At 40.7% G+C, this 40,613-nt stretch carries 40 protein-coding genes and 1 tRNA gene; 36 read left to right on the top strand and 5 right to left on the bottom strand.

Features of this window, described 5'->3' with window-relative positions; all coding sequences use genetic code 11:
• Window positions 1–243: 243 nt before the first annotated feature.
• The 4 genes from L1765_RS11955 to L1765_RS11940 all read left to right on the top strand — a co-directional run bounded on the left by L1765_RS11955 (window position 244) and on the right by L1765_RS11940 (window position 3,382).
• On the top strand, window positions 244–972 hold the full coding sequence (locus tag L1765_RS11955) for a DUF554 domain-containing protein (protein WP_236407716.1): 729 nt from the start codon (window positions 244–246) through the stop codon (window positions 970–972).
• A gap of 180 nt (window positions 973–1,152) precedes the next feature.
• The gene (locus L1765_RS11950; protein ID WP_236407715.1) at window positions 1,153–2,061 is read left to right on the top strand and encodes a M23 family metallopeptidase; all 909 of its coding nucleotides are present in this window, start codon (window positions 1,153–1,155) and stop codon (window positions 2,059–2,061) included.
• Between the two features lie 19 nt (window positions 2,062–2,080).
• A complete protein-coding gene (locus tag L1765_RS11945; RefSeq protein WP_236407714.1) occupies window positions 2,081–2,476 on the top strand; it encodes a bactofilin family protein in 396 nt (131 codons plus the stop codon).
• A gap of 6 nt (window positions 2,477–2,482) precedes the next feature.
• Complete coding sequence (locus L1765_RS11940) at window positions 2,483–3,382, top strand: diacylglycerol/lipid kinase family protein (protein ID WP_236407713.1); 900 nt, start codon at window positions 2,483–2,485, stop codon at window positions 3,380–3,382.
• 43 nt (window positions 3,383–3,425) lie between these two features.
• On the opposite strand, the gene yyaC is transcribed toward L1765_RS11940, so the two are convergent.
• Entirely contained in the window at window positions 3,426–4,061 is a 636-nt protein-coding gene (yyaC, locus tag L1765_RS11935; protein ID WP_236407712.1) for a spore protease YyaC, read from the bottom strand.
• 155 nt (window positions 4,062–4,216) lie between these two features.
• On the opposite strand from yyaC, the gene L1765_RS11930 reads away from it, so the two are divergent.
• The 11 genes from L1765_RS11930 to L1765_RS11880 all read left to right on the top strand — a co-directional run bounded on the left by L1765_RS11930 (window position 4,217) and on the right by L1765_RS11880 (window position 14,210).
• Window positions 4,217–5,254, top strand: a complete 1,038-nt coding sequence (locus L1765_RS11930) for a YkvI family membrane protein (protein WP_236407711.1) — start codon at window positions 4,217–4,219, stop codon at window positions 5,252–5,254.
• Window positions 5,255–5,408: 154 nt separating this feature from the next.
• Window positions 5,409–5,627 (top strand): DUF951 domain-containing protein, encoded by a 219-nt coding sequence (locus L1765_RS11925; RefSeq protein WP_236407710.1) that lies wholly within the window; start codon window positions 5,409–5,411, stop codon window positions 5,625–5,627.
• 32 nt (window positions 5,628–5,659) lie between these two features.
• A complete protein-coding gene (gene ychF, locus L1765_RS11920; protein ID WP_236407709.1) occupies window positions 5,660–6,760 on the top strand; it encodes a redox-regulated ATPase YchF in 1,101 nt (366 codons plus the stop codon).
• A 159-nt stretch (window positions 6,761–6,919) separates the two neighbouring features.
• Window positions 6,920–7,210, top strand: a complete 291-nt coding sequence (gene rpsF, locus L1765_RS11915; protein WP_236407708.1) for a 30S ribosomal protein S6 — start codon at window positions 6,920–6,922, stop codon at window positions 7,208–7,210.
• Between the two features lie 17 nt (window positions 7,211–7,227).
• Window positions 7,228–7,662, top strand: coding sequence for a single-stranded DNA-binding protein (gene ssb, locus L1765_RS11910; protein WP_236407707.1), 435 nt, complete (start codon window positions 7,228–7,230; stop codon window positions 7,660–7,662).
• A 24-nt stretch (window positions 7,663–7,686) separates the two neighbouring features.
• The gene (gene rpsR / locus L1765_RS11905; protein ID WP_236407706.1) at window positions 7,687–7,917 is read left to right on the top strand and encodes a 30S ribosomal protein S18; all 231 of its coding nucleotides are present in this window, start codon (window positions 7,687–7,689) and stop codon (window positions 7,915–7,917) included.
• Between the two features lie 143 nt (window positions 7,918–8,060).
• Window positions 8,061–9,005: a YybS family protein gene (locus L1765_RS11900; RefSeq protein WP_236407705.1), complete on the top strand. Its 945-nt coding sequence runs from the start codon at window positions 8,061–8,063 to the stop codon at window positions 9,003–9,005.
• A 4-nt stretch (window positions 9,006–9,009) separates the two neighbouring features.
• The gene (locus L1765_RS11895; RefSeq protein WP_236407704.1) at window positions 9,010–10,965 is read left to right on the top strand and encodes a DHH family phosphoesterase; all 1,956 of its coding nucleotides are present in this window, start codon (window positions 9,010–9,012) and stop codon (window positions 10,963–10,965) included.
• Window positions 10,965–11,408 (top strand): 50S ribosomal protein L9, encoded by a 444-nt coding sequence (gene rplI, locus L1765_RS11890; RefSeq protein ID WP_236407703.1) that lies wholly within the window; start codon window positions 10,965–10,967, stop codon window positions 11,406–11,408. The genes L1765_RS11895 and rplI overlap by 1 nt, the downstream gene beginning before the upstream one ends.
• Window positions 11,409–11,448: 40 nt before the next feature.
• On the top strand, window positions 11,449–12,792 hold the full coding sequence (gene dnaB / locus L1765_RS11885; RefSeq protein WP_236407702.1) for a replicative DNA helicase: 1,344 nt from the start codon (window positions 11,449–11,451) through the stop codon (window positions 12,790–12,792).
• Between the two features lie 128 nt (window positions 12,793–12,920).
• Complete coding sequence (locus L1765_RS11880) at window positions 12,921–14,210, top strand: adenylosuccinate synthase (protein WP_236407701.1); 1,290 nt, start codon at window positions 12,921–12,923, stop codon at window positions 14,208–14,210.
• 217 nt (window positions 14,211–14,427) lie between these two features.
• Here L1765_RS11880 and L1765_RS11875 read toward each other — a convergent pair whose 3' ends face one another.
• Window positions 14,428–14,796 (bottom strand): hypothetical protein, encoded by a 369-nt coding sequence (locus tag L1765_RS11875; RefSeq protein WP_236407700.1) that lies wholly within the window; start codon window positions 14,794–14,796, stop codon window positions 14,428–14,430.
• A gap of 135 nt (window positions 14,797–14,931) precedes the next feature.
• Here L1765_RS11875 and L1765_RS11870 point away from each other — a divergent pair.
• The 17 genes from L1765_RS11870 (at window position 14,932) to L1765_RS11790 (ending at window position 33,283) form a co-directional block, all read left to right on the top strand.
• A tRNA-Thr gene (locus L1765_RS11870) sits at window positions 14,932–15,007 on the top strand.
• 84 nt (window positions 15,008–15,091) lie between these two features.
• Window positions 15,092–16,576 carry a LysM peptidoglycan-binding domain-containing M23 family metallopeptidase gene (locus L1765_RS11865; RefSeq protein ID WP_236407699.1) on the top strand — a complete coding sequence of 495 codons (1,485 nt, stop codon included), beginning with the start codon at window positions 15,092–15,094 and terminating at the stop codon, window positions 16,574–16,576.
• A gap of 256 nt (window positions 16,577–16,832) precedes the next feature.
• Window positions 16,833–17,519 (top strand): response regulator YycF, encoded by a 687-nt coding sequence (gene yycF, locus L1765_RS11860; RefSeq protein WP_236407698.1) that lies wholly within the window; start codon window positions 16,833–16,835, stop codon window positions 17,517–17,519.
• Window positions 17,500–19,335: a cell wall metabolism sensor histidine kinase WalK gene (gene walK / locus L1765_RS11855; RefSeq protein ID WP_236407697.1), complete on the top strand. Its 1,836-nt coding sequence runs from the start codon at window positions 17,500–17,502 to the stop codon at window positions 19,333–19,335. Before yycF ends, walK begins: the two co-directional genes overlap by 20 nt.
• The gene (locus tag L1765_RS11850; protein WP_236407696.1) at window positions 19,332–20,654 is read left to right on the top strand and encodes a YycH family regulatory protein; all 1,323 of its coding nucleotides are present in this window, start codon (window positions 19,332–19,334) and stop codon (window positions 20,652–20,654) included. Before walK ends, L1765_RS11850 begins: the two co-directional genes overlap by 4 nt.
• Window positions 20,641–21,381, top strand: a complete 741-nt coding sequence (gene yycI / locus L1765_RS11845) for a two-component system regulatory protein YycI (protein ID WP_236407695.1) — start codon at window positions 20,641–20,643, stop codon at window positions 21,379–21,381. The genes L1765_RS11850 and yycI overlap by 14 nt, the downstream gene beginning before the upstream one ends.
• Window positions 21,378–22,166: an MBL fold metallo-hydrolase gene (locus tag L1765_RS11840; protein WP_236407694.1), complete on the top strand. Its 789-nt coding sequence runs from the start codon at window positions 21,378–21,380 to the stop codon at window positions 22,164–22,166. Before yycI ends, L1765_RS11840 begins: the two co-directional genes overlap by 4 nt.
• Before the next feature lie 283 nt (window positions 22,167–22,449).
• The gene (locus L1765_RS11835; protein ID WP_236407693.1) at window positions 22,450–23,697 is read left to right on the top strand and encodes a S1C family serine protease; all 1,248 of its coding nucleotides are present in this window, start codon (window positions 22,450–22,452) and stop codon (window positions 23,695–23,697) included.
• A 180-nt stretch (window positions 23,698–23,877) separates the two neighbouring features.
• Window positions 23,878–24,045, top strand: a complete 168-nt coding sequence (locus L1765_RS11830; RefSeq protein WP_236407692.1) for a CxxH/CxxC protein — start codon at window positions 23,878–23,880, stop codon at window positions 24,043–24,045.
• 127 nt (window positions 24,046–24,172) lie between these two features.
• A complete protein-coding gene (gene rlmH, locus L1765_RS11825; RefSeq protein ID WP_236407691.1) occupies window positions 24,173–24,652 on the top strand; it encodes a 23S rRNA (pseudouridine(1915)-N(3))-methyltransferase RlmH in 480 nt (159 codons plus the stop codon).
• 291 nt (window positions 24,653–24,943) lie between these two features.
• On the top strand, window positions 24,944–26,173 hold the full coding sequence (locus L1765_RS11820; protein ID WP_236407690.1) for a DUF438 domain-containing protein: 1,230 nt from the start codon (window positions 24,944–24,946) through the stop codon (window positions 26,171–26,173).
• A gap of 376 nt (window positions 26,174–26,549) precedes the next feature.
• On the top strand, window positions 26,550–27,407 hold the full coding sequence (locus tag L1765_RS11815; protein WP_236407689.1) for a carbon-nitrogen hydrolase family protein: 858 nt from the start codon (window positions 26,550–26,552) through the stop codon (window positions 27,405–27,407).
• Window positions 27,408–27,440: 33 nt separating this feature from the next.
• Window positions 27,441–28,127, top strand: a complete 687-nt coding sequence (locus tag L1765_RS11810; RefSeq protein WP_236407688.1) for a GNAT family N-acetyltransferase — start codon at window positions 27,441–27,443, stop codon at window positions 28,125–28,127.
• Window positions 28,128–28,234: 107 nt separating this feature from the next.
• A complete protein-coding gene (locus L1765_RS11805) occupies window positions 28,235–28,867 on the top strand; it encodes a nitroreductase family protein (protein WP_236407687.1) in 633 nt (210 codons plus the stop codon).
• A 342-nt stretch (window positions 28,868–29,209) separates the two neighbouring features.
• Complete coding sequence (locus L1765_RS11800; protein ID WP_236407686.1) at window positions 29,210–30,400, top strand: glycine C-acetyltransferase; 1,191 nt, start codon at window positions 29,210–29,212, stop codon at window positions 30,398–30,400.
• Between the two features lie 51 nt (window positions 30,401–30,451).
• Entirely contained in the window at window positions 30,452–31,414 is a 963-nt protein-coding gene (locus L1765_RS11795) for an L-threonine 3-dehydrogenase (RefSeq protein WP_236407685.1), read from the top strand.
• A gap of 204 nt (window positions 31,415–31,618) precedes the next feature.
• Window positions 31,619–33,283: a glutamine--tRNA ligase/YqeY domain fusion protein gene (locus tag L1765_RS11790; protein ID WP_236407684.1), complete on the top strand. Its 1,665-nt coding sequence runs from the start codon at window positions 31,619–31,621 to the stop codon at window positions 33,281–33,283.
• Between the two features lie 13 nt (window positions 33,284–33,296).
• Here the strand turns inward: L1765_RS11790 and L1765_RS11785 are convergent, their stop codons facing one another.
• The gene (locus L1765_RS11785; protein WP_236407683.1) at window positions 33,297–34,475 is read right to left on the bottom strand and encodes an MFS transporter; all 1,179 of its coding nucleotides are present in this window, start codon (window positions 34,473–34,475) and stop codon (window positions 33,297–33,299) included.
• A gap of 163 nt (window positions 34,476–34,638) precedes the next feature.
• Here L1765_RS11785 and L1765_RS11780 point away from each other — a divergent pair, with 163 nt between their 5' ends.
• Window positions 34,639–35,469, top strand: a complete 831-nt coding sequence (locus L1765_RS11780) for an aldo/keto reductase (protein WP_236407682.1) — start codon at window positions 34,639–34,641, stop codon at window positions 35,467–35,469.
• A gap of 83 nt (window positions 35,470–35,552) precedes the next feature.
• Here the strand turns inward: L1765_RS11780 and L1765_RS11775 are convergent, their stop codons facing one another.
• Both L1765_RS11775 and L1765_RS11770 read right to left on the bottom strand, forming a co-directional pair.
• A complete protein-coding gene (locus L1765_RS11775) occupies window positions 35,553–36,290 on the bottom strand; it encodes an anti-sigma factor (RefSeq protein ID WP_236407681.1) in 738 nt (245 codons plus the stop codon).
• Window positions 36,283–36,876 carry an RNA polymerase sigma factor gene (locus L1765_RS11770; protein ID WP_236407680.1) on the bottom strand — a complete coding sequence of 198 codons (594 nt, stop codon included), beginning with the start codon at window positions 36,874–36,876 and terminating at the stop codon, window positions 36,283–36,285. Before L1765_RS11770 ends, L1765_RS11775 begins: the two co-directional genes overlap by 8 nt.
• A gap of 135 nt (window positions 36,877–37,011) precedes the next feature.
• On the opposite strand from L1765_RS11770, the gene L1765_RS11765 reads away from it, so the two are divergent.
• The 3 genes from L1765_RS11765 to L1765_RS11755 are packed head-to-tail and all read left to right on the top strand — an operon-like array spanning window position 37,012 to window position 40,089.
• Window positions 37,012–38,166 (top strand): COG1470 family protein, encoded by a 1,155-nt coding sequence (locus L1765_RS11765; RefSeq protein WP_329610021.1) that lies wholly within the window; start codon window positions 37,012–37,014, stop codon window positions 38,164–38,166.
• A 3-nt stretch (window positions 38,167–38,169) separates the two neighbouring features.
• Window positions 38,170–39,108: an ABC transporter ATP-binding protein gene (locus L1765_RS11760; protein WP_236407679.1), complete on the top strand. Its 939-nt coding sequence runs from the start codon at window positions 38,170–38,172 to the stop codon at window positions 39,106–39,108.
• Window positions 39,109–40,089 carry an ABC transporter permease gene (locus L1765_RS11755; protein WP_236407678.1) on the top strand — a complete coding sequence of 327 codons (981 nt, stop codon included), beginning with the start codon at window positions 39,109–39,111 and terminating at the stop codon, window positions 40,087–40,089.
• Window positions 40,090–40,613: the final 524 nt, after the last annotated feature.

The following is a 40,613-nucleotide window of genomic DNA, read 5'->3' as shown; positions in this document are numbered from 1 at the left end:
CAGGAATTTGTGCTCAATGATCGATGCTGTCCGTTTAGTTCGCGGGGTCTGATATTGCTACCACCATAAAGATTTACGACTTACCATTCCCCTGTTCAATTTCCATTATGAGAAGATGACGATGATACAGTAACTAGGTAACTACTGGATGGAATTATTTTCATGAGAATTTGTGACCCTTCGGGTCATGTAAGTTTAGTTCTGCATCTATAAAAAATAAGGCAATAAAAAAGAGGTGGAGAGATGGTACTGCTAGGAACCATAGTAAATGCGTTGGCGATTATTGTAGGAGCTGTCATTGGCTCTTTTTTTTCTAGTGTTTCATCCAATTTAAAACGAACAGTCATGCAGGGGATTGGGTTATCAGTGATGATCTTGGGGATATCGATGGGGCTTAAGACTGAAAACATTTTGGTGGTGATTTTAAGTCTAGTGATTGGTGGAATTATAGGAGAGTTAATGAAGGTGGAAAAGAGGCTAGACCAATTAGGGGAATTACTAGAGAAAACCATTGGCGGAAAGGGGAACAAAAAAATTGTCACGGGATTTGTCACAGCCACTTTAGTTTACACCATAGGGGCAATGGCAATATTGGGTGCGTTAGACAGCGGTTTAAGGGAAAATCACGATATTTTATACACAAAGGCGATGTTGGACGGATTTTCATCCATTATTTTTTCTTCTACTTTAGGGATTGGCGTTGCGTTTTCAGCAATTCCAGTTTTTTTGTATCAAGGCTTGATCGCTATTAGTGCTACTTACATTGAAAAATTGATCAGTGAAGCTTTGCTGCAACAAATGATAACAGAAATCACCTCAACAGGTGGAATTTTAATTGTGGCAATTGCCATTAATTTATTGGAAATCAAAAAGATAAATGTGGCTAATTTGTTGCCATCCATGCTGATTGTAGCGATCTTAGTACCACTGATCTCCTATTTATCCGGTATTTTTTCAGGATTTTTTCAGTAGATTGCAACAAATAACCCAAGGTCAAACTCGAAAAATATGAAAGAGTGATGAATTTTGTTGAAATTTATGAAAAAGTGATTGAAGAAGCAGGATTTTTATAGATAGGGAGCGAAATTGAATAAGGCTATGAATATAGGGAGGACATTATCCTGTTTTTCTTTATGTTGAGGGAGGTAAAATATGTCGCTCGGGAAGAAAAATCATTACACCATTCTGATTGTTCCGCATACAGAAAAGGAAACCATTACCCTAAAAATTCCTGTTTTTATCTTTCAATTGATCGCGATACTTTTTGTGATTGGCGTATTTTTTATGGTGATGTGGGTCAATCAGTATAAAACATTAAAGCGAGAAAATGAGAATTTAAAGTATGTCAAAGTGGAAGCAGAAACAATGAAAAAGGAATTTTCTGATGTAGTTCGCGATGTGATTCTAATGAAAAAGAGTTTAGCTTCTCTGGAAGAGTTGGAAATGAAAATTAGGGAAGAAAATAATTTCGATCCGACGAAGAGCTATTTTTCGCAGAAAAAGGAATCTGTGAAAATAAGCAGTTTAAATGACCATGGTGAGGGCGGAACAGAAAATCAATTACTGACTGAGGCAAAGACAGGATTGGCAGAATTGAAGGAAGCGCTTCCCGAAAGAGAGAACGGATTGAAGTCATTGTTGGAAGAGGTGACAGATAAAAATAATTTATTGGCATCCACTCCATCCATATGGCCAACTGTTGGAAGAGTGACATCAAGGTTTGGATATCGAAGGGATCCGTTTACATACAGAACTTCTTTTCATTCGGGAATCGATATCGCGAATAATTACAATACTCCTGTATACGCTACTGCTGATGGAAAAGTCATCATAACAGAAACCCGCGGCGGATCAGGTAAATATATCGAAATTTATCATGGCAGGGGAATTTCTACAACCTATTCTCATCTCAATAAATATCTTGTTAAACCAGGAGATAAAGTGAAAAAGGGGCAGCTGATCGCCCTAATGGGGAATACCGGAAGGAGTACTGGGCCCCATTTGGATTATGGGGTAAAAGAATACGGAAAATATGTCAATCCAGAAAAATATTTACCATAATATTGAGAGGAGAAATTACATGTTTGGTGGAAAGCAAAATATAAATAAAGTGGATACAATTATAGGACCAGGCACCGAATTCATAGGGGATATCAAGGCGACCGGCATTGTTCGAATTGATGGCTCCCATCAGGGAAAGATTGAGACCATGGGAGATGTGATTGTAGGGGAAAAAGGGAACGTAGCTGCTGAGATTAGAGGACGGAACATTTCGATTGCAGGGAAAGTAGAAGGTCCCGTTGTTGCAGAGGGCAGATTACAGATACTCCCCAAAGGAGTCCTTATCGGGGATGTAGAGGTTTCCACCATAATCATAGAAGAAGGTGGAAAATATAACGGACAATGTCTGATGAAGAGTTTGGAGGAACACGGGCTGAAAAGTTCAAAAACAGAAGCAGACACAAGGAATAAATAATCTACGATGTATATCTTTATTATAAATCCATGCGCTGGAAACCAACGAGCAGAGAAGATTTGGTCTCAGCTCTCCCGTTATTTGGATAGAAGAGAAATATCTTATCATTACTATATGACCAAATATCCACGCCATGCAGTTCAATTGACTCAATCAGCCATTCAGCAAGAAAAAGAGATAGATGCAATCGTTGCCATTGGTGGAGACGGTACAGTAAATGAAGTGATAGAGGGCATGGTTACCTCTACTATCCCCTTCGGATATATACCGGCAGGCTCAGGAAATGATTTTGCCCGATATTATCAAATTCCAAGCCATCCTATTGAAGCTTTTGAGATCATTATGAAAAAAAAGACCATCTCTATTGATATAGGGAAAATGACCAACGGTTATTTTGTAAGTTCTTTGGGGGCAGGATTTGATGCGCAGATTGCTTTGAAAACCAATAGATCTTTCTACAAGAAATGGTTGAATCTATTGGGAATTGGAAAATTATCTTATGTAATTACCGTGTTAAAAGAGATTTTCTTGTATGTGCCTACTTCCTTGAAAATTATAATAAATGAAAAGGAGTTTCACTATTCTAAGGTGTGGTTTGCTGCGGTTACGAATATTCCATATTACGGCGGTGGGATGAAAATAAGTCCGAATGCAGTGCCAAATGATGGCATGTTGGAAGTTATTATCGTTTCCCAATTAAATCGTTGGCAGTTACTTAGATTTTTCCCTCAGGTATTTAAAGGGACTCATATTCATTTGCCTCAAGTTAAAGTTCTCTATGGCAGTGAAATCACTGTAAATATGGAGCCATCAACTCCTGTCCATGCCGATGGAGAGATAAAAGGAGAAACTCCGATTAAAATTACACTGTTACAACAAAAAATGAATATCATCGTTCCCGAATAGCTGATGTCCTCAAATGGGTCACAGCTATTTCTTTGGACCATCGCTAAGATTCTTGTTTTGGCTGAGAGAAAATCCCCTGCTTGTCTCCATGTAGGTTTTGCTTCTCAAAAAGTGCAGAACTCCATTGTGTAATACCTAAGTAGAGAAAAGATGCAATTACATCTGCTATGCTCATCACCACATGCAGCCTTGTATTCTGAAGGACGAGATACTCCATAAATCCTCCCACATTTACTACCCCAGTAATATGAAGATGCCCAATCTCAGGAAGATCCTTTTGAACACCAGCTCCAGGCTTTAGGGGGCCTTCAGCAATGGTAATTTTCCCTATATTTTCAGGCTGTCCTAAACATGCATCGATAGCAATAAAACAGGGAAGAATGTGTTTTTGGTGAATATGAGTCATCGTTTCTTGAAGATTTATGGCATGAACAGGCTGTTCCAATGTCCCGTAAAGGGGCACATGTTCTGGCAATAAATTCTTTAATTTACTGCCTACTAAAGGGCCAAGGGCATCTCCGGTAGAACGATCCGTTCCAATGCATATGATCACAAGGTCCATAAAATACTTCTGTTTAAGATAAAGAAAAAATTGCTTTGCTAGTAATTCGACCGCATTCTCATCATGAAAATGCACCTGATATGGGGAAGTAGGCTTGGCAAATCTTTGGCTATTCACAGGAGAAACCTCCTAAAACATTTTAAAAGAAATGTAAAAATAAGTATTAACAGTATACGGAGAGAGAAATGAGAATATACGTGTTAATACATCTTATATTTGTTTCCTTAAAGAGTTTTTCCGTTTTATTGAATGGAATGCAGGAGGTGAACGGCGTGGATAGTTGGAACAGGGGGATAAAGATAGGTTTAACTATAGTAGGTACAACCATTGGGGCAGGTTTTGCATCAGGCAGAGAATTATGGGAGTTTTTTAGTTCCTATGGAGAACAAAGCGTATGGGGAATTTTAATCGCTATTTTTCTATTTACCGTATCAAGTATGACGATTTTATGGTTAAGTTGGAAATATCAATCCGAACATTATTTTCATGTTTTGGAGATTTTGATGGGAAAAAGAGTAGCCTATGTATTTGATGGCATAATTCTATTTTATTTGTTCACAGTAACCGTTGTGATGTTTGCCGGAAGTGGGGCCGCTTTTTTTCAATGGGACATGACCCATTTATCAGGAGTGTTATTTATTGCTGTGCTTGTTTATATCGTGTTATTGTTTAACGTAGAGGGGATCATATCTTTAAATACATACATTGTACCCATGCTGATGATTATCTTATTGGTCATCCCCCTTCAATTTCTCATTATGAAAGATATGATGTTGTTCTTTCCGACATGGACTTCATCACCGGTATGGACTTCGGCCATTACTTATGCTTCCCTTAATATCGTCCCATTAGTTGCTGTTTTATCCACTTTTGGAACTCATGTAAAACAAAAGAAAGAAATCATGATTGCAGGATTAGTGGGAGGATTAAGTTTAGGAACAATTGCCATTCTGCTGAATCAAGCACTGCTGATCAATGGGGAAAAAGTGATTCGTCAGGAGATTCCCTTATTTTCATTGGTGGATATCTATCCTTCTTATATTATTTTTTTAGTTACAATCATTTTATGGATTGCTATTTATACCACTGCCGTAAGCAGTCTTCATGGATTAATTCGCCGCATCAAAGAATGGATTGGATTACCAATATGGCTTTTAACAGCACTACTCATCGTATTCATGATTACGCTCAGTCAATTTGGTTTTTCTGTATTGGTGAAGGTCCTGTATCCTCTATATGGAGTATTAAATTTGTTTGTCTTGATGGTGATACTGTTATACCCCATCTCAGGATCAGTAAAAAAAGAGTAGCAGAATGCTAGCCGATGACTCATTTTGGTGTAGGAAGAGAATTAAGGAAATTGATAAAGAAAACATTTGATGAACAAGGGGTCGAAATTCCCTATCCACGTTTGGTACATTATAATAGACAAGAACTTGAGGAAAAAGGGTAGGAGGATATTGAATGGAAAGAAAACAATTTTCTATGGGAGATATTGTCCAAATGAAAAAGCCCCATCCCTGTGGTGCCAATGAATGGCAGGTGATTCGCATGGGGGCGGATGTTCGGATAAAATGTCAGAAGTGCGGACATAGTGTTCTTCTACCGAGGCTGGAATTTGAGCGGAAAATGAAGAAGGTACTTGTACCAAAAAATGAAACAAACTATACTAACAATGATTGATTTTAGCAAAATGTTAGGAGTGTATATAAACAATGGGATTGACTTGCGGAATTGTGGGTTTGCCCAATGTGGGAAAATCTACTTTATTTAATGCAATTACCCAGGCAGGGGCGGAGTCTGCCAATTATCCTTTTTGCACCATCGATCCCAATGTGGGAGTGGTAGAAGTACCGGATGAGCGACTCACCAAGTTGACGGAACTTGTTGAACCCAATCGTACAGTTCCGACGGCATTTGAATTTGTTGATATTGCCGGTTTGGTCAAGGGTGCAAGCCGGGGAGAAGGGCTGGGGAACAAATTCTTGTCCCACATTCGGGAAGTGGATTCCATCGCCCATGTTGTCCGCTGTTTTGAAGATGAAGATATCACACACGTCTCAGGGAAAGTTGACCCGATTTCTGATATAGAGACCATTAATCTGGAATTGGTGCTGGCTGATCTGGAATCGGTGGAGCGGCGCATAGAAAAAACCAGGAAAAATTTGAAATCAGGAGAAAAGAAGGCTCAGCAGGAATTTGCTTTATTGGAAAGGCTGAAAGCCCATTTTGAAGAAGGAAAACCGGCCCGTCAGCTTGATTTGGATGATGAAGATCGTCTGCTCATTAGAGACCTTCATTTATTGACATTGAAACCGATGCTTTATGTAGCCAATATTGGAGAAGATGAAGTGAGCTCAGGAGATAACAATCCATATGTTCAACAAGTCAAGGAATATGCAGCAGGAGAAGATGCTGAGGTTATCGTCATCAGTGCCAAATTGGAATCAGAAATCGCTGAACTGGAAGGGGAAGACAAAGTCCTTTTCCTAGAAGAACTTGGATTGGAAGAATCAGGATTGGACCGACTCATTCAAGCGGCATACAAGCAATTGGGGCTCATTACCTATTTTACCGCCGGTGTTCAGGAAGTAAGGGCATGGACGATAAAAAAAGGGACCAAAGCTCCCCAAGCGGCTGGAGTCATTCATTCAGATTTTGAAAAGGGTTTTATTCGTGCCGAAGTGGTTAGTTATGAAGATTTAATCGCAAGCGGTTCAATGGCCCAGGCAAGGGAAAGAGGTCTTCTCCGTCTGGAAGGGAAAGAATATGTGGTTCAAGACGGGGATATTATGCATTTCCGTTTCAACGTATAATTCTACACTTTGTTCGATATAAAGATTGTGTCTGACCTGTTCACCTAGGTTGGTAGTTGTAAATCATCTTTCCATTTGATATAATCACTAAATGCGAGTTTATTATATCTCGCTCCTTGCTCCTTCGGGGGCCGCTTAGACCAAAAGGAGGTGAAGAGCATGCGTAAATATGAGTTGATGTACATTTTACGCCCAGACCTTGAAGAGGAGAAATTAAGATCCCTTGTTGAAAAGTTTAAAGGATTGGTTACCGACAATGGCGGTGAAATTACAAATCTTCAAGAAATGGGAAAGCGTCGTTTGGCTTATGAAATGAAAAAACTTCGCGAAGGTTATTATGTATTAATGAACTTTCTGGCAACCCCAGCGATTGTGTCCGAAATGGATCGCATCATGAAAATTACTGATGAAGTCGTTCGTCATCTTGTGATTCGCGATGAAAAGGAATAATTCTCGGAGGGGATAATATGTTAAACCGCGTCATTTTAATCGGTCGGTTAACGAGAGACCCTGAGTTGCGTTATACTCCAAATGGGGTAGCGGTGACTACATTTACCTTGGCTGTTGACCGGCCCTTTACGAACCAACAAGGGCAAAGAGAAGCTGACTTTATTAATATCGTTACTTGGAGACAACTGGCTGAGACCTGTGCCAATTATCTGAAAAAAGGTCGCTTAACAGCAGTTGAAGGCAGAATTCAGATTCGAAATTATGAAAATAATGAAGGTCGAAGAGTTTATGTAACAGAAGTTGTAGCGGATAACGTTCGTTTCTTAGAGTCTATGTCAAAGACCAGCCAAGGTCAAAGTTATCCTTCATCCGATGATGGCCGGTTTACTGATGACCCCTTTGCTGATCAAGGAAAAACGATCGATATTTCAGATGATGATTTACCCTTTTAATTCCTAAAGTAAGGAGGGAAAGAAATGAGCCGTCGTCCACGGGGACATAAGCGCCGTAAAGTATGCTACTTTACAGTAAATAAAATTACACACATTGACTATAAAGATATCGACATGCTGAAGAAGTTTATCAGTGAACGGGGCAAAATATTACCTCGCCGCGTCACCGGAACTTCTGCGAAATATCAGCGCCAATTGACAACCGCCATTAAGCGTGCTCGCCAAATTGGATTGCTGCCATATACCACTGAATAAATGGAAAACACCTTGGTGTATTAAAATACTCCAAGGTGTTTTTTTTACAAAATTCCGATGCCCATGAGAAGCGAGTTGGTATTATCAATGTGTATTATGATAAAATAATACTCCAGGGTAACGAAAAAAGGAGTGTTTTGCATTTGAAAAGCCAATTAAAAGGAATGATTGAGGGCGCTATCCTCACAGCTACATATGCCGTGCTTTTGTTTTTGACAATCTACACGCCCATTGGAATGATTTCCGTATTTATTCTCCCCATCCCGTTTGTGGTATATGGAAAAAGACATGGTTTTCAACCATCTGTTTGGATGTTTGTTGCTTCCCTTGGAGTTACCTTTTTAATTGCAGGAGGAGTATATTCCTTAGGCTATACCTTCTTCTTTGCGTTTATAGGAGCAACTATGGGTGTGCTTTATCAAAAGGAAAAGAGTGCCATGCAAGTGGTTTTGGGAGGATTTTTCGCTTCCCTACTAGGAATATTATTTTATATATTACTTACATCCTTGGTGATGAATTTAAACCTGATTCAGATGTACCAGGAAGCATTGAATAAATCCGTTGAGGAAAGTAATCGATGGTTGACAAGATTAGGAATTCCCCAGAATCCGGAAATGGAAGAAGCTTTAAGAAGCATGGCTGAACAAATTCGATTCATGATTCCGTCTATTATATTAGGTTCTTCTATGATTATATCATTCATTACCCACTGGATTTCCAGGATCATTTTAAATCGACTAAGGGAACCTGTTCCTCAATTTCCACCCTTTCGTGAGTGGAAGTTTCCCAAATCATTTTTATTCTACTATTTAATGGCTGTGATTTTGATGATGTTCGTTAGCGCCCAAAAAGAGGGTTATCTATACATGGTTGGAGTCAATTTGCAACCGCTGTTGCAGTTGGTGATGGTGATCCAAGGGTTATCATTTGTTGCATATTATTTTTACTCTAAAGGATGGGGAAAGGGAGCATTTGTCATCATCATCTTGCTGGTATTTCTTTTTCCTCCCCTAACATTTATACTTAGTTTAACTGGAATTTTGGATTTAGGATTTGATTTACGTAAGAGAGTGAAATCTGGGAGCTGAGAAAATGCCGAAGTTTCTTTTTAAAAGATGGCATGGATTTCATATGGTTTTTTCCCTTATTTTTGGAGCTATCCTTTTGGGTATTCTTTCCTTATATCATTGGGTCTATGGATTAATAGGCCTTTTTCTCTTTTTTGTCATCGCCTATTTCAACTATCGCGCCGAAATTGCTTTTAGGCAGGACTTGCAAGAGTATATCATTACCATAAGCCACCGGGTAAAAAAAGCAGGCGAAGAAGTGATTAATGAGATTCCGATGGGGATGGTTCTTTATAGTGAAGAGAAGACGATTCAATGGCATAATCCTTTTATTACCAAAATATTTGATAAGGAAATGATTGGCGCCCATTTGAGGGAATTAGCCCCATCCCTAGAAAAAATAGAAGGAAAGACCAAGATGGAAGTCCAACTGCATGATCGTATCTACCAAGTCCAAATTAAAGCGGATGAAAGAATTTTATACCTATGGGACATTACGGAACATCATACCCTAAAAATCAAATATGAGAATGAACAATTGGTTTATATTATTTTTCATATGGATAATGTGGACGAAGTAGCCCAGGGAATGGATGAACAAAGCAGAAGTTTGCTTATGACCAATGTTACCGGGGCCATTACGGAATGGTGCAATCAAAAGGGGATATATCTGCGTCGCTTTGCTTCAGATAAGTTTTTCGGCATTACCGATGCCAAGACATTAAAGGAATTGGAAAAAAATCATTTTGATATTCTAGATGTTGTAAGGGAAATTACAGTGGATAATAAAATTCCCGTTACCCTCAGCATCGGGGTGGGAGCAGGGGTAAAATCATTTATCGAACTGGGAAAACTGGCCCAGTCCAGCTTGGATATTGCATTGGGTCGAGGTGGCGATCAAGCGGCAGTTAAAGTGGGAAATCGATTATCCTTCTACGGTGGAAAGTCAAATGCCGTCGAAAAGCGTACAAGGGTGAGGGCACGGGTCATCTCCCATGCTTTAAGAGATCTTATTTTAGAAAGTGACCAGGTATTCATCATGGGCCACAAACATGCGGATACCGATTCCCTAGGGGCTTCTATTGGTGTACTAAAAGCGGTTCAAACCAATGGCAAAGAAGGATTTGTCATATTGGATGAAGTGAATCCTGGGATTGAAAAACTGATGAATGCTGTGAAGGAGCATGATTACTTGTATGATTTTTTTATTCGTCCGGACCAGGCCCTATCGATGGCTACACAACGTTCTCTTGTGGTGGTAGTAGATACCCATAAACCCTCTATGGTGATTGAGCCACGACTATTGGATGGTCATAAACGAACAGTGGTGATTGATCATCATCGAAGAGCAGAAGAATTTGTGGCAGATCCGGTGTTAATTTATTTAGAACCTTATGCTTCTTCAACCTGTGAATTAGTGACAGAACTGCTTCAATATCAAAGTGATAAATTAATGATGGATGTATTGGAAGCAACCACGCTATTGGCGGGAATTGTTGTAGACACAAAAAGTTTTTCCTACCGAACGGGGTCAAGGACCTTTGAGGCAGCATCATTCCTCCGCAGGAATGGTGCGGATACGGCATTGGTTCAAAAACTGTTAAAGGAAGATATTGAACAGTTTATGAAGCGGTCAGAGATTATTAAAAATGCAGAGGTGATCTTTGACTCCATTGCCGTTGCCAGAGGGGAGCAGGATCAGGAATATCATCAAATTTTGATTGCGCAAACAGCGGATACTTTGCTAAATATGGATGGAATCACAGCCTCCTTTGTGGTTAGTCGAAGGACGGACGGTTTAATTGGAATCAGTGCCAGAAGTCTGGGAGATGTCAACGTTCAGGTAATCATGGAAAAAATGGGAGGAGGTGGCCATTTGACAAATGCTGCCGCCCAATTAAGAGATATGTCATTGGATGAAGCCATTCATCAATTGAAAGAAACGATTGAGGAATATTTAAATGAAAGGGGATTAATCTAATGAAGGTTATCTTTCTAAGGGATGTTAAGGGACAAGGGAAAAAAGGAGAGATGAAAGAGGTATCCGACGGATATGCCCGAAATTTTCTCATTCCGAAAGGACTTGTTGTTCCAGCTACTGAAGGGAATTTAAAGACATTGGAGATACAGAAAGAAAAAGAGAGAAAGAGAAAGGAACAGGAATTGGCGGAGGCAAAACAATTAAGTAAAGAACTTGAAAAATTAACGGTTACCATAAAGGCAAAGTCAGGGGAAGGCGGAAGATTGTTTGGCTCGGTTACCAGCAAGCAAATTGCCGAGACCCTGGAGAAAATGAACATAAAAATTGACAAACGAAAGATTCAGTTAAATGAACCAATCCGAACTTTGGGGGTTACCAATATCCCGGTCAAACTCCATTCTGAGGTGACTGCCCAGCTAAAAGTGCATGTCATTGAAGAGTAGAAACAAAGATTAATCAAAATAATACGGGAGCAGATGTCAGGTGAGTGAACTATTTTTAGACCGGGTCCCTCCTCAAAATATAGATGCTGAACAAGCGGTTTTGGGAGCTGTCTTTTTGGAAATCGATGCGTTAATCGCCGCATCTGAAATATTGTCCCCTGAAGATTTTTACAGGACAAGCCATCAAAGAATTTTTCAGGTGATGCTGGATTTGTATGAACGGGGGGAACCGGTAGATTTAGTAACAGTTACTGCAGAACTTTCCAACAGAAAATTATTGGAAGAAGTGGGAGGGGTCTCTTACCTTACCGACTTGGCTCAAAGCGTGCCGACTGCAGCAAATGTAGAGTACTACGCCCATATTGTTGAGGAGAAATCGATACTTCGCCGATTAATTCGGACCGCCACGAAAATCGCCAGTGAGGGATATTCAGGATCTGAAGATATCAACCAAATTTTATCCCATGCGGAAAGAAGTATCCTTGAAATTTCCCAAAAAAAAGCAACCCGAGGATTTATTCCAATAAAGGATATATTGATGGAAACCTTTGAGAGAATTGAATTTTTGTCCAACCATCAAGGACAAGTAACAGGAATTCCTTCGGGATATGGGGATTTGGATAAAATGACATCGGGATTTCAGCCATCGGACTTAATCATATTAGCTGCAAGACCCAGTGTGGGGAAAACAGCATTTGCTTTAAATGTTGCCCAAAACGTAGCTGCAAGATACAATCATTCTGTTGCAATTTTTAGTCTGGAGATGTCGGCCCCTCAATTGGTACAAAGAATGTTATGCGCTGAAGCGAACATCGATGCCCATAAATTAAGAACCGGAAGGCTAGAAGACGGGGATTGGGAAAAACTTTCCTTTGCCATTAGTACTTTGGCCAAATCACAAATCTATATTGATGATACCCCGGGCATCACCGTAACGGAGATTCGTTCCAAGTTACGCAGATTAAAGACAGAACATGGCTTAGGAATGGTCTTAATTGATTATTTGCAGCTGATCCAAGGAAGGGGACGTGGAGGGGAAAACAGACAGCAAGAAATTTCTGAGATTTCCCGTTCGTTAAAGGGCTTGGCGAGAGAATTAAACTGTCCTGTCATCGCCCTGTCCCAGTTAAGCCGTGCGGTGGAACAAAGGCAGGATAAAAGACCGATGCTGTCTGATATACGTGAAAGTGGAAGTATTGAACAGGATGCCGATATCGTGGCTTTTCTTTATCGCGATGATTATTATGACCCTGAAACGGATAAGAAAAACATTATAGAAGTTATCATTGGAAAACAGAGAAATGGACCAACGGGAAAAGTGGAATTACTTTTTTTAAAGGAATATAACAAATTTGTAAGCATGGATAAAACGCACCAGGAATAAATAAAATATACGAACAAAAAAATAAAAAAATATAAAATCGTTCGTATTTTAATTGACATTCTTAGGGAGCGTTGATACACTGGGGATGGTTGCATTATTCATCCCGAATGATAAGTGGAGGTGAGTCCATGTCAACAGTCGTTGTCGTTGGAACACAGTGGGGAGATGAAGGTAAGGGAAAAATCACGGATTACTTGGCTGAGAAGGCCGAGGTAGTGGCCCGGTATCAAGGTGGAAATAATGCTGGTCATACCATAAGCTTCGAAGGAAAAAAGTATAAGCTGCATTTAATCCCTTCCGGAATATTTTATAAAGATAAATTGTGTGTGATTGGAAATGGAATGGTAATTGATCCCAAAGCATTGGTTCAAGAGTTAAATTATTTGGCAGACCATGGAATCGATCCAAGCCATAATTTAAAAATAAGCAATCGTGCCCATGTAATTATGCCTTATCATCTGAAATTAGACGCTGTGGAAGAAGAAAGAAAGGGAACAAACAAAATCGGTACGACTAGAAAAGGAATTGGACCAGCTTACATGGATAAGGCGGCGAGAATTGGCATTCGCATTGCCGATTTGCTGGATCAGGATGTTTTTCGTGAAAAGTTGGCCAGGAATTTAGCCCAGAAAAATGAAATACTTGAAAAAATTTATGGGACGGAGGGATTTAAAGAAGAAGAGATATTTGAAGAATATTTGCGATACGCTGAAGTAATCAGAGCTTTTGTTACGGATACCTCAGTGGTTCTAAATGATGCCATTGATCAGGGAAAAAGAGTTTTATTTGAAGGGGCGCAAGGGGTGATGTTGGATATTGACCAAGGGACTTATCCCTTCGTTACTTCATCCAATCCCATTGCAGGAGGTGTCTGTATTGGTTCAGGTGTAGGTCCCACAAAAATTCATCATGTAGTAGGAGTGGCAAAAGCTTATACCACGAGAGTGGGGGATGGCCCATTTCCAACAGAATTAAATAATGAGATCGGGGACCGTATTCGTGAAGTAGGAAATGAATATGGAACAACAACCGGCAGACCGAGAAGAGTAGGATGGTTTGACAGCGTTGTCGTCCGTCATGCCCGAAGGGTGAGTGGAATCACCGATTTATCTCTAAATTCTATTGATGTTCTTACCGGTATTGAAACCTTAAAAATATGTACAGCTTACAAATACCGTGGAGAGATCCTGCATCATTTCCCCGCCAATTTAAAAATCCTTGAGGAATGTCAACCTATTTATGAGGAACTTCCCGGATGGAAAGAGGATATAACAGGGGTCAAGAGCATCCATGATTTACCAGATAATGCCAGACACTATCTGGAAAGGGTGTCCCAACTGACGGGAATTCCGTTAAGCATCTTTTCCGTTGGGCCGGGACGGGAACAAACCAATTTAATCCGCGGGGTTTATGCATAAAAAGAATACCCAACGTTGAAATAGAATTTGAAATAGAATTAAAGAATTTACGAAGGGTAACCTTCGATAACCTTCAAGCTCGTGCAAAGCGGAGGGGCTAAAGAACGGGAATTCGTCTCAAACTGATTCCATCTTTGAACTGCCTAGATGGTATTGAGTGCTCCGTTCTTTAGCCTCGAAGCGGACTCTAACGACTTCCTCTCCCTTATTTCTTCAATTAAAAGCTCCCGCCATATTTCTTAATGATATTTTCTGCCGATTCCCCATGCTCATCGTCAGTTACGACTGTTAACAGGACATTTTGATTCTTTTCCATGCCTGAACCATCTGCCATGCCACTAGCTTCCGGGGCTGCTGCAATTAAAATATCGGCGTTTTTGCTATCAGGATTTCCGGCAAGGGTGAGATTGACTAAGCTTTCAATCTTACCAGTAATTGGATTCATAAATTGGTCAGTACCTTCCCCCGGATAAGGACTAATGTTATCAATTTGCACTATGTCAAACCCGTTTTGGACCAAAAACTCCTTTGCCCTTTGCGCCTGATCAACTGTCCGGAAGCTTGCCAGAATATTACGCTGTCCCATGTAAACACTCCTTCATCACTTATTAATAGGTTTGTATTTATTGTGAACAAGAAAAAAAGGGGCTATACATGTTCAGCATGGGTCTTGTTTTTTGCGATTACCCCGTGTACAATTTATAAGGAATCCATTTTTTGTGCCGTCGTAGCTCAGCTGGTAGAGCGGCTCACTCGTAATGAGCAGGTCGTGGGTTCGAGTCCCATCGTCGGCTCCATGAGTACATAAAGAAGATAAAGCATCACGTATATATCCATGACATATTCTACCAAATCAGTTTGGGAGAGTTAGGAGGCCGATAATGTCGTATGTGAAAAAAATGGGGGATTGGATTAGGGGGAAAACGCCAGGGTTATTTGGATATATTAGAGCCAATAAGAAAGCAGCAATTGCCAGCGTTTCCATTGTGACGGTATTGGCAACCGGATCTTTGATCGGAAATCAATATTACCAGTCTCAGGTAAATACCCTTTATCATGTGTTTTTAAAGGGACAAGAAATCGGAGTTGCTTCTGACCCATCCGTCGTTGAGAACTGGATAGCAGAGCAAAACAAGTTGGCTCAACAAAAATATAAAGATATGGATGTAAGTTTTGATTCAGATATTACATATAAATCAGAACGTGTATACAAAGGACAAGCAGAAGATGACAAAGTTCTAAGTGTTCTGGAAAAGAGTTTGGAAGTGAAGGCGGATGCTGTAAAGGTTGTTATAAATGGGGAATTTCTGGGATATGCAAAAGATCAGGAAACCTTAAATAAGATTTTGGAAGAAGTAAAATCAACTTATCTTCCCCAAACAGCAGCCGAAGAAGGTATTGAAGGGAAAGAAAAAAGAGTCCAAATTGCATCTTTGGCAAATAATGAGGAAAAAACAGATTTATTGGAAGTTGACATCAAAGAGAATATTGATGTCCAGAATGAAACAGTAAGCCCGGATAAAATTTTATCTGAAGATCAACTAAAATCCCTGTTCATTAACGGTACTGAAGAACAAGTAATTCATAAAGTTGAAAAAGGAGAATATTTGGGGCTAATTGCCGAAAAATATAATGTGAAAGTGGCTGACATTCTAAAAAATAACCCTGGCCTCACCGAAGAAACGTTGCTCCAGATCGGTCAGGAAATCAATGTGACAGCCCTTCAACCAAAGGTTACCGTTAAAACAGTAGAAAAGGTCACCCGTCGTGAGACCATTGATTATGATGTAGAGGTTCGTCAGGATGACAGCATGTTTCGTGGGGAAACCAGGATTGTGCAGAATGGCAAGGAAGGATTAAAGATTGCAGAATATAAAGTCACCAAAGAAAATGGTGACAAAATCAATGAAGAATTGTTGAATGAAGAAGTGATTGAAGACCCCATTACAAAAATTGTCATCAAGGGAACAAAGCTGCCACCGGCTAAAGGATCCGGCAGATTTATTTGGCCAACAAATGGGGGGATCATTACCAGTGGATATGGACCCCGCTGGGGAGAATTCCATGCTGGTTTGGATATAGCCGGAGCAAAAGATTTAAACATCCTTGCTTCTGACAGTGGTGTTGTCGAATTTGTTGGATGGTCAGGAGGTTGGGGTAAACGGATCATTATCGATCATGGAAATGGATGGAAGACCGCCTACAGCCATCTCTCCCGTTTCAAGGTATCTGAAGGAGATAAAGTAGGAAAAGGCCAAGTGATAGCCATTATGGGAAATACCGGACGTTCAACTGGTGTTCATCTGGATTTTCAAATCCTGAAGAACGGAGTTCCGGTTAATCCTCTCAATTATGTTAGTCGTTAAAAGCGAGAAGTAAGGGTTAAGCTATATCTCGGTATTGAGATATAGCTTTTTTTATGTACCACAGGCTGGTGGGAACATTCACCATTTACCATATGCAATTGCTTTACATGGGGTTACAATGATGTTATAAAACGGGATTACATCACCGTAAAGACTTCGCAGTAGATGTCTCCATATACTAGTTGTTTTTAATGAAGGAAATACGTGTAGTGATCCAGAAGTAAAAGAGGATGGATTCCTTCGGGGAGGGATTGTCATGAAATGGAAAATACTTGTTGTTGATGATGAGCAGCCAATTGCCGATATCCTTAAATTCCATTTGGAACGGGAAGGATATGATGTCACTTGTGCCTTTGATGGGGAAGAAGCCCTTGAAAAAGTATACAAGGAAAAACCTGATCTGGTTTTATTAGATATTATGCTTCCAAAGAAAAATGGAGTAGAGGTATGTAAAGAAATAAGGAGTAACTTAGACGTTGCCATTATTATGCTGACCGCTAAAGACTCCGAAGCGGATAAGGTATTGGGACTAGAGCTGGGAGCCGATGACTACGTGACAAAGCCCTTTAGCACCAGGGAATTATTAGCCAGGGTAAAAGCCAATTTACGTAGATCTAAGAGGAAGCATCATGAAAAATCAAAGATTCTCGAGATGGGAGAGCTTCAGATCAATACAAACTCCTATGTTGTGATGAAAAATAAAAAGGTAATTGATGTGACCCATAGAGAATTTGAACTCTTAACCTACCTTGCAAACCATGCCGGTCAAGTGTTAACAAGGGAACATCTTCTTCAAGCTGTATGGGGATATGATTATTTTGGAGACGTTCGCACGGTGGATGTAACGGTTCGACGGTTACGGGAGAAAATTGAAGATGACCCAAGTCACCCTGAATACATCTTGACGAAAAGGGGAGTTGGCTATGTCTTTCGCCAACCTTAGAATATTTGCGTCTATTCAATGGAAATTATTGGTAATCTATATTCTACTGATATTAATAGCCATGCAATTAATTGGTGCCTACTTTATTCGGGCTTTGGAATCTTACTATGTAAAAAATTTTTCAGATACCATCAACACCCAGGCCAATCTTTTAGCCTTTAATCTCCAGAGATATTTTGAAGGGGAACATGAATGGACCAATAATGAAAAAATGAAATTGGTTCAGGAGGATATAAATCATTTAGTAAACAATCTGGTAGCCATTAAGGGAGCTGAAGTTCAGATCGTTGATCAGAATGGGATTATCATCAGCTCTACCCAAAAAGAAAAAGAGTTGATTGGACAAAAAAATACGTTAATCGAAGTTTACCATGCTTTGCTCGGCACAAAGAGTGAAGAGGTTAAAATTGATCCTGTCACTGGATACCGAGTAAAAGTTTTAGCCGTTCCCATTAAGAGAGACAACCAAGTGTTGGGAGCGGTGTATCTGATGGCATCCATGGAAGAAACATATGAAACAATCAAGCAAATCAATCGGATCTTGGCTACCGGAACGGGAGTAGCCCTTTTGATCACGTCTTTTCTGGGAATATTTTTATCAAAAACCATCACCACACCAGTAAAGGAAATTACGAGACAGGCTTCCGATATGGCTGAAGGTAATTTCCGAAACAGGGTGAAGGTATATGGGGATGATGAAATCGGCCAACTGGGAGCAGCATTTAATTATCTTGGTGAAAGGTTGACCGAGGCATTAACCCAAAATGAAGAAGAAAGAGAAAAACTCTCCTCTATCATTTCTAATATGAGCGATGGGGTTATTGCTGAAGATGATTCAGAACATATCATTCTTATTAATGAAAAGGCCCAATGGTTATTGGGGATAGGAGAGAATGAGTGGATCAACAAAAGCATTAATGATCTTCTAAAATTGCCAGATGAAGACGAGTTTGGTCCCTTCACAGAAAAGGATAATTCCTTTCTATTGGAATTGGGGAGTTCTCCCGATGAGATAAAAAATGTCCGGGTCATCTTTTCCTCCATTAAACGCTCTGGCCAGAGGGTTGGGAAGATTGCCGTTCTTCAGGATATGACCGAACAAGTTAAGTTAGAGGTAGAAAGGAAAGAATTTGTAGCCAATGTGTCCCATGAGCTAAGGACCCCGTTGACAACGATTAAGAGTTATTTGGAAGCATTGGAGGATGGAGCTGTTCAAGATGAACAACTGGCCCCAAAGTTCTTTCGTGTATTACAGATGGAAACGGATCGTATGATTCGCCTGGTCAATGACCTCCTGCAATTAGCTAAGATGGACTCCAGACAAGTCCAGTTGTCTTATCAGGATACAGAAATGAATCTTTTTCTTCAGGATACCATAGATCGTTTCTCTGTTCAGGCAAAAAATAAAGGGATCACCCTTAAACTGGTTTCTCCAAGGGAAATTCCAAATCTTAGGATTGATAAGGATCAAATGATCCAAGTAATGGATAATATTCTTTCCAATGCGATAAAAAATACGCCTCAAGGCGGCTCGATTACGATCAATGCTTCTGTTAAAAATAATGGATTTTTTGTAATAGATGTCATAGACAATGGGATAGGAATCCCTAAGAAAGAATTAAATAAGATTTTTGATCGTTTTTACCGAGTGGACAAAGCGAGATCGAGAAACATGGGTGGGACTGGACTGGGGTTGTCTATTGCCCGGGAAATTACAAAACTCCATGGAGGGATGATCTCCCTGGACAGTGAACTAAATAAGGGGACCAAGGTAACCGTAGCGTTGCCGCTTAATCGGGAGAGTGTTGTTTCATGATTGAAAGAATTAAATCAATGGTTTTGATCATCCTGGTATTATTTAGCATCCTCCTCACCTGGCAGCTTTGGAACAGTCAACCCAACTTTGAAGTGTTAAAAACGGAATCCTATATTGCCCCTCCTCCCACTGGCAAACCGAAAGAAATTACAGATGTTGCCCTACCTATCCAAGTGATTTTTCATTACGGAAAGGAACGGCATACCGTCTCCCTTCCCAGTATGGCCCAATATCGAATCGTTCTGGAGAAAATGTCGGGTTGGTATTTTGATGATTTTAAACAATTATATTTTTCCACGGATGAATTAAAAGAAATCGCTCAAAACGAACTAGGTTTGGAAATTGTGTATCCTACGAATTATGATACAACCCTATTCCCATACTTGTTAAACGTTAAGGGGGAAATTCCCTCCTTTCAAGGGGTAAACAGAATTTGGATTTATTATGATGCAAAGGAAGAGGTTACGTATGGATTATTCTTAAGCAAAGGCAGTAACATGGTCATTCAAGCTAGAACCGTTTTGACCTCTGCTGATTTGCAAAATTTCTACTTGGGATTAGGAAATAATTTACCGTCCTATCAACTGTATATTTCAGGAAGAAATATGCTCTATTTACCTAACGAGCCCATTTCCATCAAAAGGGTATGGTACAAGAAAGATACCATTTCTATTGATAATATGATAGACAGCCTATTTATTGATCCTTCCCTTACGAGACAAATCAAAGAAAGGGACGGCTCCATCATTTATACCGATGGAAACAGAGCCCTGCAGTATTTAGATTTTAATCAAAGCATCTCATACCATAATCCGTTGGTAGATGATACCCAGAATACGGACCCAAAAGGGAAGTCCTTTCTAGATTCCATTCACTTTATTAATCGCCAGGGAGGATGGAACGGAGATTATATCATCTCTAAGATCAGTTCAGATGGGTTTAGGGGAAAGAACATGGTGTACCGGGAAATGGTCAATTCCTTTTTGGTATATATGAAAGAACCCAATCCATATGGAACCATCTCCATCCAAATAAAAGGAAATTTCATTTCAGGTTATCAACGGTCTCTGATCAGGAGGGGGGACTATATTAGCCATCAAACCATCGATATCGCCACCGGTGAGCAACTAATGGATTGGTTGGAGAAGAAGGGGAAAAGGGAAGGAATTCAAGAGATTTATCCAGCTTATTTAGCAACTTTTACAGATGACAATATGATTCGATTTGATCCGGTATGGATTATTAAGTATGAAAATAACAGCACGATATACCTTGATGCGGAATTAACAAGGGGTGAAGCCGAGATTGGACTGGAGTAAAGCAAAAAGTATTCTTATCGTTGCGTTTTTATTACTGAATATATTTTTGGTCTACCAAAATCTAAATAAAGAAGGAATATTGCAGAAGAATTTGGGACAGGATGAATTGGTTTCTGAAACCCTTTCTCTGTTGCAGGAGAAACAAATTGTAATCACTGCCCCGCTCCCGAAAGAGAATTCCCCTCTTCCCTATCTGTACGTCAACATGACAAATCAGGAGGAGAAAAGGGTGACCATAGACAAAACATTGTCATCTCCGACCAATGTGGAAGAGATTAATAAAGTATTAGAAGAAAAGATCCCCTGGTTCAAAGAATATATTTATCTCCCTTCACTAAGTACAGGCCAAACGTTAACGTATATCCAAACTTTCCAACAGATTCCACTTTTTGGTGCAGAGCTGAATGTATTTCTCAAAAATAACCGCATCACAGGGTACAATCAGATTTTGTACAGGGTTATCAATATTGGAGAAAAAAGGCCAACCATTTCTTATTACATGGCTATCCGAACATTGGTGGACAATGGTATTATAGGGAATAAAGAATCGATTACCGATATAAAACTGGGTTACTACGGACAGGTGAACAACACCGATGGCGTTCAGGTTTTGGTCCCTGTTTGGAGAGTAACCCATGATTCCGGGGTTCATTATATAAATGGCATTACCGGAGGAATAGAGGAAACTTCAATAAAAAGATCGATGGTGGAGGAAACAACAAGATGAAATTTAGTATACTTGCCAGTGGCAGCACAGGAAATTCTATTTATATTGAGTCAAAAGAAACAAGGGTATTAGTAGATGCCGGATTAAGCGGAAAACAGATAGAAGAGGCACTGGGGAAAATCGGTGTGGATCCCAATACACTGGATGCTTTGATCATTACCCATGAGCATGTTGATCATATAAAAGGCATAGGGGTTTTAGCCAGAAGGTACAAATTACCCATCTATACCAACCAGGCAACCTGGAATCAACTGGGGTCTGCAGTGGGCAAAGTAGAGGAAGAACAGGTGAAATACCTGGAAATAGGGGAGATCAAGGCTTTAAATGACCTCCATGTAGAGGCCTTTGGTATTTCACATGATGCCGCTGCGCCCATGGGATTCTGTTTTTATCAGGACAACAAAAAGCTGGGAATTGCCACAGATTTGGGCTATGTGAGTCAAAAAATAAAGGGTATTTTACAAAATGCCGATGCATTAATTTTTGAAGCAAATCATGATGTGGAGATGCTGAGAATGTGCAGCTATCCGTGGAACGTCAAAAGACGTATTTTAAGTGACATTGGTCATTTATCCAACGAAACCTCCGGAGAAGCATTGGTGGATATCATCGGAGAAAAAACAAAAAAGGTGTATTTGGCCCATTTAAGCAAGGACAACAATATGATGGAACTGGCTCGGCTTACGATCAAAAATACCCTTGAGGATTATGGAATATCTACTGAGGAAAATCTGACGATTTATGATACATACCCAGATCGTCCAACGAAGTTGGAAGTTGTGTGAAATGAATATCCAGTTCCTTTGCTTTTGACAGGACGTCCTTTCTAGTCATTAAACCTTTTTCCACCAGCAATTCTATGACAGCAGAAATGACTAGAGTATTACGGTAGTCCACTTCAGACAAATCTGCTAACTTAGCCATTACATGAACAGTATCCATAGGATTCGTCTTCTTCATCACATCACCTGCTTTTTTATATCTATATTTATATCATGTCCGAATCATGGAAAGAATAGACTTATCATAGATTATTAGAGTTTGAAAACGAATAATTGGGGTGGGATTATGCCATTTTTTGATGATGACTTTTTCGAAGAAGAATTTCCAAACAGGCCTAGACGAAAGAGAGGATTCTTTTCCGCTATCCTGGGATCCATTATAGGCGGAACTATCGTTCTGTTTAGTATACCGTTGCTCTATCAGCTTGGTTGGGTCAATCTTCCTATCATGCAAACGCCCATACAAAAGGATGTTCCACCCGATCCGGTTCAACCCGGCTCAGGAAATGCCACTCCGGAATCCAGCCGGATTTATCGATTAACAGTGGAGTCTGCCGTTATTGACGCCGTGGCAAAAATGGAAGAGGCTGTCGTGGGAGTTGTAAATATTCAAAAACAGGAAAACTTTTGGAGCGGGGGAACCAGTGTTGAAGCTGGAACCGGTTCAGGAGTAATTTTTGATATCAAAGGGGATAAAGCGCTAATTGTCACCAATTTTCACGTGATCGAAGGCTATAATAAAGTAGAGGTAGCTCTGATTACGGGGGAACGGATATCTGCAAAAGTGATTGGATTTGATTATTATACGGATTTGGCTGTATTGGAAATTGATTCGGCCTATGCCAAAGCGGTGGCACAATTTGGAGATTCCACTACTCTAAAGGTTGGAGAACCAGCCATTGCCATCGGTAATCCATTGGGATTGGAATTCTCCAGAACCGTCACCATGGGAATCATTAGTGCAAAAGAAAGGACGGTACCAAGGGACATTAACAATGATGGCCAGCCGGAATGGGAACTGGAAGTGATTCAGACCGATGCTGCTATCAACCCAGGAAACAGCGGAGGTGCTCTGATTAATATTGATGGGCAGCTGATCGGAATCAACAGCATTAAGATCATGGAAAAAGGGGTGGAAGGATTAGGTTTTGCCATCCCGATTAATGATGTAAAGCCCATCATTGATGATATTGTGGCCTTTGGAGAACCCCAACGGGCACTGATGGGAATTGAGCCGGTCGATTTGTCCCTTTATTCCAATGATGAATTGAAGAAGTTAGAGCTGCCCAAGAATGTTACCCAAGGGGTTCTGGTGAGAAGCGTTACTCCTCAGGGACCTGCTTATCAGGGGGGATTGCAAAATCTTGACGTAATTACCAAGCTGGATGAAACTCCGGTTTATAATTCTGCCCAACTAAGAAAATACCTTTATAAAGAGAAAAATCCTGGGGACAAGATAAAGGTAACCTTTTACCGCCAGGGCCAACTGATGACGACAGAAATTATTCTGGGAAAACTGCAAATGATTCCATAACGGGCCATTTTTGCGGCTCGTTTTCTTTTTTGGATATAATAAAGGAGACTTAGTTCTGTGGGAGTTATAGAAGTACACCGAAGATATGATGGAATTCGGATAAAAATCGATGATGACAATGCAAACTGAAAAGCGAAGATAAAGAAAAACGAATGTTGAATGAAAAGGACGGATTAAGAAATGGTTGTATGCTGCAGTGAACATTTGGAACTGGCCATCGATTATTTCGTGGATGAATATGAGGAGGCGCCCGATCTCTATCGGTTAGATGAGGTTTCCTTTACTGCCTGGACCGTACCGGCAACCTGTGAGTTTTGTGATCGAATCCCTAAATTCCTGGTAGTGTAATGAATTGAATGAAATCGTTTAATTCAATCGGCAAAGCCATTAGGATGAGCCAATGGACCTATCTCGATGGATTTGCTGCAGTTGTTACGAAAATGGTGGAGAGCGAGAAAAAGAAAGAGGGATAAGAATGAGAATGACCATTTTGTCGGTGGGTAAATTAAAAGAGAAATATTTGAAGCAGGGTATCAATGAATATATAAAACGGTTATCTCCCTACGCTAAATTACAATTGATCGAAGTGCCTGATGAAAAAGCCCCGGACATCCTCAGCCAAGCAGAAGAGGAACAGGTAAAAAATAGAGAAGGAGAGAAAATATTATCCCATCTGAAAGGGGATGACTATGTCATTGCACTGGCAATAGAGGGAAAAATGGTTTCCTCCGAGCAGCTTGCTGAAAAGCTGGACCAGCTAGCCACTTACGGCACCAGTTCTATCACCTTCATCATCGGGGGATCATTAGGGCTGTCAGATGAAGTAAAGAAAAGGGCGGACCTCCAACTTTCCTTTTCCAAAATGACCTTCCCCCATCAATTGATGAGATTAATCTTACTGGAGCAAATTTACCGGGCTTTTCGCATTAATCGGGGTGAACCGTACCATAAGTGAACATATAGTCATTTTTTTAGGGAAGCATCGAAGAACGTTGGAACAAATTCGTGAAGCGGTATGCAAGCAGAGGATTTTTACTTAAAACAGCAAGGTTTTGGCAGTAGTTTAAAAATTTTACCTTAGTTTGTTATTACCCACCCTAGAAGTCTTAGGGTATATTTTTTTCTGCTTTTTGTGACGATAATCACAATCAGTGAATATACAACATGTTACTTTATATATATGAGCAATATATGAGAAAAATTATCATTTGCAAAGTCGTTGAAATTTAAGTAAAGGAGCATTTCTATGAGTGAGATGATCAATAACCGTGAACAACATATACATCAAAATTCAGAACGTCAAGAGAAATTAAAAGAAATTTTTTTGGAGCTTTATAACGGGAAAAATGTGGACGAGGTTAAGGCTCGTTTTGATCAAGTGATCGGCACAGTCACTGTTGAGGAAGTTGCTCAAATTTCCCAACTTCAACGCAGCATTTTAGAATCAAGGGATCTTCCTCAAAGTGAAGTGCAGCGCTTATCCTCTGCGCATATGTCCATTCTTAAAGGGAAGATCGAAGACGTTCAACATCCCGAGGATGAACCAGGACATCCAATTCATACGTTTAAACTGGAAAACAGGGAAATTGAAAAATTGATACAATCCAGGCTTCAACCGCATTTGGAACAGTTTGCAAAAGAGGATTCTGATGATAACATATACAAACTCTTGGAAGATATCAATCTTTTGCTAGATATTGATAAGCACTACGTCCGTAAAGAGCATCTTATTTTCCCTTACTTGGAAAAGTACAGTATATACGGACCGTCTACAAATATGTGGAGAATTGATGATTACATCCGCGACGCCATCAAGGAAACAAAACGAAAATTAATGAACTACAATGGGGATAAACAAGCCGTAATTGAAGGTGCAGCATACTTTATTCAGCAAATATACGACATGATCTACAGGGAGGAAAACATTCTTTTTCCGATGTCCATGAATCATCTGACCGAAGATGAATGGATTAAAATCGCCCATGAGAGTGATGAAATCGGCTATTGTTTAACTGAGCCAGCCGCAATATGGATGCCTGAAAGAAAAGAACTAAATGTGAAGGCGATATCTGAAGGGTATATTCAATTGGGAACTGGAGTGCTTTCCTTAAATCAGCTTGAGCTACTATTAAACCATCTCCCTGTTGACATTACCTTCATTGACGATCAAGATGTTGTCCGCTATTTCTCCCAAGGAAAAGAAAGAATCTTTCCACGAACCAAGGCTGTCATCGGGCGAACCGTTCAAAATTGCCATCCACCCAAAAGTGCCCATATAGTTGAAGAACTATTGAATGACTTCAAATCAGGGAAGAAAGATTCCGAGGATTTCTGGATCAAGTTCCGTGATAAATATGTATATATTCGTTATTTTGCTGTTCGGGATGAGAACAAAAAGTATATCGGCACCCTAGAATTCACACAGAATATCGATCCGATTCAAGCCATCAAAGGAGAGAAACGTATATTATCCTGACTATTTGTAATCGGCAAGAGAGAACTACAGGGCTATCCCTCAGTCATTCATTAACTTATGGGACAGCCTCATAGTGGCTAGATTGACTTAGTATGCCTGAATTTCGGATATGTACTGCGTCCCCAGAATGATATGCCAGTCTTGTTTCTGCTCTTTTTTTTGACTGCTGCCAATAGATCAACAATCTTCACTGTAGAAACAAGAGAATATTACCAACAATTACTTGTCCCGTCAGAGGTGATTCTCGCTGTTAAGAATCACACGTGAAATTTTGAAGCGCAGATATAATTTACAGGCGGAAGGTGATTTGTGTAAAATAGTTAAACATACGACAAAAATTAGATGTAATCGTTTTATTCCACTATAGGAGGCGTTTATGAAAATAAGGGTTTCAGCTGTACAATATCACCTTCACACCATATATTCCTTTGAAGATTTTGCTAAACAATCCGAGCATTATATTAAAACAGCCGAGGAATTTGGTGCCGAGTTTGTTTTATTCCCCGAGTTTTTTACAACTCAATTGATGTCTATCGGCAACGATCAAGGAAATGCCTTAACCATCAATGAATTACCTGATTTCACAGAGCGTTACCGGGATTTGTTTTCATCCTTTGCAAAACAAACCAACATGCACATTATCGGCGGCACCCATGTCATCCGAAGGGGTGGTCGTTTATACAATGTTGCTCATTTGTTTTACCCGGATGGAAGAATCACAGAACAGCCCAAACTTCATATGACACCGACGGAAGTGATAGAATGGAAGATGACTCCGGGCGAAAGCTTTCAGATATTTGAAACCGATAAAGGATCCATCGCCATCTTAACTTGCTACGATATCGAATTTCCAGAAATCGTTCGTATGGCTAAGGCCATGGGAGCTGATGTGATTTTTTGTCCTTCCTGCACAGATGATCAACATGGATTCCATCGTGTCCGTTACACCAGTCATGCGAGGGCGATAGAAAACCAAGTCTATGTTGTTACTACGGGAACAGTCGGTTCTTTGCCTACGGTTGACTTTATGCGGGCAAATTTCGGTCAAGCAGCAGTGATTACACCCAACGATATTCCATTTCCGCCACGCGGCATCTTGGCAGAAGGAGAAATCAATCAGGATATGATTGTTACTGCAGATCTGGATTTAGAACTGTTATACCAGGTTCGTGAGAGTGGATCTGTAACCACCTGGCGTGACCGGCGAACGGATCTCTATCCTGATTGGAAATAAGGAGAGGCCAGTTGCTCGAGAGGAGGGAAAAGGATGTATCGAAAGAACATTTATGTATTTGACCAAGATCGGCCTGTTCCGGCAGTCATCCGAAATTATGAAGAACGGGACTTTCCCGGATTAATTCAGATTCAGCAGGAAAGTTTTCCTCCCCCATTTCCCCAAGAGTTATGGTGGAACACAGAACAGCTGAAAAACCATGTTACACTTTTCCCTGAGGGGGCTTTATGTATTGAGGTTGATGGCGAAATTGCTGGCTCGATGACGGGATTCATGGTTGACTTCGATCCCAGCCATCCGGAACATACATGGGAAGAAATCACAGATCAAGGGTATATTCGCAACCATAATCCGAACGGGAATACGCTTTATGTAGTTGATATTTGTGTACGTCCATCCTATCGGAAATTTGGGTTGGGAAAATGGCTGATGTTTTCGATGTATGATGTTGTTGTTCATAAAGGATTGGAAAGACTGTTAGGTGGAGGAAGAATGCCTGGCTATCACAAGAAAGCGAATGAGATGACGGCGGAACAATATCTTCAAGCTGTAGTTAAAGGTGAATTTAAGGATCCTGTGCTCACTTTCCTGCTTCGCTGTGGCCGCACACCCGTTCATGTGGTAGCGAACTATCTAGAGGATGAAGAATCCTGTCATTATGGAGCCCTAATGGAATGGAAAAATCCTTTTTATGCAGCAAGATCTCAACAGGAAGAATAAGAATAGCTGAAATCTCGGAGCCTCAAAAGCCCGTCACATCGATTACAAGCTGTCGTGTTATGTTTAGAAGATGTTGGAAATACTATTCATACTTGGAGGTGTAAATAATGACAACTTTGAAAGAAAAAAATATCGCTGATGTGATGAAGGAAAGAAGCAGTATAAGAAACTATAAAAAAGGGATTAAAATCCCTTCCGAGAAGTTGGAGCAAATTTTACAATTGGCCACGACAGCCCCTTCGTCTTGGAATTTGCAACATTGGAAATTTATCGTTGTTCAGGAAGAAGAAAATAAAAAACGGTTGTTCCCGATCGCCTATCGCCAACAGCAGGTTCTTGATGCTTCAGCTGTGGTCATTGTCCTTGGTGATACGGAGGCAAACAAGAACGCGGAAACGATTTATAATGAGGCTGTTAAAGCCGGCTATATGACGGAAGAGGCCAAGAATGACATTGTAAATAATATTCAACAGGTTTATCAAAATGTTGAAAATGTAGGGGTTCATGAAGCGATTCGCAATGCGTCCTTTGCTGCGATGCAACTCATGTTGGCTGCCAAAGCCAATGATATTGATACCTGTCCCATGGGAGGTTTCGATCCTGTTGCTTTACGAGAAGAATTAAACATTCCTGATCGGTATATTCCGGTCTTGATGATTACCTTGGGATACGCTGAAAAACCAGCCCATCAAACGAGTCGTTTTCCTTTAGAAGAAGTTGTGATACATGAAAGTTTTTAATAATGCCAATATATTAGCCCCAATGTACAAACACTACATTCAAAGGACTTAAAATTGGCGGTTCATGATGGAAAATGAACATAAAACTAAAGTAGGCGACGCCTTGTTTTCTGCGGGTGTCGCCTTAATTTTCCTTTAACTGTCCTTCATATGTGTACATAATCAATGGAATATGATAAAATAGAAGTAAATAATACTGATAAAAAGGGAATAATCGGACTTACTTTTGTCCTCTGTATATGGACATTTGATTACTTACAGACGACAAAAACGGTAATAATAAATAGAGAACCCAAATGAAGTGATTTTAATTGAAAAGGCTTTCATTAAGGAGGGATATTTTTGTCAAGTAAAGCGTTGGAAAATTTTTTAAAGGAAAATTTGTCAGAGCTGAAATCCAAAGGGCTTTACAATGTGATTGACCCTTTGGAAAGTCCCAATGGACCGGTGATCAAAATTGAAGGGAAAGAGCTCATCAATTTGTCATCCAACAATTATTTGGGACTAGCAACGGATGAAAGACTGAAAGAAGCTGCTATTGAAGCCGTCAGAGAATATGGAGTAGGTGCCGGTGCAGTAAGAACAATTAATGGGACATTGGAACTTCACATCAAACTTGAAGAAAAATTGGCTGAGTTTAAGCATACCGAAGCTGCCATTGCGTACCAATCCGGATTTAACTGCAATATGGCTGCCATTTCCGCTGTGATGGATCAAAACGATGCCATCCTGTCAGACGAGTTGAATCACGCTTCCATCATTGATGGATGCAGATTATCCAAAGCCAAGATTATCCGTTTCAATCATTCAGATATGGATGATTTGAGAACCAAAGCAAAGGAAGCCAAAGAATCCGGACAATACAATAAAATCATGGTCATCACCGATGGAGTTTTTTCCATGGATGGAGATATTGCCAAACTTCCGGAAATTGTAGAGATCGCAGAAGAATTTGACCTGATTACCTATGTCGATGATGCACATGGTTCAGGTGTATTGGGAAATGGGGCAGGGACGGTAAAGCATTTTGGACTTTCAGCCAAAATTGATTTTCAGATCGGGACGCTTTCCAAAGCGATCGGAGTCGTGGGCGGATATGTAGCAGGGAAAAAGGACTTAATCGACTGGTTAAAAGTAAGAAGTAGGCCATTCCTGTTTTCCACCGCTTTGCCGCCTGGAGATATTGCGGCAACCATTAAAGCGATTGACATCCTCATGAACAGTACAGAACTGCAGCACCGGTTATGGGATAACGCAAACTATTTAAAGAAAGGACTCCTTGATTTAGGCTTTAAGGTTGGAGAAAGTGAGACTCCTATCACTCCCTGTATGATTGGAGAAGAAAAACTGACCCAGGAGTTTAGCAGAAAGTTGTATGAGGAAGGGGTTTATGCAAAGGCAATCGTTTTCCCAACCGTTCCGAGGGGATCAGGTCGAGTTAGAAATATGCCGACGGCAGCCCACACAAGAGAAATGCTCGATCAGGCGATCTCCATTTATGAAAAAGTAGGAAAAGAGATGGAAATCATTTAGGTGAATGGGAGAAACCTGGCATTGTTAAAGCATCGATAGGGAGGCTTACCTATGAAAAGGATACTGGTAACAGGGGCATTGGGGCAAATCGGATCGGAACTTGTGATGAAACTGAGGGATATCTATGGAACCCATAATGTGATCGCAACAGATATTCGAAGGAATGAAAGCGAAATTGTCCAATCTGGTCCCTTTGAAACCCTTGATGTAACAGATGCAAAAAGAATGTTTGATATCGCCAAGAAATATCAGGTGGATACCATTGTTCACTTGGCGGCGTTATTGTCAGCCACAGCAGAAATAAAGCCTCTTTTAGCCTGGAATTTAAACATGGGTGGATTAATCAATGCATTGGAAGTGGCAAGGGAACAGAAGTGTAAATTCTTTACGCCCAGTTCCATTGGAGCATTTGGACCTTCTACTCCAAAAGACAATACTCCACAGGATACCATCCAAAGACCCACAACCATGTACGGAGTAAATAAAGTATCCGGTGAATTGCTCTGTGACTACTATTATAATAAATTTGGCGTTGATACCAGGGGTCTTCGTTTTCCGGGATTAATATCGTATATGACACCCCCAGGGGGCGGAACCACCGATTATGCGGTCGAAATCTATTATGAAGCGATTCAGAATGGAAGCTATACTTCTTATATTGCCAAAGGAACCTACATGGACATGATGTATATGCCGGATGCGTTAAACGCCATTATTACCTTAATGGAAGCAGACCCGGTAAAACTAAAACACAGAAATGCATTTAACGTAACCGCCATGAGCGTGGAACCGGAGGATTTTGCAAATGAGATACGAAAGCATATTCCGAATTTCGAAATGAATTATAACGTTGATCCGGTGAGACAGAGTATTGCCGAAAGCTGGCCGAACTCTATCGATCCAACCGCAGCGGTGGAAGAATGGGACTTCAAGGTAGAATATGATTTGACAAAAATGACTCAGGATATGCTTCATAAGTTAAGAGAAAAGTTTTTCGTGGCGGGAGTCAGATAAGAAAAAATTGTTAATATGAAAAAAAGCAGGTACTCCCTGCTTTTTTATTATTCAAGGGAGTGGGCAGGATCGCTGGGAGTAAGAATGAATTGAAAATAAATGGAAATTATACTGGCATTGATAGAAATGAATGGTTTTTTATGATATAAATATCAGTGAATCAAAATTTCCAACATGTAGTTATGAAAAAGAAGGGTTGATTTTATGGAAAACAATACTGGTTCTTCTCATTTTATTAGAAATATCGTCATCGAAGATCTGAAATCAGGAAAACATGATCAAATCATTACTCGTTTTCCACCGGAACCAAATGGCTATTTGCATATTGGACATGCAAAGGCCATCGTGTTGAATTTTGATCTGGCTGATGAATTCAATGGAAAGACAAATTTGCGGTTTGATGATACGAACCCGTTAAAGGAAGATAAAGAATTTGTTGAGGCGATCAAGGAAGATATAAAATGGCTGGGGTATGACTGGGACGGATTATATTTTGCTTCGGATTATTTTGAAGAAATGTACAATCGGGCTGTGTTATTAATCAAAAAAGGAAAAGCTTATGTAGACGATCTCTCTGCTGAGGAAATCAGAGAATACCGCGGGACATTAACAGAACCGGGAAAAGAAAGCCCCTATCGAAATAGAACCATTGAAGAAAATCTCAACTTATTTGAGCGGATGAGAAAAGGGGAATTTAAAGATGGGGAGAAGGTCCTTAGGGCGAAAATTGACATGTCATCTCCCAACCTGAATTTAAGAGATCCGGTATTGTATCGCATATCCCATACGACCCATCATAACACAGGAGACAAATGGTGCATTTATCCAATGTATGATTTTGCCCATCCGATTGAAGATGCCATCGAAGGAGTCACCCACTCCCTGTGCAGTTTGGAGTTTGAAGACCACCGCCCTTTATATGACTGGGTGGTTCAAGAATGTGAAATGGAAAGCCAGCCCAGGCAATATGAATTTGCCCGGTTAAACCTGACCAATACGGTCATGAGCAAAAGGAAGCTGAAGCTGTTGGTGGATGAAGGTTATGTGGATGGATGGGATGACCCCAGGATGCCCACCATTTCCGGGTTAAGAAGAAGGGGTTATACACCGGAATCCATTCGCAACTTCTGCAGGGAGATTGGAGTAGCCAAAAGTTATAGTGTCGTCGATGCACAAATGCTGGAGCACTTTATCAGGGAAGATCTAAAATTGAAGGCACCAAGAACCATGGCAGTATTAAGGCCATTAAAAGTCGTCATCACCAATTACCCCGAAGAACAGATGGAAATGTTGGAAGCAGAAAACAACCCAGAGAATCCTGAAATGGGAGTAAGGCAAGTACCTTTCTCAAGGGAAATTTATATCGAACAAGACGATTTTATGGAAGACCCGCCAAACAAATATTTTAGACTGTTCCCAGGAAATGAAGTTAGATTAAAGCATGCTTATTTCATCAAATGTCATGATGTGATTAAGGATGAAAATGGAAATGTGGTAGAGATTCATTGCACTTATGATCCCGAGACCAAGAGCGGAACCGGTTTTACCGGAAGAAAGGTAAAGGGGACGATCCATTGGGTGGATGCCAAACATGCAAAACCTGCAGAATTTAGGTTATATGAGCCATTGATACTGAATGAAGAGAAAGAAGAAGGAAAGACCTTCCTTGATTATGTAAATCCAAATTCATTAGAAATTCTCCAAGGATATGTAGAACCCGGCATGATGGATGCAAAGCCCCAAGACAAGTTTCAATTTTTTAGACATGGATACTTTAATGTTGATCCAAAACATACCACAGGCAAAAAATTAGTCTTCAACCGTATTGTATCTTTAAAAAGTTCCTTTGATATCAAAAAAAATAAATGAACAGAACCCCACATCATGATGGATGTGGGGGTTCTTTCTTTCCTTTTATCAAGTAATAAACATAAATCACAAGATATAATCCCAAGAAAAAAACCGACAAACGATACATCATCGAATAGCTTGACCATTTAGCAACCAGGCCCAATAACATCGCTCCGGCACCAATTCCTAAATCAAAGGCGGAGTAGAAGGTGCCATTGGCCGCTCCCCTTCGTTCAGGAGCAACACGGTGAATGGTCCATGCCTGAAGAGAGGGTTGAATGGTTCCAAACCCGGCACCATAGAGAATGGAGGATATTATAAGAGTGTATAGATTCGTCGTATAAGAAAGAAGAAAGAGACCGGCAATGGAAAAGAGGGCCCCGGGGAGCAATACCCAAACATGTCCTTTTTTGTCAAACAGCATACCGGCAAAGGGACGGATCAGCATAATCATTCCTGCATTGGCTAAGAAAAACCAGCCTACATTTTTGATATGCACTTCATCCCCAAATAAGGTAATGAAACTGACAATCCCCCCATATGTAAAGGCTAACAGCATGACGAGGAGAGAGGGGAAAAAGGCTTTCCTTTCGAGAAGTCCGTTTAACCGGGAAGACTTTTCCTCTTTTCCTATTTCAGGGGTATTATGATAATGAATGATTTGAGAGAGGAGAGCTGCCGAAATGACTAAGATCGTAGAAATAAAAAAAAGCACCCCAAACCCATACTCATTCATCACCCATATCCCAAAAAATGGTCCAATAGCCATGGCAAGATTAGAGGAAAGTCCGAAATAACCCATACCTTCACCTCTGCGCTGTGGAGGAATAAGGTCCGATACGATGGTTCCATAAGTTGTCGTCGCCATCCCCCAACCTATTCCATGAATCAATCGAATCAGTAAAATGAGTAATACAGAAGTCATCCAATAGTATCCCATAACAGAGGCAATAAAGATAAGGAGTCCGGAGAATAAAACCTTTCTCCTTCCGATGGTATCGAGGGCCTTACCGGCAAAGGGACGGGTCAACAATGCGGAGATCGTAAAAAGACCGATCACAAGACCCACCGCAAATTCGTCACCACCGTGGTCTTCTACATAGGCCGGCAAAGTGGGGATTAACATTTGAAAGCTGGTGAACAAGAATAAATTGGACAGACTAATTAATACAAAGTCCTTCGTCCAAAGTGGAGGGTTGTGAAGACTCAACTTTTCTTCCTCCTTTTCATTGATCGAACAGATGAATACATATGTTTATTATATACTATGAGGAGATCTTAAAGAAAAAAGAAATTCCCCACAATAATAACTTGATGTGCTCTCGCATTTTTTGAGAAAATGTCACTGTAAAACGATCCTGGGAGGGATGAAAATGATTTCTCATATATCTGACTGTACGGTATTAAACAATGGGGTAAAAATGCCTTGGTTTGGACTGGGTGTATACAAGGCAAAGGATGGAGATGAAGTGATCCATGCCATAAAAGCAGCGTTAAAAGCAGGTTACAGAAGCATTGATACGGCCGCCTTTTATGAGAATGAAGTTGGTGTAGGGAAAGCGGTGAAGGAATCAGATATACCCCGGGAAGAGCTGTTCATCACCACAAAAGTATGGAATAGCTCACAGGGTTATGACTCTACTTTAGCCGCCTTTGAAGAAAGCCGTAGGAAACTTGGTTTGGACTATATTGACCTGTATCTGATTCATTGGCCCGTTAAAGGCAAGTATAAGGATACATGGCGGGCCCTCGAAAAATTGTATAAGGAAGGTTACGTTAAAGCCATAGGAGTCAGCAATTTTCAAATTCACCATTTGCAAGATTTAATGGCAGACAGTGAAATCATCCCCATGGTGAACCAGGTGGAATACCACCCATATTTAACCCAAAAGGAACTGCACAACTTCTGCAAAACCCGTAATATTCAATTGGAGGCATGGAGTCCGTTAATGAGGGGACAGATCTTTGATCATCCCACCATACAGGAAATCAGTGGGAAGTATCAAAAAACTCCTGCCCAAGTGATTCTCCGTTGGGATCTTCAGAACGAAGTGGTCACCATCCCTAAATCGGTTCATGAGCATCGCATCATAGAAAATGCCGACATCTTTGATTTTGAACTTTCTCCCGAAGATATGGCCAGAATAGACGGACTAAACATGAACAAGCGAATCGGGCCGGATCCCGACAATTTTGATTTTTAATGAAACATTTCACCTTGTCCAGGGAATTACCGCCACTTATCTCCTGCTTAAAAAGCAAGAGTCATAGTGGCGGTTAGATTCCTTTATTTTTTCAGGTTGATATACACCGTATCCGGGCCTGTGGGAGTATGGCTTCCCCCCTTGGGCTCAATACTGACGGCGATATTTTCAACTTGTTCAATCTTTCCACCTCGAAAGTACAGATGGGCAATTTGATTTTCCAAATTTAAGAGACCCACATTGGATCGTTTATTGGCTGAAATAAACCAGACCTGGTAATCATTATTTGACAAAGGCGGCAGTCCTTTGACCAATAGCAGCATTTCATTCGATGAATCATTGACCCAGACATATCCTCGAATATCCGATGATATCACGGGAACTGCTTCATACCGCACCGTTCTGGGGTCTGCCATCATTGGAATTTCCTGGAACACTTGATTCTGCTCCGCAAGGATATTCCCGTTGCCAGACGGTTGGTTTTGGTTCGGAAATAATCCGATGACGAGTGCAACCAGAACAATAAACCCAATCATTGAAAAAGATACAGAAGGGTGTAAAGAGAGAAAAGACAGCCCTTTTTTTAAGATCAGGTGAAATCTTAATCTCCTTTTCAAAGAGGGGGATGGATTTAAAGATGCCTGCTGCATCTGATGTATACTCTCGTTATTTAGTATTTCTGACCATTCATGATATAAAGCGGCGCAAGCATGGCAACTTTCCAAATGAAGTTTAAATTGTTTCTGCTTCGTTGGAGACAGCTTTCCTAAGACAAAATCAACCACTTCCTCCTCTATCCACCCGCAAAATGGCTTAGTCATCTTTTTTCCCACCTCCGGATGCTTCAACCCATCCCAGCTGAGACAGCTGTTTTCGTAAATTGTTTAGCCCATATCGGACCAATGATTTAATAGTTCCAAGGGGGCGGCCCAATTTTTGTGAAAGCTCTCGTTGACTTTGGGATTCGTAATACATCCCGTAAACGGCTTGTTGTTGGGACACAGGAATTCTTTTCATCGCCTCATATATGGTTTCCCGCTCCAATTTTGACAGAACATGGGCTTCAGCGGAATTCCCGCTTGATCCCTCCAAGGACTTGGACTCTTCTAGTTGACAGGTAACTACGAATTTTTTGCGCTTTAAACGGTCCAGGCACCGGCTTCTTGTTTTCACTGCTAACCAGGACTCAACACTTCCCCGCATCGGGTCAAATTGTTCTACCTTTGAAAAAACCTCTAAAAATACATCATGGCAGATATCCTCCGCTTCCATCTGTTCCTTAACAATCCCCAATGCAATGCGAAAGACGAAGGGTGCAAAGCGGTCATAAAACTGGTCAAAAGCGACAATAGATCCATTTTTCATATCATCAAGTATTCTCCGAATTTCATCAGTTTGGTTGAACAACAGATTCACCCCCATACAGATGAATAGTCACTTATACTTGTAACAAAAATTATGACTTTTTTAAACCCTGATTAAATCCAAAATAGAGTTTCGTTCGTACATAGTGTGAAAACAAAATTTATGGGAGGGATCCAAGTGAACAGACCGAGAAAGAAGCAATTAAACATTCTTCTTACACTGCTGCTGGGGGTGGTGTTACTCGCGCCAACAACGGCTGATGCAGCCGAACCTTTGGTGTTGTATACACCATATACCGATATTTCGGTCACTCCCGGTGAATCGATCAATTACTCCATTGATGTGATTAACCATAGCAATGCCATACAGAAAGTCAAGCTCTCTGTGGAAGGAGCTCCCGATGATTGGGAGTATCAATTGACTTCAGGAGGGTGGAGCATCCGGGAAATTGCTGTTCTGCCCAATGCATCGCGAACGGTTTCTTTGGAAGTTGATGTTCCTTTGGAAGTTAATAAAGGTGCGTACCGTTTTTATGTGACAGCGGAAGGGAAAACCTCCCTCCCTATCACCATTAATGTCACCGAACAGGGAACATACAAAACCGAGCTGACAACCGATCAGCCGAATATGGAAGGAAAAGCAGATTCAACTTTCACATTTGAAGCCGCATTGAAAAACCGAACCGCAGACAAACAGTTGTATGCCCTGACCAGCGATGCTCCACGGGGTTGGGATGTCCAATTTAAAGTGGATTACAAGAATGTTACTTCTGTAAGTGTGGAGGCCAATTCTTCCAAAGATATTGATATTGAAATCACTCCGCCTGAAAAAATCAAGGAGGGAATCTACAAAATTCCAGTGAAAGCAGCAGCCGGTTCTACCTCGGCTGTTACGGAACTGGAAGTGGTGATTACAGGCTCTTACGATTTGGAATTAAGTACCCCAACGGGGCTTTTAAGTACAGACGTGACTGCCGGAGATGAAAAAAAATTAGAAATAAAAGTGACAAATAAGGGAACTGCCGATCTACGAGATATTAAAATGGATGCGGATACTCCGATCAATTGGGAGGTGGACTTTGAACCGAAAACCATTAATAAGTTAGAAGCAGGGAAATCAGTTGAAGTGATGGCAACCATCAAAGCGGATAAAAAAGCCATTGCGGGTGATTACGTCGTAAATATGTCAGCCTCAGCTCCTGAGGCATCATCAGATGCGCAATTCAGAGTAGCAGTTAAAACCTCTCTTTTATGGGGTTGGCTTGGGATTTTGATTATTCTTTTGGTGATTGGCGGCGTCTATTATCTTTTCCGAACCTATGGGAGGCGGTAAAGGATGAGCCAATCCATTATTGAACTGAAGGATCTTACCAAAAAATACGGGGAGCACACCGCCGTTGATCATTTATCCTTAACCGTTAACCGGGGAGAAATATTTGGCCTTTTGGGACCAAACGGAGCGGGAAAATCAACAACTATTTTAATGATGCTGGGATTGACCGAGCCTACATCCGGTACGGTTCGCGTCTGTCAAATGGATTCCACCCGGCAGCCTCTTTTGGTCAAAAAAAAGGTAGGTTATCTTTCCGATGACGTAGGTTTTTATGAAGAACTCACGGGAATGGAGAATTTAATTTTTACAGCACAGTTGAATCAGCTTCCACTTAAAGTAGCAAAGGAACGGGCGGAAACCCTTTTGAAACGGGTCGGACTAGAAGATGCGGCTTCTAAAAAAACCGGTACCTATTCCAGGGGCATGAGGCAGAGATTGGGATTGGCTGATGTCTTGATCAAACAGCCAGAGGTTATTATTCTAGATGAGCCAACCCTGGGTATTGATCCGGAGGGTGTACGCGATTTCCTTGAATTAATTCAAAGGCTGAGCCGGGATGATGGGATTACCGTTTTGCTGTCATCCCATCATCTTCATCAGGTTCAGCAAATCTGTGATCGGGTTGGATTGTTTGTCAGCGGCAGGCTGTTGGCCGTGGGAGACATTCATACTCTTTCCATGACACTGTTTTCCCAGGAACCTATTTGTATCGAAGTTAAGGTCACCTCACCATCAGAATATTTGCTCCAAAAGCTAAAAGAAACCGATGGTGTGCTTAAAATTGACAGTGACGGTCAATGGTTGCGCATCGGGTGCAGTAGAGATATTTCTTCAATAATTGCCCGGACTATCGTAGAATGCGGCGCTTCCCTGCATCATTTAACACAAAAACAGTACGGATTAGATGAAATTTACCACCGTTATTTTGAAGGGAGGGATTAGATGAAAGCACTTTTGCAACCTTTCAATCAGGGGAGGAAACATCCCTTCTGGGTAATTGTGCAAAAGGAAGTGTCTGACCATATTCGTAGCTGGCGCTATATCATACTCCTTATTTTAATAGCGTTGACCGGAATCGGTTCCCTCTATACGGCCATGATGACTATCCGAGATGCCGCATCGGCTGATGATGTGGTCAAATCTTTTCTATTTCTGAAGTTGTTTACCATATCTGATGGAACGCTTCCGCCGTTTATTACTTTTATCGGTTTTTTAGGGCCGTTGATCGGTATTGCTCTGGGTTTTGACGCAATTAATTCCGAACGGAACAAGGGGACTTTAAGCCGGCTCATGTCCCAGCCGATTCACAGGGATTACGTAATTAATGCCAAATTTGTGGCCGCTTTGATTGTGATCAGTGTTATCTTTTTTGCCCTGGGATTTCTCGTCATGGGTCTAGGTCTGATTGCCATCGGAATTCCACCGACACCTGAAGAATTTTGGCGTATCATCTTTTTTATCATTTTAAGCATTTTTTATGTGGCCTTTTGGCTGAATCTAGCCATTCTGTTTTCTGTAAAATTCCGTCAGGCTGCCACCTCGGCATTGACAAGTATCGCTATTTGGATATTCTTTAGTGTTTTCTTTACGATGATTATAAATCTGGTGGCCAATGCCACCCTCCCTTCTCAGGCAGCGAATCCGGAAGAGATCTTAAGTTACCAGCAATTTGTACAAAACCTGATGAGACTTTCACCTAGCCAATTGTTTAGTGAAGCGACGACTACTCTGTTGACTCCTTCCGTCCGAAGTCTTGGTCCGCTAACCATGGAACAGATATACGGAGCTATTCCAAGTCCCCTTCCTTTAGGGCAAAGTCTTTTACTGGTTTGGCCGCAACTAACCGGATTGATTGCAGCCACCATGGTTTGTTTTGCTTTATCCTATGTTTCCTTTATGGGACAAGAAATTCGTTCACGGTAGATTGTATACAAAATAAAAGAGCAACAATAAATTGATCCATGTGGAAGAAAAGGATGCACATTCAGGCATCCTTTTTTGCTGATAAGAAAGTATAACTTTCATGTCGGCAAGAAAAACTATCCATAAATAAAAATGGCGACATCCTTAAAATTACATCTAAATAAAAATTTTTCTTAAAGGAAAAATATACAAATATCCGTTCATGTGATACATTTTAGGTAAATACAATGTTTGCCCTGGCTAAGTTCAACTAAACTTCAGATGAAAAAGAACGTTTCATCTGAAGTAAGCCTCCTTTATGTTGAATACTAGTATTTTGACTACTACGAGGAGGGTTAGTTTGAAAGAACGTAGAGACACGTCATAAGTAAAATTGTGCATAATAAATAAGCCTACCCTACAAAGTGGACATGGATAAATATGTATTTAATAGAAATTATTAGGCGTTTATACGTTTGTCGGGAATCTGGTAACCTAAAGTTTCCAGATATCGTATCGCCATATCTTCCGTGATTTGAGGCGCA

The organism is Microaerobacter geothermalis (genome assembly GCF_021608135.1).
Lineage (GTDB): Bacteria > Bacillota > Bacilli > DSM-22679 > DSM-22679 > Microaerobacter > Microaerobacter geothermalis.
Note: the sequence above shows the minus strand (reverse complement) of the source record. Positions and strands in the feature narration are given on the sequence as shown.

What these genes read in the sequence shown, in the direction of transcription:
- L1765_RS11810 (WP_236407688.1), top strand. Translation starts at nt 27,441, where the DNA reads ATGTATCGAAAGAACATTTATGTATTTGACCAAGATCGGCCTGTTCCG.
- L1765_RS11865 (WP_236407699.1), top strand. Translation starts at nt 15,092, where the DNA reads ATGTCGTATGTGAAAAAAATGGGGGATTGGATTAGGGGGAAAACGCCA.
- rplI (WP_236407703.1), top strand. Translation starts at nt 10,965, where the DNA reads ATGAAGGTTATCTTTCTAAGGGATGTTAAGGGACAAGGGAAAAAAGGA.
- rpsF (WP_236407708.1), top strand. Translation starts at nt 6,920, where the DNA reads ATGCGTAAATATGAGTTGATGTACATTTTACGCCCAGACCTTGAAGAG.
- L1765_RS11790 (WP_236407684.1), top strand. Translation starts at nt 31,619, where the DNA reads ATGGAAAACAATACTGGTTCTTCTCATTTTATTAGAAATATCGTCATC.
- L1765_RS11850 (WP_236407696.1), top strand. Translation starts at nt 19,332, where the DNA reads ATGATTGAAAGAATTAAATCAATGGTTTTGATCATCCTGGTATTATTT.
- L1765_RS11760 (WP_236407679.1), top strand. Translation starts at nt 38,170, where the DNA reads ATGAGCCAATCCATTATTGAACTGAAGGATCTTACCAAAAAATACGGG.
- rlmH (WP_236407691.1), top strand. Translation starts at nt 24,173, where the DNA reads ATGAGAATGACCATTTTGTCGGTGGGTAAATTAAAAGAGAAATATTTG.
- L1765_RS11955 (WP_236407716.1), top strand. Translation starts at nt 244, where the DNA reads ATGGTACTGCTAGGAACCATAGTAAATGCGTTGGCGATTATTGTAGGA.
- rpsR (WP_236407706.1), top strand. Translation starts at nt 7,687, where the DNA reads ATGAGCCGTCGTCCACGGGGACATAAGCGCCGTAAAGTATGCTACTTT.
- L1765_RS11795 (WP_236407685.1), top strand. Translation starts at nt 30,452, where the DNA reads ATGAAAAGGATACTGGTAACAGGGGCATTGGGGCAAATCGGATCGGAA.
- yycF (WP_236407698.1), top strand. Translation starts at nt 16,833, where the DNA reads ATGAAATGGAAAATACTTGTTGTTGATGATGAGCAGCCAATTGCCGAT.
- L1765_RS11835 (WP_236407693.1), top strand. Translation starts at nt 22,450, where the DNA reads ATGCCATTTTTTGATGATGACTTTTTCGAAGAAGAATTTCCAAACAGG.
- L1765_RS11780 (WP_236407682.1), top strand. Translation starts at nt 34,639, where the DNA reads ATGATTTCTCATATATCTGACTGTACGGTATTAAACAATGGGGTAAAA.
- L1765_RS11830 (WP_236407692.1), top strand. Translation starts at nt 23,878, where the DNA reads ATGGTTGTATGCTGCAGTGAACATTTGGAACTGGCCATCGATTATTTC.
- L1765_RS11880 (WP_236407701.1), top strand. Translation starts at nt 12,921, where the DNA reads ATGTCAACAGTCGTTGTCGTTGGAACACAGTGGGGAGATGAAGGTAAG.
- walK (WP_236407697.1), top strand. Translation starts at nt 17,500, where the DNA reads ATGTCTTTCGCCAACCTTAGAATATTTGCGTCTATTCAATGGAAATTA.
- L1765_RS11950 (WP_236407715.1), top strand. Translation starts at nt 1,153, where the DNA reads ATGTCGCTCGGGAAGAAAAATCATTACACCATTCTGATTGTTCCGCAT.
- L1765_RS11820 (WP_236407690.1), top strand. Translation starts at nt 24,944, where the DNA reads ATGAGTGAGATGATCAATAACCGTGAACAACATATACATCAAAATTCA.
- L1765_RS11925 (WP_236407710.1), top strand. Translation starts at nt 5,409, where the DNA reads ATGGAAAGAAAACAATTTTCTATGGGAGATATTGTCCAAATGAAAAAG.
- L1765_RS11940 (WP_236407713.1), top strand. Translation starts at nt 2,483, where the DNA reads ATGTATATCTTTATTATAAATCCATGCGCTGGAAACCAACGAGCAGAG.
- L1765_RS11775 (WP_236407681.1), bottom strand. Translation starts at nt 36,290, where the DNA reads ATGACTAAGCCATTTTGCGGGTGGATAGAGGAGGAAGTGGTTGATTTT.
- L1765_RS11945 (WP_236407714.1), top strand. Translation starts at nt 2,081, where the DNA reads ATGTTTGGTGGAAAGCAAAATATAAATAAAGTGGATACAATTATAGGA.
- ychF (WP_236407709.1), top strand. Translation starts at nt 5,660, where the DNA reads ATGGGATTGACTTGCGGAATTGTGGGTTTGCCCAATGTGGGAAAATCT.
- ssb (WP_236407707.1), top strand. Translation starts at nt 7,228, where the DNA reads ATGTTAAACCGCGTCATTTTAATCGGTCGGTTAACGAGAGACCCTGAG.
- L1765_RS11895 (WP_236407704.1), top strand. Translation starts at nt 9,010, where the DNA reads ATGCCGAAGTTTCTTTTTAAAAGATGGCATGGATTTCATATGGTTTTT.
- L1765_RS11755 (WP_236407678.1), top strand. Translation starts at nt 39,109, where the DNA reads ATGAAAGCACTTTTGCAACCTTTCAATCAGGGGAGGAAACATCCCTTC.
- L1765_RS11805 (WP_236407687.1), top strand. Translation starts at nt 28,235, where the DNA reads ATGACAACTTTGAAAGAAAAAAATATCGCTGATGTGATGAAGGAAAGA.
- L1765_RS11840 (WP_236407694.1), top strand. Translation starts at nt 21,378, where the DNA reads ATGAAATTTAGTATACTTGCCAGTGGCAGCACAGGAAATTCTATTTAT.
- L1765_RS11875 (WP_236407700.1), bottom strand. Translation starts at nt 14,796, where the DNA reads ATGGGACAGCGTAATATTCTGGCAAGCTTCCGGACAGTTGATCAGGCG.
- L1765_RS11815 (WP_236407689.1), top strand. Translation starts at nt 26,550, where the DNA reads ATGAAAATAAGGGTTTCAGCTGTACAATATCACCTTCACACCATATAT.